This is a genomic window from Bailinhaonella thermotolerans (assembly GCF_003594875.1).
In the GTDB taxonomy this organism is placed as follows: Bacteria; Actinomycetota; Actinomycetes; order Streptosporangiales; family Streptosporangiaceae; genus Bailinhaonella; species Bailinhaonella thermotolerans.
Genome location: NZ_QZEY01000001.1, coordinates 716,824 through 771,250, shown reverse-complemented (window position 1 = coordinate 771,250; position 54,427 = coordinate 716,824). Strand labels below are relative to the sequence as shown.

The window sequence follows — 54,427 nt, the reverse complement described above, 5'->3', positions numbered from 1 at the left end:
TGGCAGGCCCTCCGGCTCAGCGCCCACCAGGACCAGACCTTGATCGTGTACACCGCGCCGCCCGGCTCGTCCACCGCCGAGGCCCTCCATTTCCTCCAGGCCTGGGCCCCCGCCCGGGACACCGCCGGGTCCTGATCCTCCGCCGGCGTCGCCCCTGCCGTACGGCGGCGCCGCCCCTCCGTACGCCGTCCGCCCCCGAGCGCACGCCGTCCGCCGGACGCCGCGGGGCGTCGTGGCCGAGGGGTGAACTTCGGTCCAGGGTGCTTCTGACCTGGGGTTATATGGGTATACCGGTATGGGGTTGGTGGCGGAGTCCAGGGTGAATGGGGACGGAAGATCTACCTTCTCGCGTCACTCCATCTGTCACTCAGGGTTATTAGACAGGGGCAATCAGTCACTCTGTGTAGTGATGTCTAGTGCGCCTTGAGAGGACTCTTCGTGCCTGTCTCTTCGCTGCGGCGGATCCTGGTATCCGCCGTCCTCGCGCTCGGCCATGTCGGGCTGGGCGCGGGCATGACCCAGGCCCATATTGGGAGCAATCGTCCGGCGAACTACCCCACCCGCGCCGTCGTCCTGGTGGCCAACACCGACTCCGGCGATCTGAGTGCCTTCGACCCGCTTCTGCGCCCGCTCGCCAAGCGCATCGGCGGAGACGGCGTGCCCGGCGCGTTCACCCCCGTCGAGGTGGCCTTCGGGCCCGGCGGGACCCGGGCCTACGTCACCAGCCTGCGCAACAACCGGCTGGTCGTGATCGACACGCTGGCCGCGCGCGTCATCCACAGCATCCCCGTGGGCCGCGGCCCGGTCGGCGTGGCCGTCTCGCCCGCCGGCCGCCGCGTCTACGTCGCCAACCGCGGCTCGAACACCGTCTCGATCATCGACCCGGCGCTGGGGAGGGTGATCGCCACCGTCCCCGTCGGCAAGATCCCCCACAGTGTCGCCATCTCGCCCGCCAGCCGTACCGTCTACGTCACCAACAACGGCTCGGGCACCGTCAGCGCCATCCGCGGTCACAGGGTCGTGGCCACCTACCGCACCGGGCTCTACCCCGCCGGGATCGCCGTCGCCCCCGGGGGCGGTTACCTGTACGTCGCCAACACCGGGTCCGACAGCGTCTCGCGCATCCCGCTCACCGGCGGCCACGCGCCCGCCCGGATCCGGGTGGGACAGGCGCCGATCGGGCTGGCGGTCACCCCGAACGGCCTCGTCTGGACCGCCAACTCCGGCTCCGGCACCGTCTCGGTGATCGACCCCGCCAGGGGCGCCGTCATCGACACCATCGCGGTGGGCGGCACCCCTGAGGGCGTCGCCGCCGCCAGGGACGGCAGCCGCGTCTACGTCACCAACAACGCCTCCAACACCATGACGGTGATCAGCGGGCCCACCCGGCGCGTCATCGCCACCGTGCCCACCGGCAGGGGCCCTGAGGGGGTCGCCGTCGCCCCCTGACGCCCGCCCGCACGGCCTCCATCCCCCCGCCCCGCGGGCCCGTACGGCGGGGGCGGCGCGGGCCGTCACGGCGTACGGAACCGGAACCGGCCGCGAGGCCGTACGGCGGGCGGGGGCGTACGGCGGGAGCCCGCCGTCAGTCGGCGACGAGGGCACGGAGCAGGTCGCGCAGGGACTCCTGCTGCGCGGGGTCGAGCGCGGCCAGCGGTGAGTGGGCGCTCAGCCGCCGTACGACCTCGGCGCGGCGGCGCTCGCCCGCGCCGGTGAGCACGATCCGCTTGGCGCGGCGGTCGGTCGGGTGGGGCCGCCGCTCGATCAGGCCCTGCTCCTCCAGCCGGTCGAGGACGAACGTGGCGTTGGACGCCTCGCACGACATCCGGTCGGCCAGTTCCCGCGCGGTGATCGGCTCGGACAGCTCCCGCAGCGCGACCACCTGGGTCGGCGTCAGGCCGAGCTCGTCGGCGGCCCGGCGCACGCGCACCCCCAGCTTCTGGGTGAACCGGTGGGCCAGCTTGCAGACCTCCCGGTCGAGCAGCCCCTCCTCCGCCAGGTCCGCCACCAGGTCCGCCACCGCTTCGGGCCGTTCCGCCATGCCCCGAAGTCTAGCCGAGGAGCTTCGAGTCATGATAGCTATGACTCGAATTATGCGAACTCGAACTAACTGAGAGGGTGCCGTGCCGCTCCTGGTCTTTTCACTCATGCTCGTGGTCTTCGGCCTGACCACCGGCGAGTTCGTCATCGCCGGGATCCTGCCCGACGTGGCGCGCGATCTGTCGGTCTCGATCCCGGAGGCGGGACTGCTGGTCACCGCGTACGCCATCGGCATGATCGCGGGAGGGCCGGTGATCACGACGCTGACCGCGAGGCTGCCCCGCAGGCCGCTCGTCATCGGGCTCATCACCACGTCCATCGCCGGGAACGCCGCGTCGGCCGTCGCGCCCAGCTACCCCGTCCTGCTGGCGGGGCGGTTCATCGCCGGGCTGGTGGTGGCCACCTTCTTCGCCGTCGCGATCGCCACCGCCGTCTCCGCCGCCGCCGAGGGCAAGCAGGCCTCCACGGTGGCGAGGCTGACGCTCGGCATGAACCTGGGCATGATCGCGGGCACCCCGCTGGGCACCTTCGTCGGCCAGCACTTCGGCTGGCGGGCGACCTTCGCCGCGATCGCCGTGTTCACCGTCGTCGCCCTGACGCTGGTGCTGCGGTCCTTCCCCGCCGCGCCCGCGCCGGTCGTCGGCTCGCTCCTCGGTGAGCTGCGCGTCTTCGCCAGCCGGGACGTCGTGCTGGCCATCGCCCTGACCGCCGCGGGGAACCTGGGGGTCGTCACCGTCTTCAGCTTCCTGGCGCCACTGGCGACCGACGTCAGCGGGTTCTCCGGCGCGGCCCTGCCGATGCTGCTCCTGGTGTACGGCGCCGGCGCCGTCATCGGCAACTTCCTCGGCGGCCGGCTGGCGGACCGGGCGCTCATGCCCTCGCTCGCGGGCCTGCTGGCCGTACTGGCCGGCGTCCTCGCGGCCGGCTGGGTGATCAGCACGCACCCGGTGCCCGCCGTGGTGCTGTGGTTCGCGCTCGGCGTCCTGGCGTTCGCGATCATCCCGGGCATGCAGACCCGCGTGGTCACCACCGCGCAGGCCGCCCCGACCCTGGCCGTCGCCGTCAACGCCTCGGGCTTCCAGCTCGCCGCCGCGTTCGCCGGGTGGCTCGGCGGGCGGCTCATCGACGGCCCGGGGCCCCGCTCGATCTACCTGGCCGCCGCCGCCCTCACCGTCGCGGGGCTGCTCATCGCGCTCTACTCGCTGCGCCGCGACCGCCGTACCGCCGCCACGCCCGCCTCGCAGCCGGCCGCCTCACACTGAACGCCGGGGCCCGCCGCGAGCCGGGTCACCGGTGCCGGCTGGCGTCCAGGAGGGCGCGGCCGAGGTCGGTCGCCTGGTGGAGCACCCGGTTGCGGTCGCGATGGCTGGAGACCAGGCCCGCCTCGCGCAGGACGGCGGCGTGCTCGCTCGCCGAGGCGGGGGAGATGCCGAGCCGGCGGGCCAGCTCCGAGGTCGTGGACACGCGGAAGGCGGCGGCCTCCAGCACCGCCGCCCGGGTCGCGCCCAGCAGCGCCCCGAGCGCGGCGGGCAGGTCCCCGTCCCGGGAGGGGAGCGCCCCGGGGGCCCGCTCGACGGGGTAGACGAGGACGGGCCGCAGCTCGGGGTCGAGCATGGTCAGCGGGCCGCTGACGCAGAAGTACGACGGGATCAGCAGCAGTCCCCGGCCGTTCAGGTGCAGCTCCTGATCGCGATGGCCGGGGACGCGCAGCTCGCCCGCCGACCAGCTCATCATCGGCCGCAGCCCGGCGAGCATGGCCTCGACCCCGCCCCCCGCCAGCGCGTCGGCCCGGATCCGCCTGTCCCGCTCCCAGGCGCTCTCGACGCTCCGCCGGTACGGGGTGACCGTCAGCTCGTAGCACGCGCGCATCGCGTCCGTGAGCGCCACGAGCAGGGCGGGCTCACCGGCGGCCAGGCCGCGCGTCTCGTACGGCAGGAGCCGGCCTCCCGCCAGCCGGCGCAGGTCGCGGCGCAGCACGGGGACGGGCGTGCTCCGGATCGCCTCAAGGCCGTGCTCAAGGCCGCGGGCCGCCTCGGCCGGGTTGAGGAAGTCGGGGAAGTAACCGACGGGCGGCGTGAGCGTCAGCAGCAGCTTCAGCATCCCGCCGAGGCCGGCGCCCCGCACCGCCGCGCACGCCTCCCGGCGCCATCCCCTGAAGAGCAGGTCGCCGCGCTGCGGCCGGAGCATCTGCAGGCCGAGCACCAGGTCCCACAGCGGATCGGGCTCCGCGGCGATCCTGGTCCGCGCGATGTCGTCGCCCGTGAAGTAGATCCTGAGCATGGTGGGCCGCCCCGAGAGCAGATGGCATCCCAGCGAGGTCGCGCGACACCGCCCAGAGGTGGCGCGATCCCACCGCCATGACACCAGACCCCCCTTTCCCCCGTCCACACCGAAACGACCCGCGACCCCGATCGACAGGCCGGTCCAGGGCGGGTTGTCAGGTTTTGTTCAGGAGCTCGGAGACCGTCACGAAGCGGTAGCCCTGGGTGCGGAGGGTGGTGATCAGGGCGCTGAGGGACGCACGGGTGTTCGCCCCTCCGGCGTACCAGGGGTGGAGCAGGATGATCGAGCCGGGGCGGGTCTGCTCGCGGACGGCGCTGACGATCTGGGCGGGGGCCGGCCGGGCGTCGGAGTCGGGCTCCACGTCCCACATGACCGTGTGCCGCCGGTGGTCGGCCAGGTACAGCGGCAGGGTCAGCAGTTTCTTGCCCGTCGGCGGCCGGAACGGGATGTCGCCGCGCTGCCCGGCTCCGCGGATGGCCCGGTCGGTGCGCTCGATCTCCTCGGCGACGGTGGAGGGGGAGACGAAGACCATCCGCCGGTGGGTGAAGGTGTGGTTGGCGAGCTGGTGCCCGGCGGCGACCAGCGCCCTGGCGTCCTGCGGCCGGGCCTCGACCTGCGACCCGACGACGAAGAAGGTCGCGCGGACGCGGTGCTCGGCGAGGGTGGAGATGATCTCCTGGGTGTGCTCGTCAGGGCCGTCGTCGAAGGTCAGGGCGACCACCTTCTCGGTGGTGTCCACCCGGTCGGTCAGCCGCCCGGCGAGCTGGAAGGTGCGCGAGTTCATCAGCGGGTAGAGCCCCGCGCCGCCGAGCAGGACGACGGCGAGAACGGCGAGCACCGCCCACCGCCTCCTCCGCCCGGTCTTCCCCGATGCTCCCGTCTTCCCCGATGCGTCCATGGACGATCATGAAATCACGCCCTGCCGGGCCGGTCGGCACCTTCCCGTGATCTCGTCCCGGCGCGCGTTCCACCGAGCGCCCCGTACGGCGGGCCACCGGGGCCCGGGCTCCTCGATCGGCGCCCGGGTGCCCCGGGGGCCCCGTGACCGGCAGACTTCTCGATCATGGACAGCGGACTGTGGGTCGGCGTTCTCACCGCGCTGACCGCGCTCGGGGCCAGTTACATCACGGCGCGGGCGACCTCGCGCGCGGCGCTGACCCAGGCGCGTACGGCCGCGCTGGCGCAGGCCCTGCGCGAGCAGCGGGACCGGCGGCGGGCCACCTACCGGGAGATGATGCGCTGCGCGCACGACTTCTCCGAGGTCACCTGGCAGATCGACGACGTCGACGCGGCGGGCGACCGCGAGGGCGAGGACCGGCTCCTGACCCGGATGTACGAGCGCATCGGCCCGGCCATCGGCGGCCTGAACCGGGCCACTCACGAGGTCCGGCTCGACGGCCCCGCGGACGTCTCCGTCGCGGCCGAGCACGTACGCCAGATGGCCCGCCGCCTGCAGCCCCGCCTCAAGGCGCTCATCGGGGCCGGGTCCCCCGAGCGCCGCGAGGAGTACGACAGCGCCTTCCGGGAGTTCCGGGACGCCTACCTCGCCTTCATCACCCGGGCGCGGGAAGCGCTCGAAGTAAGGGACGAGGACCCCGCCCTCTGACGCCCTCCGGGCGCTCGTCGCGGGGGCCGCCGCGAAGCCCCGGCCTTCGGATCACTCGGCCGGTTCCGGCTTCTTGAAGATCTCGAAGACGGCCAGGTAGTTCTCGCCGCCGTGGCCCTCGGCGATGGCCCGCTCGGCGATCCGCCGCATCAGGCGCGGCTGGCCGGCGTGGATCCCCTGCTCCACGCTGGTGCGGGTGATGTGCTCGAGCGCGTTCGCGTTCATCTCCATGGTCCCCAGGTCGCCGGGGTAGTCGCCCTTGTCCAGGCTGGGAGCCTGGGCGATGAGGGTCGCGTCGATCACCGTGGGCATGAACCAGTTGACGGCGAGGTCGGCGAACTCGACCGCGGAGACGCCCGCCGAGGCCACCATGGCCGTGGCGTGCAGGAACCCGTTCATGGTCGCGTACATCAGGTCGAGCAGCGCCGCGTTGTGCAGTACGGCCAGGCCGGGGTCGGCGCCGAGGTGGCGGGGGTCGCCCAGGCTCGCCAGGGTCTCCCGATGCGGGTCGAAGACGCCGGGGGAGCCGCTGTAGAGGAAGACGGCGTCCGGCCGGCCGACGAGCGGCGGCGGCACCATGATGGCGCCGTCGAGGTAGGCGACGTCGTGCCCGGCGGCCCAGGCGGCCGCCGAACGGGCCTCCGCGGGCGTACCGGAGCCGAGGTTGACCAGGACGCGGCCGCTCAGCGCCTCGGCGGCGGGATCGAGGATCTCGTGCGTGGTCGCGTAGTCGTTGAGGCACACGAGCGTGAGGGGGCTCTGGGACACCGCCTCGGCGACGGTCGCCGCGCGGCGGGCTCCCCCGGCGACGAGGCCGTCGCCCTTGCTCGGGGTGCGGTTCCAGATCGTCACGGCGTGGCCCTTGGCCAGGAGCGAGCCGGCGAGCGCCACCCCCATCGGGCCCAGGCCGAGGACGGTGACAGGCGAGCGACGCAGGTCGGATGAATGCGGATTCGTCATGACGGATAGGTTGGACCCTCACATTGGCGTGAGAGTCAAGCGGACGTGGCGGTGATGTGCGTGCGGATCGGGGAGCTGTCGCGGCTGACGGGGGTCAGCGTGCGCTCGCTGCGCTACTACGAGGAGCAGGGGCTGCTGGACCCGGTCCGGCTGCCCAGCGGATACCGGGAGTACGACGAGGGCCACGTCAGCACCGTGCGCGGCATCCGCCTCATGCTCGCCGCCGGCCTGAACACCGCCACCATCGCCGAACTGCTCCCCTGCATGACCGACGACGGCCAGGCCCTGAGCCCCAACTGCTCGGGCATGCTCCCCGACCTCCACCGGGAGCGCGCCCGCCTCACCGAAGCCGTCACCGACCTCCTGGCGGCCAGGGACGCGCTGGACACCCTCATAGCCACCACCCGGACCCTCGACCCCCCCGACCCCCAAGCCTGCCAAGCCCTGGCGCGCCCGAACGCGGTCCGCCCATGACGAACGTGCCCTGACGTCATCCGCCCGCCGATCGCGCGAAAACCTGGCGCGGGCCGACCGGCCGTTCAAGGTCGGGCCGCGGTGCATATCGCCTGTCGGCGAGCGAGGCCGCGGCCCAGGTGGGCGGGGGTGCCGTTCCCGGCACCCCCGGCGGCCGCTGAAATGCCTGTCCAGATCCGCTACTTGCGATAGATGTAGGCGGTTCCGTAAGAGCGCTTCGTGACCGAGACGTTGTTGCAACCGGCCTCAGTGAATTTGCTGCCGCCCTGGTTCGAGCCCTTGAACGTGCCTCGCTGGGTGGTGAAGTGCGAGATGGCGATGTGGCCCGTCAAGCCTTCTCGCCAGATGGCGACATCGCCGGGCTGGGGGTAGACGCCCCGGCCGATGTACCGGAACCCGTTCTTCTTGAGGAACGGGCCGAAGTCCTTCGCGAACCGGGGAATCGCGCCTTTGAGCTTCAGCTTTCGCACGGCGTAGATGCCGCACTCACAGAAAACGGCGCCCTTCGCCTTCGCGGCTACGGCGCTCGCCGAGGCGGGGGCGGGGGCGGAGGCGGGGCGATGCGTCGCGGACGCCGACGCCGGGGCCGCGCCCATCCCGCCGAGGACCGCGGCGAACGCGCTCGCGGCCACGGTCGTTCTGAAAATCCTGCGCATGGGGGCCTTTCTTCCAAGGTTCTCCGGTGGGTGCGGCGGAGGTCCGCGGCACGGAAGGCGGTCCGCGGGTCGCCGGCGCACATGTCGGGAGGGGAGAGCGAGCCTTTCTGCCGACGAGCCGCGGACTCCACCGATGACCCCACCTTCAGATGGCTGGAGGCGTCCGGGTGGCCGGACCGGGCTCAAGCGGTGGCGACGCCGCTCACAGTCCGTGGGGAAGACCAGTCCCCCACAGTGCTCGGGCGTCCGCGATGATCATTGTCTCCCACGTCGCCGGACCCGTCGTACCGGGCCCGGCGACGTGCCGCCGGCGACCATGACCAGGGCGAGGGCCCGATCACGGTGAGCGGCCGACACACGGGCGGCCGGTCCCTCGAAGGCTCCAGCGGACGGGGCTCCGGCGTAGGGGGTGGTCGCCGGGGTCAGGTCATTCGTCGCAGGGCGGTTTCCACCGTGTCGATCAGGGGGTCGGCGTTGGTCCGGGGGTGGCGGGTCAGGCCTAGTTCGACGTCGGGGAGGGTGGGGAGGGCGGACGCGTCGTGGCGGGCCAGGGACGGTTCCAGGTTGGCGGGCATCAGGGCGGCCGCTCCCAGCCCGGCTCTCACCGCGGCCAGGACGCTGACCAGGCTGTTGCTCTCGAAGGCCACGCGCCAGGGGCGGCCGGCGCGGTCGAGGGCCTCCAGGACGGACGTGCGCCAGGTGCAGGGGTTCGAGAAGAGGATGACCGGCAGGGGGTCGGCGGTGAGGTCGACCTTCGGGCCCGCGGCCCAGACGAGGGGGCGGCGGACCGTCCAGCGCGGCGGGCCGGGGAGGTCCGGCACCTCGTCGAGGACGAGCTGGACCCGCCCCGAGTCGTACGCCTCGCGCATCGCGGCCTTGGACAGGCTCAGCACCTCCAGCGTCGTGCCGGGGTGCATCCCGGCGAGGTCGGCGAGGGCCTGCGGAAGCCGGGAGGCGGCGAGGTCTTCGAGGAGCCCGACGCCGCAGTGGCCGGTGAGCTCACGCGCGGTCTCGGTGAGCGCCTGCGCGGAGAGCGCGAGGATCCGTTCGGCGTACGGCAGGAGCTCGGCGCCCGCACGGGTCGGCGAGACGCCGGCCGGCGACCGGTAGAGCAGCGGGCGGCCGACGGTGCTCTCCAGCTTGCGCAGCCGCTGGCTGAGCGCGGGCTGGGTCTGCCCGAGCGCGGTCGCGGCGCGGCTGATGCTGCCCGTTCGCACGGCGGTGACGAACGACCGCAGCAACGTGATCTCAAGGTCCCTGGGCATAAGAGTTCATTATGTAGGCTCCAACGAAACGGCCACTTCCTATGGCCGCCGGGGATGGCCTAGCTTTCGCGGGGTGACCAGATACCGACAGGTGCTCGCCGTGCCGGGGATGGCGTCCCTGCTGGGCGTCTCGCTGCTCGCCCGGGCCGCGATCACGGCCGACGTGATGGCGCTGACCATGCATGTCGTGCTGGGCCGGGACATGAGCTACGCGGCTGCGGGCGGCGTCGCGGCGGCGCTGACCGCCGGGGTGGCGCTGGGCGGGCCGCTGCTCGGCCGCGTGATCGACCGGCGCGGCCTGCGTCCCGTGCTGCTGACGACGGCCGCGCTGCAGGCGGTGTTCTGGCTGTGCGCGCCGGCCCTGCCGTACGGCGTCCTGCTGGGCGCGTCCTTCGCGGCGGGGCTGCTGATGGTGCCGGTCCAGCAGGTGACCAGGCAGGCGATCGCCGCGATGACGACGGCGGCGCAGCGCCGGGCCGCGTTCGCGCTGGAGTCGGTGCAGGGCGAGCTGTCCTACATCGTGGGGCCGTCGGTGGTGATCCTGTGCGCGGCGAAGACGTCCCCCGAGGTGGTGGTGTGGGGGGTCGGCGCCGTGATCGTCGCCGGTGGGGTCGGCGTCGCGCTGCTCAACCCGCCGCTGCTGGGCGGGGACGAGGCCGAGCCCGGCGCGGGCGCGGCAGGCCGGCCCCCGCGCCGCGAGTGGCTGGGCGTCCGCATGATCGCCGTGCTGGTGATGGGGTTCGGCACCACCCTGCTGCTCAGCGGCGTCGACCTCGCCATCGTCGCCACGCTCGAAGAGGCGGATCAGGTGTCCTGGGCCGCGGTGGTGGTGGCCGTGTTCGGCGGGTCCTCCATCGCCGGCGGGCTGATCTACGGCGCGCTGCCCCGGGCGATGCCCACGTGGCTGCTGCTCGGCCTGCTCGGGCTCGTGACGATCCCGGCCGGGCTCGCCCGCGACTGGCCCTGGCTGTGCGTGGCGGTGGTCGGCGCGGGGCTTCTCACCGCGCCGACCCTGTCCACGGTGGCCGACGCGGTGAGCCGGCTGGCCCCGGCGGGCGTCCGGGGTGAGGCGACGGGGCTGCAGTCCTCGGCGCAGAGCGCGGGTTTCGCGCTCGGGTCGCCGATCGTCGGGGTGGCGATCGACGTGTCCGTGCCGGGAGGCGGCTTCGCGGCGGCCGGGCTGGCCGGCCTGGCCGCCGCGCTGACCGGGCTCCTGCTGTCCCGCCGCCCGCCCGCCGCGCGCCGGGCCGGAGGGGATGGTCAGGAGGAGGGGGGTGAGCGTCCGGCCGCCGCGGTCGGCACGCCGTGAGGTGCCCGGCCGCGGCGTCCACGGCCGGGCGTCAGGTGTAGGTGTAGCTGCCCCGGTGGTCCACGACGTCGGCGACGGTGGCGGTGAACGGCGCGAGCGCCTCGTCGACGTCGACGACGTTCGCGGTGCCGCCGCCGGGCTGGTAGCGGGCGGCGCCGTACCCCCAGCGGTTCTGCCAGCGGGACCAGATCCGGTCGATGTTGCAGTGGTGCAGGAAGAACAGCGGATCGTTGGGGGAGTCGGTCTGCGCCATGTGGCCGCCGACCCAGACGTGGACGCGCCCGTGCGGGCTGGGGGAGAGGCCGCCCTCCAGGCGGTTGCGCATCCCGTCGTTGGACGCCGAGGTCCACGGCGCGACGTCGTAGGTGCCGACGTCCAGGATGGTCTGGACGTCGGCCGCGGTCGGCAGGGAGCCGGACCGGCCGATGGCCCGGTACAGCGACTTGGCCGTGCTGGGGCTGACGTTGATCCGCCAGTTGGCCTCGCCGGCGAAGGGGCCGGTGGTGACCGGGCCGCTGCCGTCGCGGCCGTTGCCGCCCATGAAGTCGTCGGTGAACGGCGGGCCGGTGAGGGACTGCTCGTTCACCCAGTTCCAGTAGGGCAGGGTGACCGTGGAGTCGAAGGCCTGCAGGCCCTTCTCGAACTCCAGCAGGAACTTGCGGTGCCACGGCAGGAACGACGACGACCAGTGCGCGTAGTTGTGGCCGTTGACGGTGCCGAAGTAGGTCATGTGGGTGTTGACGAACCAGTCGTAGTTGCGCCCGGTGGTCTTGGCCTTCAGTTTCTTCACCGCGGCGACGAAGGCGGTTCTCTCGGCGGCCGTCAGGGCGGCCACGTTCTTGCGGATTCCCATCTCGGTGCCTCCTGGTGGCCGTCAGTCGTGGGAGTGGTCGGCGTGAGGGGTCAGCTCCTGGTCCCCGAGCCGGTCCACGACGAGCCTGGCCAGCTTCTTGAGGCCGTCGCGGTTGTTCCCCTCGTCGAGAGGGATGGGCTCGAAGTGGCTGATCGTGCTGACCACGGCGGTGTAGGTCTCGGCGGATCCGGGGGCGACCGGGAGTTCGAGTTGCATGACGCCGAGCTTCTTGCCGTTGATGTGGACCTTGTGCTTGCCGCGGGCCTTGTCGTGCTCGCCCTTGATCTTCTTGCCCTTGTAGTTCTCCTCGAAGTCGCGGGGGTCGGCCGGGCCTGGCGTGGGCGTCGCCGTGGAGGTCGGTGTCGGGGCCGGCGTGGGGGCGGCGGCCGTACGGCCCGGGGCGAAGGCGGCCACGCCCGCGGCGGCGGTGGCCAGGGTGGCTGTCGCGCCGTATCGGAAGACGTCGCGACGGGATATGCCGTCCATGGGGGATCCTCTGCGGTGTGAAGCGGGAGCCCTAGGGGGTCGCCGGCGAGGGCTGGTCCCCAACTCTGGCCCAGGATCACCGTCAGCGCATCTAACCTGACAGTCTGTAATCAGTGACTGTGTGCGGTTAAGTCATCGCATAGTGTGCCCCTCGCGGAGAGGCCCGGATCAGCGTTTGACCCGGTTGCGGATGGCCAGGGCGGCCAGGCCGACGAAGAGCGGGCCGGAGACGCGCAGCATGACCTGCAGGACCTGCCCCCAGTGGGTGACGGTCTCGGGCACGTTCGCGGTCTTGACGTCGACCGCGACCATGGCGCGCAGGCTGTGGAGCAGCGCGTCCAGGTACGGCACCGGCCGGGGGAACCCGGCGTGGGCCATGCCCAGGGCGAGCGCCGCCACCACGGCCAGCATCGCGGCCAGGGCCCGCCACGCCCGCAGGCCGTACCCCGAGACCAGCCAGTACAGCCACAGCAGGAGCCGTTCCGCGCGGCGGGCGCCGGCGCGGCGCATCTCCATCTCCCCGTAGTAGAAGTCGGCCGCGCCCGGCTCGTTCTTGGCGTCCTCGAGCGCCTTGCGCAACTGCCGGTAGAGCACTTCCAGCCGCGGCGAGTCCACAGGCCGCACCCCTTCCGGGGCCGGGGACCACCGGCCGGGACCGCGGCCGCGCAGGAACCGCCGCCGCGCGCGCCAGTGGTGCTCCTCGGCCAGCACCCGGCGCCTGCGGCGCGGGTCGGTCGCGAAGACGCACCTGCCGTCGAGCTGGATCTGGTCGGCCCGGTGCACCCCGGCGAACAGGCAGCCGGTGAGGTCGACGTCGGTCAGCACCACCTGCCCGGCGTCCAGCCCGCGCAGCGACGTCACCGCGGCCAGGGGGACCCGGCCGAGCCGCGGGTCGGCCAGCCCCGACTCGTCGACCTGGCGGAGCGGCCGGGAGGGCGAGTCCGCCGCGTGGGTGATCGGCTCCTGCAGTCCGTGGACGGTCAGCGCCCCCGCGCACACCGCGCCGGACAGGTCGACGCGCGCCGCCCGCAGCCGCAGGCTCACCCGGTCCTTCGCCCGCAGCCCCTCGGCGAGTACGGCGCGCGCGGCCACCTCGACATGCACCTCGCCCTCGGCCGTCGCCCTGGTCAGATCGAGCTCGTCGGCGCGGCCGGTGACGAGCAGGTCCCCGGCGAACCTGGCCTCGTGGAACCGGGCCTCGCCGATGACCCGGGTCGCCCCGAAGAGGGCGTCCCGGGCGAAGCTCGACCGGGCGAAGTCGGCCCCTTCCAGGAACCTCGCCCCGGTGAACAGGGCGCGGCCGGAGAAGACGGCGGAGTCGAACGCGGCGGGCCCGGTGAACCGGGCCTGGCCGAACCCGGCGTCGCCGAGGAAGGTGGCGTGGCCGAAGCCGGCCCAGGCGGAGAAGCCCGCCCCGTGGAAGCTCACGTCGGCGGGGAAGGTGGCGCCCGCGAAGTCGGCGGCGCCGAACTCGGCGACGCCCCGACCGGCGCTCAAGGGGGCCAGCAACTCCTGGAACAGGTCCGCGGTGAACACCACGCCCATCGCGTCGACGTCGGAACCGGGCCGCAGCCCGGCCAGGTAGGCGTCGCGCTCGCCGGGGTCCAGGTGCGCGAGGCAGCGGCCGTCCCGCAGCGATCTCGCGCGGCAGCGCTCACCGGGGTCGAGGACATGGGGTCGCGTGCATCGCTGGGAGTCCACCGGCAAGATCGTCACATCGCCGTTCTACGGCTCGTTCCCCGCCGGGCGCCAGCCGCGGCCGGGCATCGATACCAACGAGCGACCGCCCCCGCCCGGCCGCCGCGCCGCCGCCCGGCCGCCCGCCGGCCTCTCGCCACCGGCGGAGGACGGCCGGCGCCGGGGCGCGGCGCGCGGTGGTGGGCGGCGGGGCGGCCGGTCCGGCTAGGGGCGCGCGGGCTCTGCCGGGCCCGACTCCGCCGCCTGCCCGATGCGCCGGTAGACGTTGTTGCGCAGGCGCAGGATGGGGGCCGCGATGGCGGCGGCGGCCAGGGACCCGGCCAGCACGGCGATCTTGACGTGGGCGTCGCGCTCGCTGCCCGCGCCGAACGCGAGCTCGCCGATGAGCAGGGACACGGTGAACCCGACGCCGGTCAGGGCGGCCAGGCCGAGCACGTCGATCCAGCCCAGGTCCTCGTCCAGGTCGGCGTGGGTGAACCGGGCGACCAGCCAGGTGGCGGCCATGACGCCCAGGGGCTTGCCGGCGACGAGCCCGAGGACGACGCCGAGCGCGACCGGGTCGGCCAGGGCGCGGCCGAGGCCGTCCAGCGGCACCCCGGCGGACAGGAACGCGAAGACGGGCACGGCCAGCCCGGCCGACAGCGGCCGGAAGCGGTGCTCGAAGTGCTCGGCGAGCCCCGGCCCGGTCCCCGCGCGGTCGTGGACGGGTACGGCGAAGCCCAGCAGCACGCCGGCGACCGTGGCGTGGACCCCGGAGGCGTGCACCAGCGCCCAGGCCGCGAACGCCAGCGGCAGCAGCAGCCACCAGGAGCGCACGCCCCGCCGTACCAGCCAGGCGAACGCCAGCAGCGGGACCACCGCGGCGAGCAGCGGCACGAGCGAGAGCCGTTCGGTGTAGAAGACGGCGATGACGACGATGGCCAGCAGGTCGTCGACCACGGCCAGCGTGAGCAGGAAGGTGCGCAGCGCGGCGGGCAGGTGCCGGCCGATGACGGCCAGTACGGCCAGCGCGAAGGCGATGTCGGTGGCGGTGGGGATCGCCCAGCCCCGGGCGGCGCCCGCGCCGGCGTGGGAGGCGGCCAGCAGGAAGACCGCCGCGGGCACGAGCACCCCGCCGAACGCGGCGGCCACCGGTACGGCGGCGCGCCGCGGGTCGCGCAGGTCCCCGGCGACGAACTCCCGCTTGAGCTCCAGCCCGGCCACGAAGAAGAAGATCGCCAGCAGGCCGTCGGCGGCCCAGGCGGCCAGGCTCAGGTCCAGGTGCAGCGCCTGCGGCCCGATCCGGGCGTCGCGGAGCCCCTCGTACGCGGTGGCCCAGGGCGAGTTGGCGGCGATCATGCCGAGCACCGCCCCGCCCAGCAGCAGCCCCCCGCCCACGGTCTCGGCGCGGAGGATGTCGGCGATGCGGCGGGCCTCGGCCTTGGAACCACGGCTGAACAGGCGGAAACCGCGCGGCGGCGCGTGCGTCACGGGAACTCCCGAAGGGGTCGGCGGCAGAACACGCCGACCAGGCTTCCCGGCACACCATCTTCATCCTACCCAAACACCCTGAAATCACCCGAATCACTCGTATCGGCGGGCGGCCGAGGGCGTCGGCGGGTGCCATCGGGCTCAGGGCCGGGTCCAGGCGGGCAGGTCCTCCACGTCGCGGACCCCGCGGAGAGCCGCGTGGACCGGCAGCGGCGACAGCGCGATGACCGCGGCCGCCAGCCAGAGGACCGGCCGCGTGCCCGCGGCCTGCCCGAGAGCGCCCCCGAGCAGGGCGCCCACGGGGAACAGGCCCATCATGAGGACGCGCATGGTCGCGTTGACCCGGCCGAGCATCCGCTCCGGGCACAGCCGCTGGCGCAGGCTGACGTTGGTGATCGCGTACACGATCTGGCCCAGCTCGCCGGCGGCCGTGCCGAGCACGAGGAGCAGCACCGGCCGGCCGGGGCCGGACAGGGGGGTGAGCATCGCGGCCGGGCCGGTCACGGCGAGCGAGAGCCAGATGATCCGCGCTGACCCGGCCCGCCGGGCGAGCCGGGGCGTCAGGGCCGCGCCCGCCAGGGCGGCGACCGAGCCCGCGGCGAGCACGAGCCCGATCGCGGCGGGGGTCAGGCCGAGCGTGCGGACCATGAAGACGACGTTCACGGCCGAGGCGATCGCGAAGGCGAGGTTCCCGGCGGCGCTGGTGATCGCCGTCGCGCGCAGGAGCCGGTTGCGGGCGACGAACGCCAGGCCCTCGCCGATCTCGGCGGCGAGCCGCCCCGGCCGCGCGGCCGGCGGGGCCGGCTCGCGGGCCCGGATGGCCAGCAGCGACGCGGCGGAGAGGGCGAACGTGACGGCCTGGACGAGGACGACGTTCGCGGCCCCGAGCAGCGCGACCGCCCAGCCGCCGACGCCGGGCCCGGCCACCTGGCCGCAGGCGCGCACGGTCTCCATCGCCGAGTTGCCGGCGAGCAGGCCGGTACGGTCGGCCACCGCCGGCAGGTAGCTCTGGTAGCCGACGTCGAAGAAGACCCGGGCGACGCCGGCCAGCAGCGAGACCACCACGAGCTGGGTGATGGTCAGCCTCCCGAGGAGGGCGGCCAGGGGGATCGTGGCCAGGAGCGCCGCGCGGGCCAGGTCGGCCGCGACGAGGACGGGGCGGCGCGGCCACCGGTCGATCCACGCGCCCGCGGGCAGCCCGATCAGCGCGAACGCGACCGTCCCCGCGGCGGTGACGAGGCCGAGCTGCAGGGGTGAGGCGCCGAGGGTGACGACGGCGAGCAGGGGTACGGCCACGCCGCTGACCTGCGTGCCGAGCTGGGCGGTGGTCTGCCCGAACAGGAGGAGCCGGAAATCGCGCCGCCGCGACGGCGAGCCGCTTGCCATGGGGGCCTCCGAGAGCCGGTGGGTGAGGTCCCCACCCCGCTGCTCCGAAGGCGTCGCCAGGGGTGGGGGACGTTACCCGCCGGCACCCCGCGGGTCAACCCCCGGCGAGGGGACCACCGGCTGACCTCCTCGAACGGCGCGCCCGCCCCCGCCCGCCGTACGGCAGGCCCGCCGCACGGCGCGCCCGCCCGATCAGGAGTCGAGCGGGTTGGCGGCGAGGCGGGTGGCGAGACCGGCGCGGATGAACGTGGCGCAGCGGCCGTCCGGCTTGCGGGCGGCCTGGTCCTCGAAGGAGGCGGTGAACTCGGCGGCCAGGCCCAGCCGGGGGTACGCCTCCAGCACCTCGGCGCGCAGCCCCGCGGGGATCCACTCGACCCCGCGCCCGGAGATCTCCATGGCGGTGGACAGCTCCAGCAGGTGCCCCTCGGGGTCCTCGGCCAGGTCCACGGCGTCCCACATGTGGCGCTCGATCACCTGCGCCACCCGCTCGCGCCGCGCGGCCGGCCATCCGGCCCCGGCGGCGAAGACCCAGGCCACGTGCCCGCCCGCCGCCTCGAAGGGCACCGTGTGGCTGTCGAACTCCTTCACCAGCCCGATGTCGTGCAGCACCGCGGCGACGTACAGGAGCTCGGCGTCGAAGGCGATGCCGTTCTCGATCGCGTACGCCGCCGCCCACAGATAGGACCGGACGGCGTGGTTGTGCAACGCGGGCGGACAGTAGACGGCGCTCACCTCAAGAGCGCCGGCGGCGGCAGGAGAGTCGGGAACGGGGATCTCGGAGAGCTTCATGCGGGCATTCTCGCAGCATCCTTCAGCCTGCCTGAAGCCGGGTCCTCAGGCCTTCCGGGCACCGGTCGAGAGGCCCCGGCCGCCTGTGACGCGGGGCCCGGCGTGCCCGGCGGCCGGTCGGGGCGGGCACGCCGGGCGGCATCCCGCCGGGCTCACCCCGAGGCGGGGCGCACGCGGCACTCCAGGGCGGTGAGGTGGGTCCCGGGAATCGGGTGGGCGCGGGTCACGGGGAGGCCGGCGGTTTCGGCCAGGCGGGTGAGGCCGGGCCTGGTGTGCCTGCGGCCGCCCACGTTCAGCAGGAGCATCAGGTCCATCGCAGTGTGGTACTTGGGCTCCGGGGCGTCGTCCACCAGGTTCTGGACGATCACCACGCGGGCTCCCGGGGGCGCGGCCGCGGCGAGGTTGCGCAAGGTGGCGGCGGTGCGGTCGTCGTCCCACTCCAGGAGGTTCTTCAGGAGGTAGACGTCGGCCCGGACCGGGATCGAGGACAGGCAGTCGCCGCCGACGAGCGCGGCCCGCCCGGCGAGCGCGCCGCCGGGCCGCAGCCGCTCGTCGGCGTCGGCCACCACCGCGGGCAGGTCGAACAGGATTCCCCGCAGGCCCGGGTGGCGCTCCAGCAGCGTGGCCAGGACGTGGCCCTGGCCGCCGCCGATGTCGGCGACGCTCCGCGCGCCCGTCAGGTCGAGCTCACCGGCGATCGCGGCGGCGGTCCGCGCGCTGCCCTGGGTCATGGCCCGGGCGAAGACCTCGGCCGACTCGGGGGCGTCCTCGTGGACGTATCGGAAGAAGTCCTTGCCGAACAGCCCGCCCGACACGGACGCGCCCGACCGGACCGACTCGTCCAGCACGGCCCACATCCGCCAGGTCCACGGCTCGGTGGCCCACAGCGTCATGTACCGCAGGCCGCCGGGCTCGTCCTCGCGCAGGAGACGGGAGCACGCGGTGTGGGCGAAGCGGCCGTCGGCCCGCCGTTCGAAGACCCGGTGGTGGGTGAGCGCGGTCATGAGCCGGTCCACCGTGTCGGGCCGCGCCCCCACGGCCGCGGCCAGTTCCTCCGCGGTCGCCGTCTCGGTGAACGCGTCCGCGATGCGCAGTACGGCCGCCGCCCGCAGCGCCGCGGCGTACCCGGCGCTCACCGCGAGCTCGCGCAGCCGCGCGGCGGGGTCACCCACGGGACGCCCGCCCCTCGGCGTACTCCTTGGCGAGACGCAGGTTGCCCATGCTGTTGGCGCTGAGGACCTTGCGGAGGTAGCGGCGCGCGCCGCGCATGGTCATGCCCTCGCCGAGGAGGTGCAGGCCCTCGGGGCGGATGGTCGCGGTGTGCCGGGCGCTGGCGATCACGCCTTCGGGGGTCGGCGTGAACAGCCAGTGCCCCGTGTGGGCGGTCATGGTGGCCGGCGGCCTGGTCTGCTTGTAGACGATCTTCCGGTGCGGCAGGCAGATCCGGACGGAGCGGGTGGTGTGCCGGGAGCCGTCGGCGGAGACGGTGTCCATGTCGAAGAACTGCACGCCGGGGGTCCTCTCCTCCAGGACGAGGCGGGTCACGTGGGGGATCCGGTCGGGCCACTTGTCCGCCTCGTACAGGTACTGGTAGACGTCCTCGATCTCGCCGGCGACGAACAGCGGGTCCTCGAAGGAGATGATGAGGTCGGCCAGGGCGTCGCGGGCCTCGGCGGCGTGCTTGAGGGTCGCGAGGTTCTCCCGCGTCGCCTTCCCCACGGCCGCGCCCAGGGACGCGGCCGCCCCGGGGTCGTCGTCGAGCAGCGTGAAGTCGTGGTCCAGGCGCACCTCGGTGCCGCCGGCGCCGGTGGGGGTGAGCGTCCAGGCGCCGCGGACCTCGGCGAAGGGCGCGACGGCCGGTTCGTGCTCGAAGACGACGCGGTGCTCGTCCTGGATCCGGCGGCGGGACCGCCAGGTCCGCACACTGTGGTCGTCCACGACCACCCAGTGCTGGATCAGCGCCTCGTCCTCGCCGTGCTCCAGCACCTCGGCGTGCGCGTGCCGCCGGTGAAGCTGGACCCAGCCCTCGGCGTCGAGGATGAGGTCGCGTACGACGTGGGCGGGCGCGGAGACGGAGACGCTCTCGCGGAGCGAGACGGTGCTGGGAGCGGTCATGGTCACGTCCTTCCTGTGTCTTCGGCGGGCGAGGGTGGCTCGCGGGCCCAATCTCGCGGTGAACGCTGGAGCGGCGGTGGAGCGCGGGTGTGGCGGTGTTCCCGGGGCGCCGCCCGCGCCGGAGGGCCCGGGGCCCGGTCCGCCCTCGCTCCACCGGGGGTCGAGCGCGGTCGCGCAGGCTCGCTGCCAGGCGGACCGCGCCGTGGCGTACGGCGTGGCCGGACGACAGGAGGTTCGTGATGGCGACGACGCGGCCCGGCGACGATCCGGCGGCCTTGACCGAGCTCTACGTGGAGGTTCAGCGGTTCTACGCGCGGCACCTGCAGGCGCTGGACCGGGGCGACGTCGGGGAGTGGGCGCGGGGGTTCACCGAGGACGGCGTCTTCCGACTGCCCCCGCCGCACGAGCCCCTGCGGGGGCGGGCGGCGCTGGCCGAGTCCCTGGGCCGGTTCATGGGCGCGGCGGAGGCGCGCGGCGAGCGGCACCGTCACTGGCACGGGATGCTGGACGTGCGGCCCGGGCCCGGCGGGACGGTCGAGGCCCGGTGCTACGCGCTGGTGATCCTCTCCACGGCGGAGGGGTCGCGCCTGTACCGGGCCTGCGTGTGCGAGGACGTGTTCGTCCGCGAGGACGGGGACCTGCGGGTGCGCGACCGGCGCGTGACCCGCGACGACCACCTGGGGTAGGCGCCGCGGCTCACTCCTCGACGAGGGCGACGGCCCTGGTCCAGCCCGCGCCCGCGCCTGCGATCTTGACGGGCAGGCACGAGACGGTGAACCCGGTGGGGCCCGGCAGGGAGTCCAGGTTGGCCAGCCGTTCGATCTGGCAGTACTCCCGCTCGCGGCCGGCGAAGTGCGCGGGCCACAGCACGCCGGGGTCGCCGGTGCGGTGGTACTCCTCGATCATGTGGGTGAAGGGCGCGTCGAGGCTGAACGCGTCGGTGCCGATGACGCGGACGCCGAGGTCGAGGAGCAGCCGCGTCGCCGGTCCGTCCAGGCCGGTGAAGTCGGTGAAGTACGACGGGGTCCCGGCCAGGCGGTCGGCGCCGGTGCGGAGCATGACGATCTCCATGGGCCGGGGCACGTGCCCGATGCGGGCGAACTCGGCGCGCAGCCGGTCCGCGCCCGCCGCGCCCACCGGGTCGCCCGTCAGGTCGAGGACGACCGCGGGCCGCCAGAACCAGTCCAGCGGCATCTGGTCGATGTGCCGCGGCGTGCCGTACGCCGGGGCGGACCCGTAGTGGGACGGGGCGTCCACGTGGGTGCCGGTGTGGGTGGTGAGGGTGAGCGTGTCCAGGGACAGCAGTTCCCCTCCGGGCAGCGCGGCGGGGTCGAACTCCAGGCCGTGCTTCTCCCGCATGGCCTCGGCCATGTGGCGGGCCCCCTCGGCCGGGGACATGATCGCGTGGGTGACGGGAGAGGGCTCCCAGGCCCGCGCGTCGATGGGCGTCGACAGGTCGATGATGCGCATGTGCGCCTCCGTGGGTTTCAGGCCCGGGTGAGCAGCGGCCCGGTGCGCGGGGCGGGCACCAGGTGGAGCGCGGCGAGGATGTCGGCCATCCGCGCGGGGTCCTCGAAGCGGCCCGCGGCGGCGAGGTAGCCGTCCGGCCGGATCAGCGCGTAGTCGCCGGGCCGCAGCCCGAACGCCTGGGACAGGCCCGCCCCGGGGTCCGCCAGGGGGGCGGGGCCGCCCCTGCCGGTCCGGGAGACGGTCCGGACCGACACCGCCCGGCCGTACGCGATCTCGACGCGCCGCAGGGCGGCCCGGAGCGGGGCGGCCGGGGCGTCGCCGGCGAACACGAGCAGCGACCATCGCGGGTCGGTGAGCTCGGTGAGCACGGCGGACCAGGCGGGGCAGTCCCGCTCGGTCTCGGCCGAGCAGGCCACCCGCTTCCCGGGCCGGATCCACCCGCCGTGGGCGGTCCCCGCGTCCAGGGTCAGGGGGCTGCCGGCGTAGGTGAGCGCGAGGCCGGACATCGCGGAGAGCAGCTTGCGCTCGACCCTGCGCTTGAGCGGCCCGACGGCGTTCAGGAGGCCGAGGCCGAGCGGGAGGAGCGCCGCCGGCGCGGCGTCGCGCAGCGCGATCAGGGCGGTGGCCGTGCGGGTGGTCCGCAGCAGCGTCGCGCCGACGGGCAGCCGCTCGGCGGGGAAGGTGTCGAGCAGGGTGTCGCGGGCGTGGCCCCGGATGACGTCCGCGAGCTTCCACGCCAGGTTGTACGCGTCGTGGACGCCGACGTTCAGGCCCTGCCCCGAGGCGGGGCTGTGCACGTGCGCGGCGTCCCCGACGACGAAGCAGCGGCCGGCGCGCATCCGCCGTACCATCCGCTGCTGGATCGTGAAGACCGACACCCAGCTCGGCGGGCCGACCTCGACGGGGCGGCCGAGGCCCTCGGTGAGTTTGGCGGCGAAGCGGGAGGCGATCAGGTGGGGGTCGTCGGCGCCGGTGACGTCCACGGTGTCGAGCAGCCGCCACCTGCCGGGCTCGGGGAACGGCACGAGCAGGATCGGGCCCTTGCCGACGTGGATCCAGTGCAGGCTGTCGCGGGGCAGGTCGGCGTCGAGCACGGCGTCGGCGATGAGCCAGGTCTCGGAGGCGTCGCCGACGAGCGGGAGGCCGAGCAGCGAGCGCACGCGGCTGTGGCCGCCGTCGGCCCCGATCAGCCAGGGCACGCGGATGTCCTCGGCCGTGCCGTCGCCGCCGCGCAGGCGCACGCGCACCCGGTCGTGGGCGCCGTCCAGGTTCGCAAGGGCGACGCCCCACTCCACCTCCACGCCGAGGCCGCGCAGCCGGTTCCGCAGCACCTCCTCGGTGAGCACCTGGTCGATCTGGAGGGTGAAGGGGTAGCGGGTCGGGAGGGTGGAGTACTCGGTGTCCAGCCGGATCAGCCGCCGCCCGCCCCGGTGCATCGTGAAGTGCTCGCAGCGCAGGCCCCGGGCGAGGATGTCGCCGACGAAGCCCATCTGGTGGTACAGCTCCAGGGTCCGGGCGTGGGTCGCGGTGGCGCGGCTGGTCGTGGCCGGGCCCTCGGCCTTGTCCACGACGCGCACCCGGACGCCGCGCCGGGCCAGTTCGTGCGCGGCGACCAGCCCGGCGGGGCCGGCCCCCGCGACGAGCACGTCCACGCCGGGCGTCCGGTCCGGTTCGGCCTCGTTCATGGCTCGCTCCCTGCTGTGACGCGCAGTCGCTCCCCTGCGCGGTCGGTTCACCGGGGCAGCAGCATGCGGGACCGGCCTCGATCGGTGGCGGACCGGGACTGGAGCGGCCGGCTCCAGCACGGGTCGAACGCGGATCGAACGCGGGCCGAATCCGGGCCGAACGCGGGCCGAGGGGAGGGCGGCATGGTCGGCGGCATGGCTACCGGAGCGACCCCGCGGGGGAGCGGCGCGCAGGGCGGGCCCGGCCTCAGCGTCGTGGCGGGCCCGCCGCTGGCGGCGATCTCCCATCTGCTCGACGGACCCCGGATCGATCACCTGCTGGCGCACGCGGCCGAGGAGGTCCCGGACCGTACGGCGTTGCGCTCGCCGTACGGTGACCTGACGTTCGCGGAGCTGGACGAGGCGGCGACGGGATGCGCCCGCGCGCTCCGGGCCGTCCTCGGCGGCGGCGGCTCGGTGGTCGCCCTGGCCATGGTCCTGGACCCGGCGTTCGCGGTCGCCTTCTACGGGATCTCGCGGTCGGGGAACCGCAGCGCGCTGGTGAACCCGCTGCTGCGCGAGGACGGCCTGGTCCACGTGCTGCGGGCCTGCGCGGCCAGGGTGGCGATCGTGCCGCCGGAGGTGTGGCGGCGGCTGTCGGCCGTGGCCGACCGGCTGCCCGATCTCGAACTCGCCGTGCTGACCGCCCGCGACGCCGGCAGCGAGGGCGCGGAGGCGCCGCCGACCCTGGGCGAGCTGGCCGGGGAGGCGGCGGGCGGGCCGCCGCCGAGAGCGCGCGCCGACGAGACGGACGTGGCCTGCGTCGCGTTCACCAGCGGCACCACCGGCGCTGCCAAGGGCGCCCGGCTGACCCACCGGAACCTGACGGTGAACGCCGCGCAGACCGTGCACGGGCACCGGCTCGGGGGCACCTCGGTCCTGTTCAACTTCCTGCCGACGTTCCACCTGGTCCACCTGAACATCGGCGTCCTGGCCAGGGCCGTCCACGTGCTGCACCCGGACGGCGACGTGGCCGGGGCGGTGGAGGCGGCCGACGCCGCCCGCGCCACCCACTTCTACAGCCTGCCCATGCGGCTGGCCCGGCTCGCCGCGGACCCGAGGCTGCCCGGCCTGTCCGCGCCCGCGCTGCGCGTCATCCTGTCCGGCGGATCGGCGCTCGCGCCCGACACCGCCGACGTGCTGTCCCAGCAGTTCGGGGTCCCGGTGGTGCAGGGCTACGGGCTGGCGGAGACGTCGCCGTGCACGCACCTCAGCGACCTGGACCGGCCGCGCGCGGGCTCCTGCGGCGTGCCGGCTCCGGGGACGGAGTGCCGGATCGTGGACCTGGGGGACGGGGCCGTGGTGCCCCTGGGCGTGGACGGCGAGGTGCAGGTCCGCGGCCCCCAGCTCATGTCGGGCTACCTGGGCAGGGACCTCGCGCTCGACGTGGACGCGGAGGGCTGGTTCGCCACCGGGGACGTCGGCCGCTGCGACGCCGACGGCTCGCTGTTCCTGGTCGACCGGATCAAGGACGTGTTCAAGTGCGACAACTGGCTGGTGTCGCCGACCCAGATCGAACGGGTCCTGCTGCGGCACCCGGACGTCGCCGACTGCGCGGTGGTGGACCTGCCGGACGAGTTCAGCGGCGCGGTCGCCTACGGCGTCGTCGTCCCGCGCGGCGGAACGGCCGACGCGGAGGCCCTGATGGCGTACGTCAACGACCGCTCGCCGTACTACGAGCACCTGCGGCACGTCGAGCTGGTGGACGAGCTGCCGAAGACGGGGACGGGCAAGGTGCGGCGGCAGGAGCTGCGGGAGCGGCTGCGCTCCCGGGGCCGGATCGGCTGAAGCGGCGGCGGGGGGACGGACGTGACGGTTCCCGCGGTCGGGGCGCTGCCGCCGGTGGCGCTGCTGCTTCCGGGGCAGGGGGCGCAGCATCCGGGAATGGCCGTCGAGCTGTACGGCCGGGAGCCGGTGTTCACCGCGGTGCTCGACGAGTTCTTCGCGCGGCTGGGCGCGGAGGGCGCGCTGTTGCGGAGCGACTGGCTGAGCGAGCGGCCCCGCGTCCCCCTGGACGAGGCCGCCCGCGCCCAGCCCCTGCTCTTCGCCGTCGGCTACGCGCTCGGCCGCGCCCTGGCGGCCCGCGGCGTACGGCCCGCCGTCCTCCTCGGGCACAGCGTCGGGGAGCTGGCGGCCGCCGCGCTGGCGGGCGTCTTCGGCCTCGGCGACGTGCACCGGGTGATGGCGGCGCGGGCCGAGGCGCTGGCCGGCGCCCCCGCCGGCGGCATGCTCGCGGTCGGCGCGCCCGCGCGCGAGGTCGCGGGCTTCACCGATCCCCCCGACCGGCCGGACGCCGTCGTGGTGGCGGCGGTCAACGCCCCCAGGCACACCGTGCTCGCCGGGCCGGAGCCCCGGTTGTCGCGGGTGGCGGAGGCGCTCGGCGAGGCGGGCCTGCCGTGGCGGCGCGTCCCCGCCCGCCAGCCGTTCCACTCGCCGGCGCTGGAGCCCGCGGCGGCCGTGTTCTCCCGGGGCCTGCGGGAGGTCGCGCTGCGGCCGCCGGATGTGCCGATCCGCTCGACGCGCACGGGCCTGCCCCTGCTGCCCGGGCAGGCGCGCGATCCCGCCTTCTGGGGCGGGCAGCTCGCCGCGCCGGTGCTGTTCTGGCCCGCGCTCGACGGCCTGCTGTCGGAGGGGGCGTACACGCTGGTGGAGGCGGGCCCGGGACAGGGCCTTTCCACGCCGGCGCGCAGGCACCCGGCGGTCCGCGCCGGGCGGAGCGTGGTGCTCCCCCTGCTGCCCGCCGGGCGCGCGGGGACGCTGCGCCGCTGGGAGGAGACCGTGGACCGGCTGAGCCGGCCCGGGACGTGAGACCGCGCCGCGCATGCGCGCCCACCGCGCGAACGGCCTTCGCGTGAGCGCGCATCGCGGGAGCGTCCCGCGATGCGCGGCTCGTCGTGGGGCGGCCGCCGCGCGCCTCAGTCCTTGGCGAAGACCGTGACGACGTCGTTCCCGAGGGTGGGGAGGGGCACGGCGTGCTCGAAGCGCAGTCCGGCCCGCTCGGCCCAGGAGCGGACCTCGGCCACGGTGTACTCCGAGGCGCCCTCCCGCATGAGGGCGCACATCAGGCTCTGGACCAGCTTGTCCACCTCGGTCCGCTCGTCGGCGAGCATCGGGTCGTAGACCAGCAGGCGGCCCCCCGGCCGTACCGCCTCGGCCGCGCGCCCGACCACCTCGACGCGGTCGCGCACGGGCCAGTCGTGCAGGGTGTGACCGACGATCACCACGTCGGCCGCGGGGATCGGGCCGGTGAAGAAGTCCCCGCCGTGGAAGCGGACCCGCTCGGCGAGCCCGCGCGCGCCGACCAGTTCGTCGAAGAAGGGTTCGAGCGGGGGCAGGTCGAACACCGTCCCCCGCAGGCCCGGGTGGGCCGCCGCCAGGATGGCGGCCAGGTTGCCGCGGGCGCCCCCGACGTCCACGAAGGAGGCGTGCGCGCTCCAGTCGAGCAGCCGCGAGATCGCCACGGCGATGAACCCGTTGATGGAGTCCATGTGGTCCAGGAACCCCCGGGCGCGGTCCGGATCGGCGTAGAGCCGGTGGAAGCCGTCCTCGCCGCGCAGTTCCGGCCGGCACTTGACCTCCCCGTCGCGCAGGGCCTCGGCCAGCCGGTCCCACATGGCGTAGTGCTGGGCCCCGTGCTTGGCGATGGTGCCGCCGAGGTAGTGGGGCCGGCCCGGGACCAGGTACGCCGAGGCGGCCGGGCTGTCGGTGTAGCGGCCGTCCTCGCGCGCGAGCAGGCCGAGCCCGTGCAGGGCGTCGAGGAAGTCCGGCGTCAGGCGGGGGTGCAGCGAGAGCCGCGCGGCGATCTCGCCCGCGGTCAGCCGCGTGCCGTCCAGCAGCGGGAACACCCCCACCTCCACGGCGCTCTGCAGCAGCTTGGAATGGGTGTAGGCGGTGTTGAGACGGATGATCGAGCGTGCGGTGTCGGCCTCTCTGGCCGCGGATTCCCAGTCGGTCAACGCTTCCCCTCCTGGCCGGCCGCCGGCGGGGCCCCGTGCCCCGGCGTCGCGGCGGGATCGGACCGAGTCTGTCCGCGCCGTGTCGAGCCGCGGTGAGGCGGCCGTCGAGAGCTCCGCCCCGCCCCCGCGCCCGCCGGTGGCCCGGCGCGGTCGACCGGGCCTTGAGGGGCGGTTGACCAGCGCGGACGACACTGGCTCCAGCGCGGGCGGACCGGGGCCGCCGACCGGCACCGGCCGCCCGCGGCGGGCGAGGAGCCGAAGGAGATCCGATGACCGGCAGGCGCGTCGTAGACCTCAGTCACCCGATCCGGGACGACATGCCGGCCGGTCCCTGGACGCCGCGGCCGCGGGTGATCGAGTACATCTCGCGGGGCTCTCCGAGCGAATGGGCCCCGGCCGGGTCGCGGTTCGTGATGGAGCAGGTCATCCTGGCCGGAAGCACCGGCACGTTCCTGGCCGCCCCGTTCCGGTTCCACCCAGAAGGGCCGGACGTCGCCGGGGTGCCGCTGGAGCGGCTCTTCGACGTGCCGATCGCCGTCGTCCGCGCGACCGGGACCCGGGCGATCGGCCCGGAGGCGTTCGCCGGCCGCGACGACCTCGCCGGCGCGGCGGTCCTGGTGCACACCGGGCACGCGCGGCACTGGGACACCGACGCGTACTTCATGAGCGCGCCCCACCTGACCGCCGCGGCCGTCGAGCACCTGCTCGCCGTGCGGCCCCGCGTGGTGGGCATCGACTCGCAGAACATCGACGACGGGACGGACCCCGCCAAACCCGCCCAGCACCGGCTGCTGGGCGCCGGAATCGCGCTGCTGGAACGGATGACCGGGCTCGACCGCGTGCCCGAGCGCGGGGCGCTGCTGCGCGTCCTGCCCACCCCGGTCGCGGGGGTGGGGGCCTTCCCCGTCCGCCCGGTCGCGATCGTCGGCGCGGCGTAGGAGGAGGGAACGCATGAGCGGCGGGAATCGGATCATCGACCTCGGTCACCGCGTCAGCCACCGGATGCCGACGTATCCGTGGACCCCGCGCCCGGTCGTCGCCGAGTACCTGACCAGGGAGCAGTCCACGGAGTTCCTCAGCGAGGGCGTGAGCTTCGGCCTCGCGCAGGTCCTGCTGGCCGGCCAGTCCGGCACCGCAATGATCGCGCCCTTCAAGTTCGACGAGAAGGCGGCGGACATCGCGTCGGTCCCGCTGGAAGACCTGGTCGACGTGCCCGCCGCCGTGATCCCGGCCGCGGGGCGCCGGCGGATCGGCCCGGAGGCGTTCGACGGCCGCGACCTCGAAGGCAGGGCCGTGCTGATCCGCACCGGCCACGACCGCCACTGGGGCACGGCGGCGTACTTCGCCGACGCGCCGAACCTGACGGCCCGGGCCGCCGAACGGCTGCTCGGCGCGCGGCTGGTGGCCATCGACGCGCCCAGCGTGGACGACGAGGACGACATCTCCACGACCGTCCAGGAGGTCCTGCTGGGCGCCGGCGTCCCCGTCGTCGTGTCGGTGACCCGCCTTTCGGAGCTGCCCCTCGAAGGGGCCCTGCTGACCCTGCTGCCCGCCCCGATGGCCGGGGTGGGGACCTTCCCCGTCCGGCCCGTCGCCGTCGTCTCAGCCCCTGGAGGCACCCGTGGACCTCGGACTCCGTGACCGCGCCGTCCTGGTGACGGGCGGCTCCGGCGGCATCGGCGCGGCGATCGCGCGGGCGTTCGCACGCGAGCACGCCCGCGTGGCGCTCACCTACCGGTCGTGCCGGGAGGAGGCGGAGGCGATCGCGCGGGAACTCGGCTCGGGGGAGGGGCGGGCGCTGGCCCTGCCGTACTCGCTCGCCGAGTCCGGGCTGCCGGAGACCGGTGAGCTGATGGGCGCGGTGCGCGAGGGCCTCGGCCCGGTGGACGTCCTGGTCGCGGCCGCGGTCCGCTGGGGCGGGCGCCGCTCGCCGGGGGAGCGGTTCGACGCGGTCGACCCCGGCGAGTGGTGGCCGCTGATCGCCGGCAACCTCGCCCCGGTCATCCGCCTGGTCCAGCTCGCCGCCGGGGACATGCGCAGGCGCGGCTGGGGCCGGATCGTGCTCGTCTCCAGCCTCGTCGCCGAGCAGGGCAGGCCCGGGCAGGAGTTCTACGGCGCGCACAAGCTGGCCCTGCACGGGCTGGCCCGGAGCCTGCGCTGGGATCTGGGCCCGTCCGGCGTGCTGGTGAACGTCGTCTGCCCTGGCCTGACGGCCACGCCCCGCGTGCTCGCGGGTTATCCCCGGGACCGCGGGGCGGCGGAGGTGGCCGCCACCCCGACCGGCCGGCTCAGCACGCCCGAGGAGGTCGCCTCCGCGGTCGTGTTCCTGGGCTCGGCGGCCAACGGGAACATCTGCGGCGAGGCGCTGACCGTGGCCGGTGGCCGATGAACGTCGCCCCGTTTCCGCCGTCCGTTTCCGCCGTCCGTTTCCGTCGTCCCGTTCCCGACCGCCGAACGCCAGGAGGACTCCAGTGGCAAGCCCGCGGCTTCTCGAACCCTACGGCCCGGGGTTCCAGCTCGACCCCCATCCGGCGCTGGCGCGGCTGCGCCGGACCGCCCCGGTCAGCCGGATCACTCATCCGGAGTACGGCGAGGGATGGCTGGTGACCCGGCACCACGAGGTCCGCCGGCTCCTGGCCGACCCCGCCGTGGTCAAGCCCGTCGAGGAGGACGAGGTCTCGCTCGACGTCTCCCCGCCGGCGCACACCCGGCTGCGCGCGCTGGTCCGGCAGGCGTTCACCACGCGCCGGGTCCAGCGCCTGCGGCCCTGGCTGGAGACGCGCACCGAGCGCGTCCTGGACGGCCTGGCCGCGCGCGGGCGGGTGGACCTCGTCCCCGAGTACGCCGACGCGATCCCCATCGCCGCCGCCTGCAAGCTGTACGGCCTGCGCGAACGGGAGTCCCGCCGCCTTCGCGCGATCGCGCGGGCCTTCGCGGGCGGCGAGGACGAGGCGACCCGGGAGCGGGTGTTCGCCGAGACGGGGGAGTACGTCGCCGGCCTGCTGGAGGCCAAGCGGCGGCGCCCCGCGCACGACCTGCTCACCGCCCTCATCCAGGCCCGCGAGGGGACGGACCGGCTGTCGGAGGCCGAGCTGACCAGGATCACCATGACCCTCCTCGTCAACGCGGTCGTCACCACCACCAACGTGGTGTCCGCCGCCGTCCACACCCTGCTGGAGGAGCCCGCGCAGCTCGCCCTGCTCCGCTCCCGGCCCGAGCTCCTCGACGGGGCCGTGGAGGAGACGCTGAGGTACGAGATCCCGGTGGGCGCCACCACCTGGCGGGCCGCGACCGGCCTGGCCGTCGGCGGCGTGCGCGTCGCCGCGGGCGAGCCGCTGGTGCTGTCGCTCCAGAGCGCCAACCGGGACCCGGCCGTCTTCGCCGACCCCGACAGGTTCGACATCACCCGCGCCCCGAATCCCCACCTGGCCTTCTCCCACGGCGTCCACCGGTGCCTGGGCTCGTCCCTGGCCCGGCTGGAGCTGCGCGTCATGCTCGCCGGGCTGCTGCGGAGATTCCCCCGCATCGACAGGGCCGCCCCCGCGCGGTGGCACGACAGCCGTTTCCTGCGCGGCATCGCCGAGCTGCCGCTCTCGCTGGCCGGGGGAGGGACGCGGCGATGACGCCGAGACGACGCCCGGCCGACCGGCGGCTCTACACGCGGGCGCGGCTCTCCTGGTACGACACGGTCGTCCTCGGCCTGGTCTGCCCGCTCGTGTGGCGGTGCCCCCGCCGCGAGATGGTCGCGCTGTACGACCGCAACGCCGGGGCCCGCCACCTGGACCTCGGCCCGGGCACGGGGTTCTTCCTGGACCGCTGCGCCTTCCCCGCGCCGGACCCGCGGATCACGATCGTGGACCTCGGCGAGGACGTCCTGCGCAAAGTCTCCCGGCGCCTGGCCCGGCACCGGCCCGTCGCCCACCGCGCGGACGTGCTCGCCCCGCTGCCGTTCCGGGCGGAGCGGTTCGACTCGGTGGGGATGAACTTCCTGCTGCACTGCCTGCCCGGCGGCATGTCCGCCAAGGCCGTCGTCTTCGACCACGTCCTGCCGTACGTCGCGCCCGGCGGGCGGGTCTTCGGCTCGACGGTCCTGGCGGACGGCGTCGAGCACGGGCGTCACGCCGCGCGGGCCCTCGCCCACCTCAACGCCGAGGGCGTCCTGAGCAACGCCGGGGACTCCTTCGCCGGGCTCGAGGCGGAGCTGGCCCGCAGGTTCCCCGATCACCGGCTCACCGCCCGGGGGTCGGTCGGGCTCTTCGAGGCGGTCGCGCCGGGGGAGGGGGCACGGTGAGCGCGCCCGAGGGCTCGCGCCGCGTCGTCGTGACGGGCCTGGGCGTCGTCGCCCCCGGCGGGATCGGCGTCGCCGCCTTCTGGGACCTGCTCACGGCCGGCCGTACGGCGACGCGCCCGATCTCGCTGTTCGACGCCTCGTCCTTCCGGTCCCGGATCGCGGCCGAGTGCGACTTCGACCCGGTGGCGGCGGGGCTCACCCGGCGGCAGATCCGCCAGTGGGACCGCACCACGCAGTTCGCCGTGGTCGCGGCGCGCGAGGCGATCGCCGACAGCGGCGTGCGGGCCGCCCGCGACCCCTTCCGCACGGGCGTCATGATGGGCACCGCCTGCGGGATGACCCAGCACCTGGACGCCGAGTACGCGGTGGTGAGCGACGAGGGCAGGACCTGGCTGGTCGAGGACGCCCACGCCTCGCCCTACCTGTACGACTACTTCCTCCCCTCCTCCATGGCGGCCGAGATCGCCTGGCTGGCGGAGGCGGAGGGCCCGGTGGGCGTGGTGTCCACCGGGTGCACGTCCGGCGTGGACGTGGTGGGCCACGCGGCCGACCTGATCCGCGACGGCGCGGCCGAGGTGATGATCGCCGGGGCGTCCGACGCCGCGATCTCGCCGATCACGGTGGCGTGCTTCGACGCGATCAAGGCGACGAGCCCGCGCAACGACGACCCGGCCACCGCGTCGCGGCCCTTCGACCTGACCCGCGACGGCTTCGTGCTGGGGGAGGGCTGCGCCGTCCTGGTGCTGGAGGAGCGCGAGCACGCCCACGCCCGGGGCGCGCACGTCTACGCCGAGGTCGCCGGGTTCGCCGGGCGCTGCAACGCCTACCACATGACGGGTCTGCGCGACGACGGCCGGGAGATGGCCGAGGCGATCCGGGTCGCGATGACCCGGGCCCGGGTCGCGCCGGCCGACCTCGACTACGTCAACGCGCACGGCTCCTCGACCCGGCAGAACGACCGGCACGAGACCGCGGCGCTGAAGGCGGCCCTGGGGCCCAGGGCGTACGAGGTCCCGGTCAGCTCCATCAAGTCGATGATCGGGCACTCGCTCGGCGCCATCTGCGCCCTGGAGGTCGCGGCCTGCGCGCTGGCGATCGAGCACTCGGTCATCCCGCCGACCGCCAACCTGCGCGAGCCCGACCCCGAGTGCGACCTGGACTACGTGCCGCTGACGGCACGGGAGGGACCGGTGGACGTGGCGCTGAGCGTGTCGAGCGGATTCGGCGGTTTCCAGAGCGCGATGGTGCTCGGCCATCCGGAGAGGCGGCGGCGATGGGCGCCGGTGTGAGCGGGAAGGACGGCGTGCCCCGCGCGGCCCCCGTCGTGACGGGCCTCGGCGTGGTCGCGCCCAACGGGATCGGCGCGGCCGCGTACTGGGCCGCCACCTTGCGCGGGGAGAGCGGGATCGCGCCGATCACCCGGTTCGACCCCTCCGGATACCGGGTCAGGGTCGCCGGGCAGACCGAGATCCGCGCCGGGGAGCGCCTGCCGGGGCGGCTGCTGCCCCAGACCGACCGGATGACCCGCCTCGCGCTCGTCGCCGCCGAGGAGGCGCTGGCCGACGCCGGCGCCCAGGACCTGCCGGACTTCGCCGCGGGCGTGGTCACGGCCGCCTCCGGCGGCGGATTCGAGTTCGGCCAGCGGGAGTTGGAGGCGCTGTGGAGCAAGGGCGGCGCCTACGTCAGCGCGTACCAGTCGTTCGCCTGGTTCTATCCGGTCAACACCGGCCAGATCTCGATCCGGCACGGGCTGCGCGGTCCCGGCTCCGCGCTGGTGTCGGAGCAGGCGGGCGGGCTGGACGCGGTGGCCAAGGCCCGCCGGCACCTGCGGGGGGACGCGAGCCTGATGCTGGCGGGCGGGGTGGACGGCTCGCTGTGCCCGTGGTCGCTGCTGTGCGTCACGCGCTCGGGCCGGGTCAGCGAGCGCGCCGACCCGCGCCGCGCCTATCTCCCCTTCGACCGGTACGCCCGGGGCTGGGTGCCCGGCGAGGGCGGGGCGCTGCTGGTCCTGGAGGACCCCGGCGCGGCCCGCGAGCGCGGCGCTCCCCAGGTGTACGGCGAGATCGCGGGGTACGCCGCCACGTTCGACCCGCGCCCGGGATCGGGCCGGCCGCCGGGGCTGCGCCGGGCGATCGAGGGGGCGCTCGCCGACGCCGGGGCCGGCGCGGGGGAGGTGGGCGTGGTGTTCGCCGACGCGGCGGGGACGCCCGGGGCGGACCGGGCCGAGGCCGAGGCGCTGGCGGAGGTGTTCGGCCCCCGGGGCGTACCGGTGACCGCCCCCAAGACGATGACCGGGCGGCTGCTCGGCGGCGGAGCGTCCCTCGACCTGGCCGCCGCCCTGCTCACCCTGCGGGACGGCCTCATCCCGCCCACCGTGAACGTGACGCGGCCGGCGTACCCCCGCCTGATCGACCTGGTGCTCGGCGCGCCCCGGCCGGCCCGCCCGGCCTGCGCGCTGGTCGTCGCGCGGGGGCACGGCGGGTTCAACTCCGCCGTCGTCGTGCGCGGGCCCGGCGGCGGCCCGCGCGGAGACCGCGAGGACGCGAAGGCCGCCTGAAGACCCGAAGCCAGGACGAAGACCCCATGAAGACCGCGCAGCCCAGACCAAGGCTGCGGAGCCCGAACGACGACCGCGAGACCCGGACGAAGATCGCGAGACCCGGGCGAAGGCAACGACTCCCGGAACGAGACCGGACGTGGACCGGAGGGAAGGAGAACGGCGAGATGGAGCGGTTCGGCATCGACGAGCTGATCACACTGCTGCGCGAGTGCGCCGGGGAGGACGAGTCGGCGGCCCTGTCGGGCGGCGACATCCTGGACGCGGAGTTCGAGGAACTCGGCTACGACTCGCTGGCCCTGTTCAACACCGTGAACCGCATCGAGCGCGACTACCGGGTGCGGCTGCCCGACCACGTGGTGGACGAGGCCAGGACGCCCCGCGCGCTGATCCGGGCGGTCAGCGAGCGCCTGGCCGAGCCCGCCTAGGAAGGGGCCACCATGTGCGGGATCGCCGGGTGGGTGGACTTCGCCCGCGAGCTGGGACCCGAGGCCGGCGCGACGGGCGCGGCGATGGCGGGCACGCTCGCCTGCCGCGGCCCCGACGCCGAGGGACGCTGGTACGACCGGCACGCCATGCTGCTCCACCGCCGCCTGTCCGTCATCGACCCGCGCGGCGGGGCGCAGCCCATGGCCGCCTCGCTGGGCGGCGGCCACACGGCCGTGCTGACCTTCTGCGGGGAGATCTACAACTACCGGGAGCTGCGCGCCGAGCTGGCCGGCCACGGGCACCGGTTCCGCACCGCCAGCGACACCGAGGTGCTGCTCCGCGCCTACCTGCGGTGGGGCGAGCACTGCGCCGAGCGGCTGAACGGCATGTACGCCTTCGGCGTCTGGGACAGCCGCGGCGACCGGCTGCTGCTGGCCCGCGACCGCATGGGCGTCAAGCCCCTCTACTACTTCCCCACGCCGGACGGCCTGCTGTTCGGCTCGGAGCCGAAGGCGATCCTGGCCGCCCCGCACGTGCCCCGGCGCGTGGACGCCGACGGGCTGCGCGAGATCCTCGACATGGTCAGGACGCCCGGGCGGGCCGTGTACGCCGGGATGCGCGAGGTCCCTCCCGGCGCCCTGGTCATCCGGGACCGGCGCGGACTGCGCACGCGGCGGTACTGGTCGCTGCCGGCGCGCGAGCACGAGGACGACCACGCGGCCACGGTCCGCACCGTGCGGGAGCTGCTGGAGGACATCGTCTCCCGCCAGCTCGTCGCGGACGTGCCGCTGTGCGCCCTGCTCTCGGGAGGGCTGGACTCCTCGGCGGTGACCGCCCTGGCGGCGCGGTCGCTGCGGGCGTCGGGGCGCGGCCCCGTGCGGTCCTTCTCGGTGGACTTCGCGGGCGCGGGCCGGGACTTCGCCCCGGACGCGGTGCGCGGGGCGCCCGACGCGCCGTTCGTCCGCGACCTGGCCGCCCACGTCGGCGCCGACCACACCGAGGTGCTGCTCGACAGCGCCGACCTGGCCGCCCCCGGGGTCCGGGCCGCGGTGCTGCGCGCCACCGACGCCCCGCCGGCGTACTGGGGCGACATGTGGCCGTCGCTGTACCTGCTCTTCCGCGAGATCAGGCAGCACTCCACGGTCGCGCTGTCGGGGGAGGCGGCCGACGAGCTGTTCGGCGGCTACCGCTGGTTCCACCACCCCGCCGCCGTCAACGCCCCTACCTTCCCGTGGCTGACCTCGGGCTCGGCCCGCTACTTCGGCGGCCTCACCCTGCTGGACCGGGACCTGGTGGCGAAGCTGGACCTGCCAGAGCACCGCCGGGCGGCGTACGGCGAGGCGCTGGCCGCGGTGCCGCGCCTGCCGGGGGAGACGGGCCTGGAACGGCGGATGCGCGAGGTCACCCACCTGAACCTCACCCGGTTCGTGCAGACCCTGCTGGACCGCAAGGACCGGATGAGCATGGCCGTCGGCCTGGAGGCGCGCGTGCCGTACTGCGACCACCGGCTCGTGGAGTACGTCTTCAACGTGCCCTGGGCGATGAAGGCGGCCGACGGCAGGGAGAAGAGCCTGCTGCGCGCCGCGGTCGCCGACCTGCTGCCCCCGTCCATCCTCCAGCGGGTCAAGACGCCCTACCCCGCGATCCAGGACCCGGCCTACGAGCGGGCGCTGCGCGCCGAGTTGGCCGAGGTCCTCGCGGACGGCGACGCCCCGGTACGGCCGCTGCTGGACCTCGGCCGGGCCCGCGTCGCCCTCGCGCGGCCGCCGCGCGCGGCGAGCCTGCCGTACGACCGGGGCGGGCTGGAGATGGCCCTGTGGCTCAACCGGTGGCTCGCCGAGTACGACGTCACCCTCGACCTGTGAGCGGCGGCCGGCGCGTGGACGGCCCGGCGGTCCGCGCCGAGGCGCTCACCAGGCGGTTCGGTTCCACGCACGCCCTGCGCGGGCTCGACCTGGAGATCCCCGCGGGGACCGTGTGCGGGGTGCTCGGCCCCAACGGGGCGGGCAAGACGACCGCCGTGCGCGTCCTGGCCACCCTGCTGCGGCCCGACTCGGGCCGCGCCTGGATCGACGGCCACGACGTGGTGCGGGACGCCGCGCGGGCACGGCGACGGCTCGGCCTGGCCGGCCAGTTCGCCGCCGTGGACGAGCAGCTCACGGGCCGGGCCAACCTGCGCATGTTCGCCGAGCTCCACCACCTGGGCCGGGCCGCCGCGCGGCGCCGGGCCGACGACCTGCTCGGGCGGTTCGGCCTGGAGGACGCGGCCGGCCGTACGGTGTCCACGTACTCGGGCGGGATGCGGCGGCGGCTCGACGTGGCGGCCAGCCTGATCGTCTCGCCGGCCGTACTGTTCCTCGACGAGCCGACCACCGGCCTGGACCCGCGCGGGCGGGCGGAGGTGTGGGCGGCGGTCCGGGATCTCGCGGCGGGGGGCACGAGCGTGCTGCTCACCACCCAGTACCTCGACGAGGCGGACCGGCTCGCGGACGCGATCGTGGTCATCGACCGGGGCCGGGCGGTGGCCACGGGCACGCCCGAGCGGCTCAAGGCCGCCTGCGGCGCGGCCGAGCACGCGGACGTCGTCGTACCGGCGGGCGCGGACCCGGACGCGGTGCGCCGGGCGCTGCGGTCGGCCACCGGGGCCGAGCCCGTCATGGGGAGTACGGCCGGGCCCGGCGGGGGCCTGCGGCTGAGTGTCTCGACCCGGGGCGACCCGGCGGCGCTGGCCCGCGTGGTGCGCGAGCTGGACGCGGCCGGCGTGCCCATCGAGGGCCTGACCGTCCGGCGGCCCACCCTGGACGACGTCTTCCTGCACGTCACCGGCCTGCCCGCCGCCGGGGCGGGGAACGAGCCGGCCGGTGGGACAAGGGAGGGGATCGGCTGATGGGCCCCGATCCGGCGCCGCCGCCCGCCACCGTGCGGGGACGGCTCGCCTGGACCGTCCGCGACGGTCTCGTCCTCGTCCGGCGCGAGCTGGCGCGCCTGGCCCGCGACCCCGGGCGGGCGGCCGGAGAGCTGGCGTTCCCCGTCCTCATGGTCCTGCTCTTCGGGTACGTCTTCGGCGGGGCGATGCGGGTCCCGGGCGGCGGCGACTACCGGCAGTACCTCATCCCCGGGGTCTTCGCGATGACGGCCATGAGCGCGGTGCTGATCACGGCCTCGGCGGTCGCGGCGGACGTGGGCCGGGGGGTGATGGACCGGTTCCGCTCGATGCCGATGGCGCGCTCGGCCGTGCCGTTCGGCCACACCGCCTCCTGCCTGGTCACCGGCCTGATGTCGCTGGGCCTGATGACGCTGTGCGCCCTGGCCCTGGGCTGGCGGGCGCGGCACGGCCCGGGGGAGACGGCGGCCGGTTTCGGCGTGCTCATCCTGTTCCGGTACGCCATGGGCTGGCTCGGCGTCCTCCTGGGGCTGGCCTTCCGGAACGAGGAGACGGCCGACCGCTTCGTTCCGCTGGTCTTCCCGGTCAGCCTGATCTCCGACTCCTACGTCCCGGCCGGTGCGATGCCCGCCTGGCTCCGTGTCGTCGCCGAGTGGAACCCGGTGAGCGCGGTCACGGGCGCGTGCCGCGCCCTGTTCGGCGACCCGGCGCTTCCCGGGCCCGGCGCCGCGCCGCCCCTGCGTCATCCGGTCGCGGCCGCGCTCCTGTGGTCCGCGGTCCTCATCGCCGTCTGCGCGCCCCTGGCCGTACGCCGCTTCGGCTCGCGGGCGCGCTAGCGGGGTGACCATCCGCGTGGAGGCCGACCGCGAGTGCGGCCCGGCGTCTGCTTCGAGGGCCGTCAGACCCGGGGCCTTACCACTCTCGGACCAGCGGCACGCTGGGGTTATGAATAGTAGCTGAGCGTAGTGGGTATGTTCCCGTCACGTCGGCTGGACGTGAGCGCGACCCCATCGATGGTCGAGGACGGCTCGTGATTCCGGCCCCTGTCCCTCCAGGTGAAAGGTCCCCCATGTCCCCTGCGTTCCGTCCTGCCCGAAACCACTGCCCGTACGTCACCCCGCCCGCCGCCTCGCGGCGCGAGGAGCGGGATGAGGCCGACCCGGCGCGGCCGGGCGGCGAACGGCACCGCTTCGCCGTACGCCAGGACCGTCCCGGGCGGCCTCACCGGGGGCGCGGGCATGCGCTTTAACATCCTCGGGCCCATGGAGGTCGTGCACGAAGGGCGCTGCCACGTCCCGAGCGCGCAGAAGGTCCGCTGCACACTCGCCCTCCTCCTGCTGAGCGCCGACCACATCGTCCCCCGGGAGACGCTGATCGACGAGCTCTGGGGGGAGAGGCCGCCCCGGACCATGATCACGACGCTGCAGACGTACATCTACCAGCTCCGCAAGTCCTTCAGCCGCCTGACGCGGCGGCGGGACGTCATCCTGACCCGGGCGCCCGGCTACGCGATCCGCCTCGGCGACGACGACGAGGTGGACGCGCACCGCTTCGAGCGGCTGGTCGAGCAGGGCCGGAGGCAGTTCGAGCAGGGCAGGCTCGCCGAGGCGTCACACTCGTGCGGTACGGCTCTCGCCCTGTGGCGCGGGGAGGCGCTGGCCGGGATCTGCGCCGGGCACCGCCTCGAAGGGCACATCGCCCACCTGGAGGAACTGCGGATCAGGGCGCTGGAGCTCCGGGTCGGCGCCGACATGCTGCTGGGGAACGACCGCGACCTGATCCCCGAGCTCCGCGCCCTCGTCGCGGCCCACCCGCTGCACGAGTGGTTCCACGGCGAGCTGATCAAGGCGCTGGCCGGCGCGGGGCGTCGCGGGGAGGCGCTGCACGCGTACCGGGTCATGTGCCGCACCCTGCGCGACGAACTGGGCCTGGAGCCGTCTCCCGCCTACCAGAACCTGCAGCGGGACCTCCTGCGGGGCGTCGACGTGCGCGAGATGCCGGGCGACTCCCCGCTCCGCCACGTGAACCGGGCGGGCATGGCGTCCTAGGTCCCGGCATGGGGACGGGGCGCGCCCCGATGGCACACCCCGTCGCTTCGGGCTTCCCCTTCCCGCCGGTCGGCGGCTCGGTCAGGGGGCGCACCCGTTGGCGGTGACGGAGGCCGGCAGCGAGGCGGTGCCGCCGCCGGAGCAGTTGATCTCCAGCTTGCCGTTGCGCTCCTTGAGGACGACGGCCCCCTGGAACGGCCCGTCCTTCACCGCCCCTTCGGTCCCCTCGCAGTTGCCCTCCCCCTTGGTCGTGGGCCCGGGATCTACGTTGTCGCACGTGTAGGCGGGGTCCGCCCGCCCCGAACCCGCGTGAGCCGCGACAGCGGGAACCAGTGATCCCCCCACGACGAGAACGAGAGCAAGCCCCTGCGACGCTCCGAAGACACGCATGATTACCTCCTCGATCTCCGCCCGGTGCTGGGCGCGACAAGAAACCCGATGCCCGCTACATCCCACTTAACTGCTAAAAGCAATGGTTTATATAGGTTTCAGCCGGTATGGCGCTGCCGGGAGATCCGCCACGACATCCACGAAGCGCGGTCGCGAGTCCCCTGGAGCTGGGCGGATGGGTCATGACATGCCGCGAGCGGGCCGCCGGGGGGACGACCCGCTCACGGGAGGGTGCTTCCGGGCCGCGGAGGGCTCCCCGGTCCGGCCTATCGGGGGGTGGCGAATCGGTTGGCGATCCAGGTCAGGATGTCGGGCATGGCTCCGTCGTCGATCCCGGTGATGTAGCCGGGATAGGTGTCGTGGCCCAGGCCGGGGTAGGTGCGGTGGTCCACGCGGGAGCCGTTCTCGCGCAGGGTCCTGGCCACGGCCTCGGTCATGGCCGGGGTGATGAGCGTGTCGGCCTCGCCCTGCAGCAGGAGCACCGGCCCGGCGACCCGGCGCGCGCCCGTGATGTTGTGCCGCAGGTAGCGGGCGAAACGGGGCTCGTCGAGGTAGCCGGGCCGTACCAGCGTGTCACCGGCCAGGCCGGCGTAGACGGCGGAGGCCACGCCCAGGCAGCCGGAGCGGGTCACGGCGAGCCGGTCCATCGCCTGCGGGCTCAGCACCCGGTCGAGCGGCAGCCGGGGGTCGGCGAGCTTGGCGCTCGCGGCGATGAGCGAGACGAAGGCGCCCATGCCCGGCTGCGCGGCGACGTACTCGACGATCGCGGGCAGGTCGGCGCCGGGCGAGGTGACCACGGCTCCGAGGTACCCGGGCTCGGGCGAGTGGACCTGGCGTTCCGCGACGCTGAGGGCGGCCGCCCCGCCCTGGGAGTGTCCCCACAGCACCCAGCGATGGGACAGGCCGGGTACGGCCTGCCGCGCCGACCGCACCGCGTTGATCACGTCGTGGGTGGCGGCGGTCCTGTCCATGAGCTTGTGCCGCCCGTCGGTGCCCAGTCCGGCGTAGTCGGGCGCGACGACGGCGTAGCCGCTGTCGAGGAAGCGGGCCATCTGGTCGCCGTGGTAGAGGTCGCGCATCAGGGAGGGGGCGCAGTCCCGCCCGATGCCGCTCGTGCCGTGCGCGTTGACGACCACCGGCCAGCCCCCTTTGGGCGGGCGGCCCCCCGGGACCAGGATGACGCCGGAGGCGGCGAGGTCGCGGCCGTGGGCGTCGCGAGAGTGGTAGAGCACGCGGGTGGCCGGCAGCGGGCGGCCGCCCGTCGCGTAGTCGTCGGTGGCCTGCTCGCGGATCAGCGTGCCGGCGGGCGCCCAGGGCAGGGGGTCGGGGGCGTCGTAGAACGAGGTGCGCGGCAGCGCGTTGGCCTGCTGCCGCTGGAGCGCGGCCTGGCAGTTCTCGTCGCAGGGGTAGGCGGCGGCCTGGCCCGGCGTCGCCGTGGTGAGCGCTCCTGCGGTCAGGAGCAGGGCGGTGGCCGTACGGGCGAATCTCATGGGGAACCTTCCGTGGTGGGGGATCGATGCCGGGTCTCCCGGGGCGGGCGGGGGATGCGACGCCCGCCGCCCCGAGGCCGGCGTGAGGGGCCGGGGCCGTCAGACGGGAGACTTCTCCCGGGCAGGGGCAGGGGCAGGGGCAGAGGCAGGGGCGGGCTGCGGGACCCGGCGGGGCCGGCCCGGCAGGCGCAGGGCGATCAGGCCGCCGGCGAGGGCTCCCGCGGCGATGACGAGCAGGGCGTCGCGAAGCCCGCCGGCGGTGGCCGCCTTCAGGGCCTGGCCGGTCAGGCCGCCGGTCCCCGCGTTGGCGACGGCGACGAGTACGGCGAGCCCGGCGCCGGTCCCGGCCTGCAGGACGGTCGAGGAGATGCCCGAGGCGGTGCCCTGCTCCTCCGGGGCGACCCCGGTGGTGGCGGCGATCCACATCGTGTTGAAGGTGATGCCGGTGCCCAGGCCGTACCCGATGATCCCGGCGAGCACGGTGAGGTACGAGCCGCCGACGAGCACCCCGGCGGCCAGGCCCGCCGTGCCGGCGGCCGCGACGACCAGGCTGAGGATCAGGGTGGGGCGGGTGCCGAAGCGGGGGATCAGCCGCTCGCTGACGAGGTTGCCGGCCGTCATCGCCAGGGTGGGCGCCAGGAACGCGAGGCCGGTCTGCAGGGCGCTGTAGCCCAGGACGTCCTGGAAGTACAGCGTCAGGAAGTACGGGATGGACTGCAGGGTGAGGCCGAAGATGAGGATGATCCCCGCCGCCGAGCTGAGGCTGCGGTTGGCGAACAGGCGCAGCGGCATCAACGGGTTGCGGCTGCGGGCCTCGATGGCCAGGAAGCCGGCCAGCAGGACCAGGGAGACGACCGCGGTGCCCAGCACGCCCGGCGAGGCCCAGCCCCATTCCGGCCCCTGCGCGATGGCGAACACCAGGCCCGTGACGCCCGCCGTGCCCACGAGCGCGCCCGGCAGGTCGAACCCTCTCCCGCGCTGCCGCGCTCCGTCGGCGGGCAGTACGGCGAACGCGGCGGCGGCGCCGAGAACGGCCAGCGGCACGTTCACGTAGAACACGGCCTCCCAGCCGAACGCGCTGGTGAGCACGCCGCCCAGGAGCGCGCCGAGGCTCAGCCCGCTGGCGCCCGCCACCGACCAGACCGTCACGGCCCTGTTGCGGGCGGGACCTTCGGCGAACAGGGTGACGACCAGGGAAAGGGTGGCGGGGAACAGGACGGCGCCGCCCACCCCCTGGATGACCCGGGCTCCGATCAGCGGCGCGGGCTCGGTGGCCAGACCGCCCAGCACGGATCCGGCGCCGTAGAGCAGCATCCCGGCGACGAACATCCTCCGGCGGCCGATGATGTCGGCCAGCCGCCCGCCCAGGAGGAGGAACCCGCCGTAGAGGACGGCGTAGGCGCTGATCACCCACTGGAGTGTCTGGCTGGTGAAGCCCACCTCCCGCGCGATGTCGGGCAGGGCCACGTAGACGATGGTGAAGTCCAGGGCCGTGATGAGGCTGCCCAGCCCCAGCAGGGCCAGCGCGACGCCTCCCGGTGCTCGGCGATGTGGCGCGGACGTGGTCATGTGCGACTCCTTGGGATGAACTAAACGGTGCAGTTCAACCATAGAGCCGGACGTGACCGCCGGGTCAACAGAGAGTGGTCCACATCACAACTAAACGGTGTAGTAAGCTGCGGTCATGGGTACTGAGGGAGTGGACGAGTACGGGATCCCCGTCATCGCGGACCCGGTGAGCTCCTCGGCGGGCAAGCGCCGGGCGATCATCGAGGCGGCCCGCGCCGAGTTCCTGGCGGAGGGCTACTCCGCGGCGTCGATGGACTCCATCGCCTCCCACGCCAAGGTCTCCAAGCCCACCCTCTACAAGCACTACGGCAACAAGGAACGGCTCTTCCTCGCCGTCATCGGCGGGACCCTCAAGGAGAGCTACGCCGACCTGGCCGCGATGCCCTGCACCATGGCGGACGCCTCCGACCTGGCCCTGGCGCTGCGCACCTTCCTCACCCGCTGGGCTCACACCCTGCTCGGCGACGACCTCCTCGCGCTGCGCCGCCTGGTGATCGGGGAGATCGACCGCTTCCCCCAGCTCGGCCGCCTCTGGTACGAGATCACCATTGACACCCTCGACCGCCCCCTCGTCGGCGAGCTGGAAGAGCTGCACCGCCGCGGCCTGCTGCGCGTGCCCGACCCCTGGCGCGCCGTACAGCAGCTCGTCGCCATGTCCGTCGGCTCACTCCAGCTCATCCGTACCATGCGCCCCGACGTGAAACCCGACGACCAAGCGATCGCCGACAACGTGGCCGCGGCCGTCGAAACCTTCCTCTCCCACCACCGCCCCACCTGACCACCCGAGAGAGATGCCTGGCGGGCTACGGCACGGTGGGGGGTTCGCCCTTCAGGTCTGCCTCCAGCGGGGCCGGCGCGAGCCCCGGAGCATGCCGGTTGAGCAGGTCCAGGGCACGCCATTCCCGCTGGGGCTGACCGTGGTCCACCGGCCGATACCGCTTGACCACGACAGTGGCACGCATCTCGATCGAATGCGTGGTTCTCATCCAGCCGTCCCCGCCCCCACCGATCTGGTGAAGGACCCGGCCTTACTGGTGATCGCGACGCCGTTGGTCGGCAGGCGCCGCGACTCTCTCATCCTCGGCGACAGCGGCTGGGTGGCTGGGGGACAGGTTCTGGCGGTCGGCCCATTCGGAGAGGCGGCGGATGGCGGCGTGGTCGGGGCCGCCGGCGGGCGCCGTGATGAGGACGATGGCCTGTTCCTGCTCGTCGATGCTGGTCAGGGCCTGCCAATCGACGTCGAACGTCCCGGCGGCGGGGTGATGGAGCCTGGTGTGGCCGAAGGGGTGCAGGTTCACCAGGTGCTGGCTCCACCAGGTGCGGAAGTCGGCGTCGCGGGCCGACAGCTCGCCGACGAGTTCGCGCAGCCGGGGCCGCTCGGGGCAGGCGCCGGCGGCCATGCGCAGGCTGGAGACGGCTTCGCGGGCGCGCGCGGGCCAGTCGTCGGGCAGCGCCCGGACCCGCGGATCCAGGAAGAGCATGCGGACGTAGTTGCGCCGCCTCGCCGGCATGGCCGAGAGGTCACCGAGCAGGGCGGAGCCGAGCCGGTTCCAGGCGAGGATGTCCAGGTACCGCCCGAACACCAGGGCGGGAGTGTCGATCAGGTTGGCCAGTAGCCGCGCCGTCTGCGCGCCGACCTGCCGCGCGCCCTCGCCGCGCCGACCCGCCCGGCCCGGATTGGCGAGCTTGAACAGGTGCCGTTGCTGGTCCTCGTTCAGCCGGAGGGCCCGGCCGATCGCGGCCAGCACCGAGCGCGAGGCGGTGCGCACCCGGCCCTGCTCCAGCCGGGTGTAGTAGTCGGTGCTGATCCCGGCGAGCTGGGCGACCTCCTCCCGGCGGAGCCCGGGAACCCGGCGGCGGTACGGGGGTTCGGGCAGGCCGTGTTCGGCCGCGCTGACGGCCGCGCGCCGGGCGAACAGGAACTCGCCGAGCGACCCCCGTGACGACGCGGGAGGTGCGCTGTCCGGGCTGCCCATGTCGACCAATGATGGCATCCGGGCGGCCATAGTTACGGGGAATCCGGTTCCCGGGAACAACGATTCCTTCCAGGTCAGCGGGATCATGGGTGAGGCTGTGGCAGGTCGGGAGGCCGACCCCCCGCGTCTGGAGGGGACCGGGGGTCGGCCTCACCGTCGTTCCCGCTCGATGCCCTCGGCGCGCGCCGGGTCGGCGGAGACCCGGCGGAGACCGGCCACGCCGGGGTGACCGCGAGGCGGGGGCGGGTGGCGGTCACCGAGCGACGTCCGCTCCGGCGAGCCGTGGACCGCCCCGGACCGGGACCTGCGCCCTCATCGGCCGCAGGTCCTGGTGTAGGGCGTCTCTGGCGCGAACTGCTGCCATTCGCTCTGGGTGAGGTCGCGGGCGACCGTGTCGCAGATCTCCCCGGGCCCGTCCGGGGCGCAGGCCGCCGAGATCAGCGCCCCGTGCTCCGGGAAGCGGGTGCCTTTCGCCGGGGTCCCGGCGGTCCCCGCCGGGGTGCCGGGCCCGGTCTGGCCTGCCTGGCCTGCCTGGCCGGACTGGCCGGTCTGGCATCCGGCCAGGCAGGCCAGGCCGAGCACCAGCCCCAGGGACGTCAGGATCGATCTGGCGGCGGTCATAGCGGCACGGTAGTGCGCCGCTCTGGCGGCGATCGTCACATGCACGGCTGATATTTCCGTCACCCGGGAGGCCGATTCCCGGCGGGCCTGCACCTGGCGGTGGAGGGGAGAAGACCCGTCCCTGCCGCGGCAGGTCTACTCCCGCAGGGGTGGCCGGGGAGCGGCCCCCTGGTAGCGCGTGGCCCAATCGGCGATCTCGGCCAGCGGGCCGGGCGTGAGGGAGTAGATGCGGCGGCTGGCCTGCTCGGTGTAGGTGACCAGACCGGCGCGGCGCAGGATGCCCAGATGGCCGGAGACGGTGGACTGGCATGAGGTGAAGGCCGAGGCCAGCTCGCCCGCGGTCCGGGGGCCCTCGGAGAGCAACTCGATGATCCTGCGCCGGGTGGGGTCGGCGATCGCTCGGAAGGTGTCCTCGCTTGCCTGGGGTCGCGCCATGGGGCAACGATAGGTTTTCGGCGAAAACCGATAGAAGGAGGGTGGCCATGAGATTCGTCTCCGTGGTCTCGGTCCCGGTCGGCGACCAGGAACAGGCCAAGGAGTTCTACCTGGAGAAGCTCGGCTTCGAGCTCGTCGCCGAGTCGGTCTTCGGCGATGACCTGCGCTGGATCCAGGTGGGCCTCCCCGGCGCCCAGACCAGCCTGACCTTGGTCAACTGGTTCGACGAGATGCCCCCGGGATCCCTGCGGGGCCTGGTCGTCGACTGTGAGGACCTGGAGGCCACCTACCGCACGCTCAGCGATCGCGGCGTCCTCTTCCTCGGCCCTCCGAGCCGGCAGCCCGGCGGCGTGTTCGCCGTCCTCCGCGACCCCGACGGCAACCAGCTCGCCCTGCGCCAGATCGGGAGCTGACCGCGCAGGGCGACGGCGCGGGTCGCCGTGCATAGTCGGGCCCCGGTGGGTATCGAACCCCGGCGGGCTGGACGTGCCGGCCCGTGTCTTTCAATTCGGGGGAACTGCCTTATGAACAAGAACGCCTTCGCGCGCCCGCGTCGCGGCGTGACGATGGTGGCGGGCCTCGTGCTCGCCCTCAGCTCGGCCGGTGTCTCCGCGGCCCAGGCCGCGCCCGCCGCGCCGGCGGGCGGCCGGGCCGGCGACCGCTTCGTCACGCACACCCGGGTGCTCAACTCCGAGGCCCTGCTGCGCATCGGCCGGGCCGCGATCAGGGAGGCGCACCGGCGCGGCCAGCGGGTCACGGTCGCGATCGTGGACCGCTCCGGCGCGACGCGGCTGGTCCTCAAGACGGCGCACGCCGGCCCGCAGACGGAGGAGTCGGCCAAGCGCAAGGCGTTCACCGCGGTCAGCTTCGGGCAGCCCACCTCCAAGCTCGCGGCGAACGCCGTCGGCGACGGCCCGACGATCCGCGACATCCCGGGCACCCTCTTCCTCGCCGGCGGCGTGCCCGTGATCTCCGGCGGCATGCCCATCGCCGGCATCGGCGTCGGAGGCGCCCCCCAGGGCTCCATCGACGAGGCCATCGCCCGCGCCGGCCTGCGAGCCGTGGAAGGCGCGCTGGGCCGCTGACGGCGGCCAGGCCGCGGGGGCCCGGCCCGACCACGGCCCCCGCGGCCGGGAACCGCGAGTTCACCTGGTGGCTGTTCGTCCCCGGCGGTGGCCGATCACCGCCGGGTCAGCGAGTCCAGGAGTTCTCGGCCGTGCTGCCACGAGCCCAGGCCGCTGGCGGAGTTGAGGTGCCCGCACGCGCCCGCCAGGTGCCATCGCGCCCCCCACCGCGCCGCGAACCCGGCGGCCGCCTCGGGGCCGCAGTACGGATCATCGGCGCTGCCCACCACCAGGGCCGGGCACGGCAACGGTCGTGCCGGCACCTCGACGAACGTCGCGGCCGCCTGGCGCGGGAACGCGGGTCCGCGCGGGTCGGGCGGTGCGACCAGGAACGCGCCGCCCACCGGGCTGGAGGGATTCTCGTTCAGCCAGGCGGACGCGGCCCAGCAGCCCAGGCTGTGGGCCACCAGCACGACCTGGCCGTCCCGCTGGGAGACCTCGTCGTACGCCTCCTGGACGGCGCCGACCCAGTCATCCAGATCGGGGGCGGACCACGAGGCGGGGGAGATCCTCATCGCCGAGGCGCCCCACTCCCGCTCCCACAAGGTCTGCCAGTGCCGGTCGTCCGAGCCGTCGATGCCCGGGATGATGACGTACGTGTCCACTGCCCACCACCGTTTCATTCGCCGCTCCCTGCGATCATGGGAGCGCCTGGCGCAGATTCTGCTGGATGCGTCAGGGCCGCGGGGGCGACGCAAGTGATCTCAAAGGAAACGGTGCGGACGACAATGGAATCACTCGACCGGATAGACCGGGACATCCTCGCCCTGCTCCAGGCCGACGGCCGGTTGACCGGCGCGGAGGTGGGGCGCCGCGTCGGGCTCTCGCAGCCCGCGGCAGGCGCGCGCATCCAGCGGCTGGAGAAGAACGGCGTCATCACCGGCTACCGGGCCGTGGTCGACCCGGAGGCCCTCGGGCTGAACATTCACGCGATCATCCGGCTGCGCACCACGCACGCCCAGCTCCCGCGTGCCCTGGACCTCGCCTCCCGGACCCCCGAGATCGCCGGCACCCTCAGAGTCACCGGGGAGGACTGCCTCATCTTCGACGTCTACTGCCCCCAGGCGGGGCGACTCGAGGAGGTCGTCGACGCGCTCGCGCGTTTCGGCCCTGTCACCACATCCCTCGTGCTCCGCGCCTACCCCCACAAGCCGCTGACCGACGCCCGGTCGGCGACGTCCTGACCCGCGACGGCGCGGCGGCCGCCCGCCGGTGTGGAGTTCCGGCGGGCGGCCAGGAGCCGGGGGTCAGGGGGTGGTGGGGAAGTGGGGGGCCAGGCCGGAGAGGCGCAGGACGCGGTCCACGTTCGCGGGTACGCGGGTCAGGGCCAGGGTGATGCCCCGGGCGCGGGCGCGGCTCTGGACGCCGACGAGCAGGCCCAGGCCGGCGGCCCCGCAGAAGGTGACCTGGGACAGGTCCAGGACGAGCAGGCCGGTGCTGTAGGCCAGGGTGTTCATCAGGCGCCGGCGCAGCGCCGGGCCGGTGGCGATGTCGATGTCCCCGGACAGGTGCACGAGGGTGGGACTCGTGGCGTTCACCGCGCTGCGGGGAAGGGTGTCGATGGCGTTCATGGAGTTCTCCTTCGCGGAGAGGAAGATCGGGCTGGGAATGGTGCCCGCCGGCCGGAGATCGGTCCGCCGCGCAGGAAGGGGCGGTTCCGGACCGCTCGATCCGGCCGGCAGGCGGCTTGGTCTGGTCAGTGGTGTGCGAGGCGCCCCGAGGTCACCGGGCGAACGGTGAGCCCGGGCGTGGGGTCGGCGTGCGGAAGCCACCGGGCCGGGAAGCGGCGCACTGCGCGATGGGAAGGAAGTGGCGGCGTCATGGTCGCCTGACCTGTCCAGGCCCTCCGAACGGGCCGATATCGGTGATTCGCCGGGGGCGACGCCGACCTGAATGCCAACGCTCGGGAATGTCCTCGGTCCCCTCACGCTACCTCATCCGCCCGCGAACCACCCGGAGCTCCGCCACGCGCCGGGCGCGGGGTGCCCCGCTCGGCCGTACGGCCTGCGCCGGCGCCGAGGTGCCGGCGCCCGCCCCCTTGCGAGAGCGGCTGACCGAGATCGCCGCCGGGCTGGGCGCACGCCTGTCTCCCCTGACGTCAGCCAGAGAGGGCTGCGGGGGACGGCGGCGCGAATTCGGGGGTTCCAAACCCTTCCACCTGGGAACATCGCTGCGGGTAGTTCTTCGCTACATAGAGTGATTTTCGGAGGTGGACCATGTCCCGTTCGACTCGTTCCTTTCGTGCGCGCTACGCCGCGGCGGCCGCGGCCGGCGCCCTCGCGCTCCTCACCGGCGCGGCCCCGGCCGCCGTCGCCGCCCCCCAGGCTCCCGCCGCGCCGGCCGACCCCGTCGACAAGGCCGCCTGCTACCGCGTCACCGCCCCCCGCCTCGCGGTCCGCGACGCGCCGTACCCCAACGGCAGGGTCGTCGACGTCCTGAAGCAGGGCACCCGCGTCCGCGCCGCCGGCCAGGTCATCCTGGGGTACCGGCACCTGTACCCCTTCCGGGGCCGCTGGGCGTCCGCCGAGCACCTGATCGTGGTCAGCAACTGCGGCAAGCGGGCTTACCACGGCTGACCGAACCGCCGACGCCCCCAGACCGGGGCCCGCGGCGAACCCCGCCGACAACGGGCCGTCGCGTACGGCCCCGCCACAGCCCCGACAGGGCCGGCGCCCCCACCGGGCGCCGGCCCTCACGCCCGTGCGCGGGGCGAGGCCGCCCCCGGCGCACACCTCGCGCGGGTCAGCCGAGGGGGCCGGGGGGCTCGAAGGCCAGGGGGAGGAATCGGTCGGCCATGCGGCGGTAGCCCGCGGCGTTGGGATGGAGGCCGTCGGGGAGGTCGGCGACGTCGCCGGGGCCGAAGAGGGCCAGGCCGTCGATGATGTGCAGGTCGGCGTCGCCTTCCTTGCGGCGGAGCTCGACATGCTGGTGGAGCAGTTCGCGGACGCGGGTCAGCGTGAGCGCGCCGCGGGCCAGGGCGGCGGGCCGGTCGGGCACGTAGTTGTTCCGGTCGTCGTCCAGGAGGGTGGGGCCGGGGCGGTGCTCGGCGGCGGGGCAGACGATCGGGGTGATGATCACGATCGGGGTGCGGGGGTGGCCGTCGCGGATCGTGTCGAGGAAGCCGTGGAAGGCCGGGACGAAGACGCGCTCGCGCATCGTGTCGCCGTTGATGACGTTGATGCCGAGTTCCAGGCTGATCACGGCGGCGGGCAGGTCGCGGATGAGGCGGGCGGCGAACTGGTCGAGGTGGCACTGGCCGCCGAGGGCGAGGTTGACCAGGGACCGGCCGGCCCGCCGCGCGACGATCGCCGGCCAGGTGCCGGTCGGGCGGTCGGCCTCGGAGCACTGGCTGATGGAGCTGCCGTGGTGCACCCACACCGGCGCGCCGGACGGGGCCGGTCGGAGCGACGACCCGGCGGTGATCCGCACGTCCAGCAGGCGCGTGCTCACGCCGTTGGGCAGCCAGATCTCCACGCGCCGGTCGCCGCCGCCCGGGCCGAGGTCGAAGCGCAGCGTGGCGGGTCCGGCGGGCCGGTACTCCATGCCCTCGGTGACCGGGTCGACGAGCACGAGGGTCTGCTCGCTGGTGGTCACCGGGTCGCGCAGTTCGCCATCGACGACCAGGTCGAAGGCGGTGGGCGCCGGGTCCATGCCGGGCAGCAGGACCTGCGTGAGCGCGACGTCGAGCTCCAGGGCCCCGGCGTCGGTGAGGGCCTCGATCCGTACGCCGGAGGGGACGCTGCTCATGAAGTCGAAGCCGATGTCGGCCAGCCGGGCGCGGGCGGTGGCGGACGAGCGGTGGAAGGTGACCCCGGACGCGCCGGAGACGGATTCCACCGCGCCGGCGACGCAGCCGAGCGCGGCTCGCAGGACGGACTGCACAGCACATTCCTTTCGTTGGGGGAGGGCTATCGGGCCCTCTTGACCGGGAGGATCGCGACGGCGGCCATCAGCACGATCACCAGGGTGGCCAGCCAGACCATGAAGTAGCCGCCGGTCAGGGCCACGATCTGCCCGGCGGCGATCGGGCCGGCGGCCTGCCCGAAGTTGCCGGCCAGCGCGCCCAGGCCCAGGTCCCGGCCGGCGGAGCGCCTGTCGGGCAGCACGTCGATGAACAGCGCCTGGTCCACCACCAGGTAGGCGCCCATGGCCAGCGCGCTGATGACCTGCTGGACGAACAGGGCCGGGAGCGTCGGCCACACCATCGGCACGATCATGGACAGGGCGCACAGCACCGAGGACCAGAACACGAAGGGCTTGCGGCGGCCGACCCGGTCCGACCACCTGCCGACCACGATCATCGCGATGACCGTGCACGGCACCGACGCCACCGCCAGCAGCGGCGCCATGCGGGTGGCCTCCTCGGCGCTGAGGGCGGGCCGGATGTAGCTCTGCATCAGGTAGATGGTGAAGGCGGTGATCCCGCCGTAGCCGAAGAACATCACCAGCTTGGCGATCCAGACCCAGCGGTAGTCGGCGTCGCGCAGCGGGACGAGGAAGGACCGGGCGAAGGCGCCGGGCCGGAAGGGCGGCACCGGCAGGTCGGTGGAGGGGCGGTCGCGGGCGACCAGCACGAACAGGACGCCGGTGACGGCCAGCGCCAGGGCGAACGGGTAGTAACCGTCCAGCCCGATCGCGGCGAACAGGGCCCCGGCGATGATCGTCCCGCCGGCCAGCCCGATCACGGTGCCCAGGCCGTGGACCGCCGAGGCGGTGCTGAGCCGGGCGTCGGGGACGCGGTCGGCGATGGTGACGGTCAGCGGCCCCTGCGCCACGTTGATCACGAGCTGGGCGACGGCCCACAGGGCGATCAGCACGCCGATGCCCGGCGCGTGGCGGACGCCGATCAGGAGCGCGGCGCCGAGCACGGCCCCGGCGGCGATGTACGGCGCGCGCCGGCCCCACCGTGACCGGGTGCGGTCGGACAGCACCCCGGCTATGGGCTGGATGAACATGGTGACGAACACGCCGACGCCGGCCACGACCGACAGGCTGGCGGCCTTGGCGGCGTCGAACCCGGCGAGCAGGTCGAGCTGGTGCCGCTGGGCGGGCGTGGCGGTCGCGGTCCCGGCCTCGATCCGGGCCTTGAGGGCGTTGAGCTGCTTCAGGTCGGCGCCCGCGTCGGGCCCGGTGAACCAGCGGGCGAACTCGATCTCCTGGACCTGCAGCGGCAGCAGGATGTTGCCGACGCTGGCCCAGATGGCCGCGATGCTCACCGCGGCGACGCCGTAGAAGATCAGGTAGCGGCGCAGGGGCGGGCCGCCGAGGTACGTCATCGACGTGCCGGGCGCGGAAGGCTCGGCGAGGTGGGGACCGGCGGATCGCGCGGTCGTCATCGGACTGCCTCCAAGACGGGGGCGAGGGGATGAGCGGGAGGCCGCCCTCGTCGTAGACACAACGTGGCGCGTGATTACTGAAAGTTGGTGAATCGTCTCACCAGACCTGCGTCAGCAACCTAGCCCCGGCCAGCGGAGTCGCACAAGAGGGGATTGAAACGACTTGTGGGATGTAAGCGGTAGTAAGGGTGATACGTCCTAACTGCCTGGCCGGGCGGAGATCAGGCGGACTCCCGGACGACCAGCTCCGCCAGCGGCGAGGCCGGGACCTCCGGCGCGGGCCTGCCGAGGGCGCGCAGGATCTGCCGGACCAGATGCCCGGCCAGCACGCGGATGTCCTGCCGGACCGTGGTCAGCGGCGGGGTGGCCAGCCGGGCGAGCGGGATGTCGTCCACGCCGATCACCGCCAGGTCGCCCGGCGCCGTCAGGCCGACCAGGCGCAGGCCCGCCAGCAGCGCGAACGCCACCTCGTCGTTGTAGGCGCACACGCCGGTGACCCCCGCCGCGCGCCAGTGCCGGATCACCTCCGCCGCCTGCCCGGCCTCCGGCCGTACCTCGCGGACGTCCGGCTCCGGCAGCCCGCGGCCGGCGCACGCCTGCCGTACCCCGGCGAGCCGCAGCTCCAGGAGAGCGCGCAACCGCGCGTCGTCGGGGGCGGCGTAACCCAGGCGGACGTGCCCGGCGCCGGCCAGGTGGCGGACCTGCAGCCGCCCGACCTCCGCCTGCGTCCGCGACCGCCGGACGGAGTCCGGGCCGCGGTCGTCCAGCCAGGCGTCCACCACCGGCACGCCCATGGCCTCCATCTCCGCGCGATCGTCCTCGCTCAGCTCGGCGAACAGGACGATGGCCGCGGGGATGAGCTCGCGCCACAGCGCGGCGATCGGCCGCTCGCGCTCGATCCGGGTGACCACGGTCAGCCCGTGGACCTCCATGAGGTCGGTCAGCCGCTCCAGCAGCTCCACCGCCGACGGGCCCAGCGGCAGGTTCTTCACCCAGAGCAGGACGACGTCGTTGCGGCCGCGCCGCAGATTGCGGGCGCTGGGGGAGGGGGTGTAGCCGAGCCGCTCGGCCACCGCGAGCACCCGCTGCCGGGTCTCGGGGGAGATCCGCTGGTAGGAGGTGTTGTTCAGCACGTAGCTGACCGTCGTCTGGGAGACCCCGGCCTCCCTCGCCACGTCCGCCGAGGTGACCCGTCGCCGACTGGCAGCCATCCGCTTCCCCCGGCGTACACCGACTCTGTGGCGCTGAATCGTACCAGCAGGCCCACCCCGGCCCCGAGCCATCCCGAACCGGGCCGGTAGCGGGGCGGGAGGCCGGGTGGGAGCGCGCCGGGCGGCCGGAAGTCCGGCGCGAGCGAGGCGGGCGCCGGGAAAGGCCGGCGGGGGCGCGGTGGGCGCCGGGAAAGGCTGGCGGGGGCGCGGTGGAGCGGGGAGGCTGGACCCACGTCCCGAGCGGATGGAGGCGGAGCGCATGATCACGATTCCGGTCGAGGTGGGAGACCACCTGCCCTACGTGATCAGCGCGGCCCGTCGCGCGGACTATCTGGGGCTCATGGTCGTGCTCGCCCGTACGGCCGAGGCGAGGGGGCTGCACCAGGAGCTCACCCGGGACTGGACCAGCATCCACGACGTCACCGGGCACGCGCTGGGCGTGCTGTGCCCGGAGCCGCGGTTCGTCCCGCCCCCGGCGAGGTTTCCGCAGGACCCCGGCCGCGTCCCCCGGGAGCGGCGGGACGCCTTCGTGGCGGAGGCGAGCCGGGCGCACCGGTTCCTGAGCGGCGCGGACCCCGCCGGCATCCCGCCCTTCGACTACACCCGGCTCCTCGTGCCGGGCGCGGGCGATGGCGACGACCTCCGGGCGGCGGCCATCCCGCTCCCCGGCCACCCGCCCGCGCTCCACCACGCCGCCTGGACGGAGGCCGTCTCCCGGTGCGCGCGCTTCTTCGGCATCCCCGAATCACGGCTGCCCGCGCTGCTCGTGCTCTGCCTGCGGGAGGAGGACGACGTCCTCATCCAGCTCCGCGGCGACACCAGCCTCTACCGGCTGTGCAAGATGATCGCCTCCCATCCCGGCTATTCGCGCGAGGACGGCGACCTGATGGCCGAGCGGGAGCGGCTCCGGTGGGGCGCGCCCGCCGGGTACGGCGGGCGGGAGACGCCGCCCCGGCGGATGCGGGGGCTGGCCGGCCGCACGCGGAAGCAGCTCGACGGCCTGCGGAGGCACCTGGCGATGATCGCGCCCGCCGACCCGGAGCTGGCCGGGGAGGTGGCGGACGGGCTCGCGCGGCACGTGGAGGCGGACACCCCGGTGGACGAGGCGCGGGACTGGCTGTCGGCCCTGGCCGAGCGCGTCGCCGGCCACCCCCGCAAGACGGAACTGCTCCGCCTGGACGCCAAACTCCGCAAGGTGGCCCGAGCCCTTGAGGAGGCCGCCTACCCCGGCGGGCGGCGGCGGTGGGAGGACCAGGACAGGCTCGCCGAACTGGAACGGCGGCTCGCCTCCCGGCCGGGCCTGGCGAGGGCCTGCGAGGACGCCGCCCGGGCGGTTCTGGGGGAGTGCGTGACCGAACGCCTCTCCGGGGGGCCGCACCCCTCGCGCGTCCGCGCCGTACGGCCACTGGGCCCCGCGCCGCGGCCGCCCGCGGAAGACACGGAGGACACGACGACGAACAGTCTCTCCGGGACGAGCGTCCACGGCCCCGCGATCCAGGCGCGGGACATCGGCGCCCTCCACCTGC

56 protein-coding genes (2 of these 56 running past the window's edge) are annotated in these 54,427 nt (G+C 74.5%); 27 read left to right on the top strand and 29 right to left on the bottom strand.

Annotated features, from left to right (window positions below; all coding sequences use genetic code 11):
* Together D5H75_RS03830 and D5H75_RS03825 are read left to right on the top strand one after the other, a co-directional pair.
* Positions 1–135, top strand: partial view of a helix-turn-helix transcriptional regulator gene (locus D5H75_RS03830; RefSeq protein ID WP_119924880.1) — the 3' portion only. It extends 723 nt beyond the left edge of the window; 135 of the gene's 858 nt are visible here — the last part of the coding sequence; its start codon lies beyond the left edge, outside the window; the stop codon is at positions 133–135.
* 303 nt (positions 136–438) lie between these two features.
* Positions 439–1,449: a YncE family protein gene (locus D5H75_RS03825; RefSeq protein WP_119924879.1), complete on the top strand. Its 1,011-nt coding sequence runs from the start codon at positions 439–441 to the stop codon at positions 1,447–1,449.
* A 136-nt stretch (positions 1,450–1,585) separates the two neighbouring features.
* Here D5H75_RS03825 and D5H75_RS03820 read toward each other — a convergent pair whose 3' ends face one another.
* Positions 1,586–2,041, bottom strand: a complete 456-nt coding sequence (locus tag D5H75_RS03820; RefSeq protein ID WP_119924878.1) for a MarR family winged helix-turn-helix transcriptional regulator — start codon at positions 2,039–2,041, stop codon at positions 1,586–1,588.
* Positions 2,042–2,123: 82 nt separating this feature from the next.
* Between D5H75_RS03820 and D5H75_RS03815 the strand changes: the two genes are divergently transcribed.
* Positions 2,124–3,302: an MFS transporter gene (locus D5H75_RS03815; protein WP_242453955.1), complete on the top strand. Its 1,179-nt coding sequence runs from the start codon at positions 2,124–2,126 to the stop codon at positions 3,300–3,302.
* Positions 3,303–3,327: 25 nt separating this feature from the next.
* Here the strand turns inward: D5H75_RS03815 and D5H75_RS03810 are convergent, their stop codons facing one another.
* Complete coding sequence (locus D5H75_RS03810; RefSeq protein WP_119924876.1) at positions 3,328–4,320, bottom strand: ArsR/SmtB family transcription factor; 993 nt, start codon at positions 4,318–4,320, stop codon at positions 3,328–3,330.
* 157 nt (positions 4,321–4,477) lie between these two features.
* Positions 4,478–5,161, bottom strand: coding sequence for a polysaccharide deacetylase family protein (locus D5H75_RS03805; protein ID WP_242453954.1), 684 nt, complete (start codon positions 5,159–5,161; stop codon positions 4,478–4,480).
* Positions 5,162–5,386: 225 nt separating this feature from the next.
* Here D5H75_RS03805 and D5H75_RS03800 point away from each other — a divergent pair, with 225 nt between their 5' ends.
* Positions 5,387–5,929 carry a hypothetical protein gene (locus tag D5H75_RS03800; protein ID WP_202637785.1) on the top strand — a complete coding sequence of 181 codons (543 nt, stop codon included), beginning with the start codon at positions 5,387–5,389 and terminating at the stop codon, positions 5,927–5,929.
* 51 nt (positions 5,930–5,980) lie between these two features.
* On the opposite strand, the gene D5H75_RS03795 is transcribed toward D5H75_RS03800, so the two are convergent.
* Positions 5,981–6,889 carry an NAD(P)-dependent oxidoreductase gene (locus tag D5H75_RS03795; protein WP_119924873.1) on the bottom strand — a complete coding sequence of 303 codons (909 nt, stop codon included), beginning with the start codon at positions 6,887–6,889 and terminating at the stop codon, positions 5,981–5,983.
* Between the two features lie 60 nt (positions 6,890–6,949).
* Between D5H75_RS03795 and D5H75_RS03790 the strand changes: the two genes are divergently transcribed.
* Positions 6,950–7,363 carry a MerR family transcriptional regulator gene (locus tag D5H75_RS03790; protein ID WP_119925208.1) on the top strand — a complete coding sequence of 138 codons (414 nt, stop codon included), beginning with the start codon at positions 6,950–6,952 and terminating at the stop codon, positions 7,361–7,363.
* 179 nt (positions 7,364–7,542) lie between these two features.
* Here the strand turns inward: D5H75_RS03790 and D5H75_RS03785 are convergent, their stop codons facing one another.
* Both D5H75_RS03785 and D5H75_RS03780 read right to left on the bottom strand, forming a co-directional pair.
* Positions 7,543–8,019 (bottom strand): hypothetical protein, encoded by a 477-nt coding sequence (locus tag D5H75_RS03785; protein ID WP_119924872.1) that lies wholly within the window; start codon positions 8,017–8,019, stop codon positions 7,543–7,545.
* Between the two features lie 422 nt (positions 8,020–8,441).
* On the bottom strand, positions 8,442–9,284 hold the full coding sequence (locus D5H75_RS03780; protein WP_119924871.1) for a LysR family transcriptional regulator: 843 nt from the start codon (positions 9,282–9,284) through the stop codon (positions 8,442–8,444).
* A gap of 73 nt (positions 9,285–9,357) precedes the next feature.
* Between D5H75_RS03780 and D5H75_RS03775 the strand changes: the two genes are divergently transcribed.
* Positions 9,358–10,593, top strand: coding sequence for an MFS transporter (locus tag D5H75_RS03775; RefSeq protein ID WP_202637784.1), 1,236 nt, complete (start codon positions 9,358–9,360; stop codon positions 10,591–10,593).
* Between the two features lie 31 nt (positions 10,594–10,624).
* Here D5H75_RS03775 and D5H75_RS03770 read toward each other — a convergent pair whose 3' ends face one another.
* The 8 genes from D5H75_RS03770 to D5H75_RS03735 all read right to left on the bottom strand — a co-directional run bounded on the left by D5H75_RS03770 (position 10,625) and on the right by D5H75_RS03735 (position 19,390).
* Positions 10,625–11,446, bottom strand: coding sequence for a tyrosinase family protein (locus D5H75_RS03770; RefSeq protein WP_119924870.1), 822 nt, complete (start codon positions 11,444–11,446; stop codon positions 10,625–10,627).
* A gap of 21 nt (positions 11,447–11,467) precedes the next feature.
* Entirely contained in the window at positions 11,468–11,932 is a 465-nt protein-coding gene (locus D5H75_RS03765) for a tyrosinase family oxidase copper chaperone (RefSeq protein WP_119924869.1), read from the bottom strand.
* A 168-nt stretch (positions 11,933–12,100) separates the two neighbouring features.
* Positions 12,101–13,648, bottom strand: coding sequence for a pentapeptide repeat-containing protein (locus D5H75_RS03760; protein ID WP_147425056.1), 1,548 nt, complete (start codon positions 13,646–13,648; stop codon positions 12,101–12,103).
* Positions 13,649–13,834: 186 nt separating this feature from the next.
* Positions 13,835–15,100, bottom strand: coding sequence for a Na+/H+ antiporter NhaA (gene nhaA, locus D5H75_RS03755; RefSeq protein ID WP_119924867.1), 1,266 nt, complete (start codon positions 15,098–15,100; stop codon positions 13,835–13,837).
* A 141-nt stretch (positions 15,101–15,241) separates the two neighbouring features.
* Positions 15,242–16,486 carry an MFS transporter gene (locus D5H75_RS03750; RefSeq protein WP_119924866.1) on the bottom strand — a complete coding sequence of 415 codons (1,245 nt, stop codon included), beginning with the start codon at positions 16,484–16,486 and terminating at the stop codon, positions 15,242–15,244.
* A gap of 192 nt (positions 16,487–16,678) precedes the next feature.
* On the bottom strand, positions 16,679–17,275 hold the full coding sequence (locus tag D5H75_RS03745; protein ID WP_119924865.1) for an HD domain-containing protein: 597 nt from the start codon (positions 17,273–17,275) through the stop codon (positions 16,679–16,681).
* Between the two features lie 152 nt (positions 17,276–17,427).
* Complete coding sequence (locus D5H75_RS03740; protein WP_119924864.1) at positions 17,428–18,447, bottom strand: methyltransferase; 1,020 nt, start codon at positions 18,445–18,447, stop codon at positions 17,428–17,430.
* Positions 18,440–19,390: an aromatase/cyclase gene (locus D5H75_RS03735; RefSeq protein ID WP_119925206.1), complete on the bottom strand. Its 951-nt coding sequence runs from the start codon at positions 19,388–19,390 to the stop codon at positions 18,440–18,442. The genes D5H75_RS03740 and D5H75_RS03735 overlap by 8 nt, the downstream gene beginning before the upstream one ends.
* 239 nt (positions 19,391–19,629) lie before the next feature.
* Here D5H75_RS03735 and D5H75_RS03730 point away from each other — a divergent pair, with 239 nt between their 5' ends.
* Positions 19,630–20,076 (top strand): nuclear transport factor 2 family protein, encoded by a 447-nt coding sequence (locus tag D5H75_RS03730; RefSeq protein ID WP_119924863.1) that lies wholly within the window; start codon positions 19,630–19,632, stop codon positions 20,074–20,076.
* Positions 20,077–20,086: 10 nt separating this feature from the next.
* Here D5H75_RS03730 and D5H75_RS03725 read toward each other — a convergent pair whose 3' ends face one another.
* Together D5H75_RS03725 and D5H75_RS03720 are read right to left on the bottom strand one after the other, a co-directional pair.
* Positions 20,087–20,860: a cyclase family protein gene (locus tag D5H75_RS03725; protein WP_119924862.1), complete on the bottom strand. Its 774-nt coding sequence runs from the start codon at positions 20,858–20,860 to the stop codon at positions 20,087–20,089.
* A gap of 17 nt (positions 20,861–20,877) precedes the next feature.
* On the bottom strand, positions 20,878–22,545 hold the full coding sequence (locus D5H75_RS03720) for an FAD-dependent oxidoreductase (protein ID WP_119924861.1): 1,668 nt from the start codon (positions 22,543–22,545) through the stop codon (positions 20,878–20,880).
* 195 nt (positions 22,546–22,740) lie between these two features.
* Here D5H75_RS03720 and D5H75_RS03715 point away from each other — a divergent pair, with 195 nt between their 5' ends.
* Together D5H75_RS03715 and D5H75_RS03710 are read left to right on the top strand one after the other, a co-directional pair.
* On the top strand, positions 22,741–24,372 hold the full coding sequence (locus tag D5H75_RS03715) for a class I adenylate-forming enzyme family protein (RefSeq protein WP_202637783.1): 1,632 nt from the start codon (positions 22,741–22,743) through the stop codon (positions 24,370–24,372).
* A gap of 21 nt (positions 24,373–24,393) precedes the next feature.
* A complete protein-coding gene (locus D5H75_RS03710) occupies positions 24,394–25,392 on the top strand; it encodes an acyltransferase domain-containing protein (RefSeq protein ID WP_119924859.1) in 999 nt (332 codons plus the stop codon).
* Between the two features lie 107 nt (positions 25,393–25,499).
* Here D5H75_RS03710 and D5H75_RS03705 read toward each other — a convergent pair whose 3' ends face one another.
* On the bottom strand, positions 25,500–26,540 hold the full coding sequence (locus D5H75_RS03705; protein ID WP_119924858.1) for a methyltransferase: 1,041 nt from the start codon (positions 26,538–26,540) through the stop codon (positions 25,500–25,502).
* A gap of 269 nt (positions 26,541–26,809) precedes the next feature.
* On the opposite strand from D5H75_RS03705, the gene D5H75_RS03700 reads away from it, so the two are divergent.
* From D5H75_RS03700 to D5H75_RS03645, 12 genes are all read left to right on the top strand, one after another.
* Positions 26,810–27,478, top strand: a complete 669-nt coding sequence (locus tag D5H75_RS03700) for a cyclase family protein (protein WP_119924857.1) — start codon at positions 26,810–26,812, stop codon at positions 27,476–27,478.
* Positions 27,479–27,491: 13 nt separating this feature from the next.
* On the top strand, positions 27,492–28,181 hold the full coding sequence (locus tag D5H75_RS03695; RefSeq protein ID WP_119924856.1) for a cyclase family protein: 690 nt from the start codon (positions 27,492–27,494) through the stop codon (positions 28,179–28,181).
* Positions 28,162–28,929: an SDR family NAD(P)-dependent oxidoreductase gene (locus D5H75_RS03690; protein ID WP_119924855.1), complete on the top strand. Its 768-nt coding sequence runs from the start codon at positions 28,162–28,164 to the stop codon at positions 28,927–28,929. The genes D5H75_RS03695 and D5H75_RS03690 overlap by 20 nt, the downstream gene beginning before the upstream one ends.
* A gap of 82 nt (positions 28,930–29,011) precedes the next feature.
* On the top strand, positions 29,012–30,163 hold the full coding sequence (locus D5H75_RS03685; protein WP_119924854.1) for a cytochrome P450: 1,152 nt from the start codon (positions 29,012–29,014) through the stop codon (positions 30,161–30,163).
* The gene (locus tag D5H75_RS03680) at positions 30,160–30,831 is read left to right on the top strand and encodes a class I SAM-dependent methyltransferase (protein WP_119924853.1); all 672 of its coding nucleotides are present in this window, start codon (positions 30,160–30,162) and stop codon (positions 30,829–30,831) included. Before D5H75_RS03685 ends, D5H75_RS03680 begins: the two co-directional genes overlap by 4 nt.
* On the top strand, positions 30,828–32,120 hold the full coding sequence (locus D5H75_RS03675) for a beta-ketoacyl-[acyl-carrier-protein] synthase family protein (RefSeq protein ID WP_119924852.1): 1,293 nt from the start codon (positions 30,828–30,830) through the stop codon (positions 32,118–32,120). Before D5H75_RS03680 ends, D5H75_RS03675 begins: the two co-directional genes overlap by 4 nt.
* Positions 32,105–33,388, top strand: coding sequence for a beta-ketoacyl synthase N-terminal-like domain-containing protein (locus tag D5H75_RS03670; protein WP_119924851.1), 1,284 nt, complete (start codon positions 32,105–32,107; stop codon positions 33,386–33,388). The genes D5H75_RS03675 and D5H75_RS03670 overlap by 16 nt, the downstream gene beginning before the upstream one ends.
* Before the next feature lie 167 nt (positions 33,389–33,555).
* The gene (locus D5H75_RS03665; RefSeq protein WP_119924850.1) at positions 33,556–33,816 is read left to right on the top strand and encodes an acyl carrier protein; all 261 of its coding nucleotides are present in this window, start codon (positions 33,556–33,558) and stop codon (positions 33,814–33,816) included.
* A gap of 12 nt (positions 33,817–33,828) precedes the next feature.
* Complete coding sequence (asnB, locus tag D5H75_RS03660) at positions 33,829–35,682, top strand: asparagine synthase (glutamine-hydrolyzing) (protein ID WP_119924849.1); 1,854 nt, start codon at positions 33,829–33,831, stop codon at positions 35,680–35,682.
* Positions 35,679–36,704, top strand: coding sequence for an ATP-binding cassette domain-containing protein (locus tag D5H75_RS03655; protein ID WP_340137745.1), 1,026 nt, complete (start codon positions 35,679–35,681; stop codon positions 36,702–36,704). The genes asnB and D5H75_RS03655 overlap by 4 nt, the downstream gene beginning before the upstream one ends.
* Complete coding sequence (locus D5H75_RS03650; RefSeq protein WP_119924848.1) at positions 36,704–37,537, top strand: ABC transporter permease; 834 nt, start codon at positions 36,704–36,706, stop codon at positions 37,535–37,537. Before D5H75_RS03655 ends, D5H75_RS03650 begins: the two co-directional genes overlap by 1 nt.
* 426 nt (positions 37,538–37,963) lie before the next feature.
* Positions 37,964–38,749, top strand: a complete 786-nt coding sequence (locus D5H75_RS03645) for an AfsR/SARP family transcriptional regulator (RefSeq protein ID WP_119925204.1) — start codon at positions 37,964–37,966, stop codon at positions 38,747–38,749.
* Between the two features lie 81 nt (positions 38,750–38,830).
* On the opposite strand, the gene D5H75_RS40800 is transcribed toward D5H75_RS03645, so the two are convergent.
* From D5H75_RS40800 to D5H75_RS03635, 3 genes are all read right to left on the bottom strand, one after another.
* The gene (locus D5H75_RS40800) at positions 38,831–39,139 is read right to left on the bottom strand and encodes a hypothetical protein (RefSeq protein ID WP_147425055.1); all 309 of its coding nucleotides are present in this window, start codon (positions 39,137–39,139) and stop codon (positions 38,831–38,833) included.
* Between the two features lie 266 nt (positions 39,140–39,405).
* Positions 39,406–40,629: an alpha/beta hydrolase family protein gene (locus D5H75_RS03640; RefSeq protein ID WP_119924847.1), complete on the bottom strand. Its 1,224-nt coding sequence runs from the start codon at positions 40,627–40,629 to the stop codon at positions 39,406–39,408.
* Positions 40,630–40,728: 99 nt separating this feature from the next.
* Complete coding sequence (locus tag D5H75_RS03635) at positions 40,729–42,198, bottom strand: MFS transporter (protein WP_119924846.1); 1,470 nt, start codon at positions 42,196–42,198, stop codon at positions 40,729–40,731.
* A gap of 115 nt (positions 42,199–42,313) precedes the next feature.
* Here D5H75_RS03635 and D5H75_RS03630 point away from each other — a divergent pair, with 115 nt between their 5' ends.
* Positions 42,314–42,976: a TetR/AcrR family transcriptional regulator gene (locus D5H75_RS03630; protein WP_119924845.1), complete on the top strand. Its 663-nt coding sequence runs from the start codon at positions 42,314–42,316 to the stop codon at positions 42,974–42,976.
* A gap of 25 nt (positions 42,977–43,001) precedes the next feature.
* On the opposite strand, the gene D5H75_RS40795 is transcribed toward D5H75_RS03630, so the two are convergent.
* From D5H75_RS40795 to D5H75_RS03615, 4 genes are all read right to left on the bottom strand, one after another.
* Positions 43,002–43,184, bottom strand: coding sequence for a hypothetical protein (locus tag D5H75_RS40795; RefSeq protein WP_147425054.1), 183 nt, complete (start codon positions 43,182–43,184; stop codon positions 43,002–43,004).
* Positions 43,185–43,226: 42 nt separating this feature from the next.
* A complete protein-coding gene (locus D5H75_RS03625) occupies positions 43,227–44,174 on the bottom strand; it encodes a helix-turn-helix domain-containing protein (RefSeq protein ID WP_119924844.1) in 948 nt (315 codons plus the stop codon).
* 312 nt (positions 44,175–44,486) lie between these two features.
* Positions 44,487–44,795 carry a hypothetical protein gene (locus tag D5H75_RS03620; RefSeq protein ID WP_147425053.1) on the bottom strand — a complete coding sequence of 103 codons (309 nt, stop codon included), beginning with the start codon at positions 44,793–44,795 and terminating at the stop codon, positions 44,487–44,489.
* Between the two features lie 135 nt (positions 44,796–44,930).
* On the bottom strand, positions 44,931–45,230 hold the full coding sequence (locus D5H75_RS03615; protein WP_119924842.1) for an ArsR/SmtB family transcription factor: 300 nt from the start codon (positions 45,228–45,230) through the stop codon (positions 44,931–44,933).
* 47 nt (positions 45,231–45,277) lie between these two features.
* Here D5H75_RS03615 and D5H75_RS03610 point away from each other — a divergent pair, with 47 nt between their 5' ends.
* Entirely contained in the window at positions 45,278–45,643 is a 366-nt protein-coding gene (locus tag D5H75_RS03610; RefSeq protein WP_119924841.1) for a VOC family protein, read from the top strand.
* A 111-nt stretch (positions 45,644–45,754) separates the two neighbouring features.
* On the top strand, positions 45,755–46,315 hold the full coding sequence (locus D5H75_RS03605; RefSeq protein ID WP_202637782.1) for a GlcG/HbpS family heme-binding protein: 561 nt from the start codon (positions 45,755–45,757) through the stop codon (positions 46,313–46,315).
* A 95-nt stretch (positions 46,316–46,410) separates the two neighbouring features.
* Here the strand turns inward: D5H75_RS03605 and D5H75_RS03600 are convergent, their stop codons facing one another.
* A complete protein-coding gene (locus D5H75_RS03600; protein WP_119924840.1) occupies positions 46,411–46,977 on the bottom strand; it encodes an RBBP9/YdeN family alpha/beta hydrolase in 567 nt (188 codons plus the stop codon).
* A gap of 105 nt (positions 46,978–47,082) precedes the next feature.
* On the opposite strand from D5H75_RS03600, the gene D5H75_RS03595 reads away from it, so the two are divergent.
* Entirely contained in the window at positions 47,083–47,538 is a 456-nt protein-coding gene (locus D5H75_RS03595; RefSeq protein ID WP_119924839.1) for an Lrp/AsnC family transcriptional regulator, read from the top strand.
* A 63-nt stretch (positions 47,539–47,601) separates the two neighbouring features.
* On the opposite strand, the gene D5H75_RS03590 is transcribed toward D5H75_RS03595, so the two are convergent.
* A complete protein-coding gene (locus D5H75_RS03590; protein WP_119924838.1) occupies positions 47,602–47,925 on the bottom strand; it encodes an STAS domain-containing protein in 324 nt (107 codons plus the stop codon).
* A 645-nt stretch (positions 47,926–48,570) separates the two neighbouring features.
* On the opposite strand from D5H75_RS03590, the gene D5H75_RS03585 reads away from it, so the two are divergent.
* Positions 48,571–48,930: a hypothetical protein gene (locus tag D5H75_RS03585; RefSeq protein ID WP_119924837.1), complete on the top strand. Its 360-nt coding sequence runs from the start codon at positions 48,571–48,573 to the stop codon at positions 48,928–48,930.
* A 166-nt stretch (positions 48,931–49,096) separates the two neighbouring features.
* On the opposite strand, the gene D5H75_RS03580 is transcribed toward D5H75_RS03585, so the two are convergent.
* The 3 genes from D5H75_RS03580 to D5H75_RS03570 form a co-directional block, all read right to left on the bottom strand.
* A complete protein-coding gene (locus tag D5H75_RS03580; protein ID WP_119924836.1) occupies positions 49,097–50,236 on the bottom strand; it encodes an SGNH/GDSL hydrolase family protein in 1,140 nt (379 codons plus the stop codon).
* Positions 50,237–50,262: 26 nt separating this feature from the next.
* The gene (locus tag D5H75_RS03575; protein WP_119924835.1) at positions 50,263–51,690 is read right to left on the bottom strand and encodes an MFS transporter; all 1,428 of its coding nucleotides are present in this window, start codon (positions 51,688–51,690) and stop codon (positions 50,263–50,265) included.
* A gap of 221 nt (positions 51,691–51,911) precedes the next feature.
* A complete protein-coding gene (locus D5H75_RS03570; RefSeq protein ID WP_119924834.1) occupies positions 51,912–52,901 on the bottom strand; it encodes a LacI family DNA-binding transcriptional regulator in 990 nt (329 codons plus the stop codon).
* Positions 52,902–53,160: 259 nt separating this feature from the next.
* On the opposite strand from D5H75_RS03570, the gene D5H75_RS03565 reads away from it, so the two are divergent.
* Positions 53,161–54,427, top strand: partial view of a hypothetical protein gene (locus D5H75_RS03565; RefSeq protein ID WP_147425052.1) — the 5' portion only. The gene runs 71 nt beyond the window's last position; only the first 1,267 of its 1,338 coding nucleotides appear in the window; it begins with the start codon at positions 53,161–53,163; its stop codon lies beyond the right edge, outside the window.

What these genes read in the sequence shown, in the direction of transcription:
- D5H75_RS03820 (WP_119924878.1), bottom strand. Translation starts at nt 2,041, where the DNA reads ATGGCGGAACGGCCCGAAGCGGTGGCGGACCTGGTGGCGGACCTGGCG.
- D5H75_RS03810 (WP_119924876.1), bottom strand. Translation starts at nt 4,320, where the DNA reads ATGCTCAGGATCTACTTCACGGGCGACGACATCGCGCGGACCAGGATC.
- D5H75_RS03800 (WP_202637785.1), top strand. Translation starts at nt 5,387, where the DNA reads ATGGACAGCGGACTGTGGGTCGGCGTTCTCACCGCGCTGACCGCGCTC.
- D5H75_RS03795 (WP_119924873.1), bottom strand. Translation starts at nt 6,889, where the DNA reads ATGACGAATCCGCATTCATCCGACCTGCGTCGCTCGCCTGTCACCGTC.
- D5H75_RS03785 (WP_119924872.1), bottom strand. Translation starts at nt 8,019, where the DNA reads ATGCGCAGGATTTTCAGAACGACCGTGGCCGCGAGCGCGTTCGCCGCG.
- D5H75_RS03780 (WP_119924871.1), bottom strand. Translation starts at nt 9,284, where the DNA reads ATGCCCAGGGACCTTGAGATCACGTTGCTGCGGTCGTTCGTCACCGCC.
- D5H75_RS03770 (WP_119924870.1), bottom strand. Translation starts at nt 11,446, where the DNA reads ATGGGAATCCGCAAGAACGTGGCCGCCCTGACGGCCGCCGAGAGAACC.
- D5H75_RS03765 (WP_119924869.1), bottom strand. Translation starts at nt 11,932, where the DNA reads ATGGACGGCATATCCCGTCGCGACGTCTTCCGATACGGCGCGACAGCC.
- D5H75_RS03750 (WP_119924866.1), bottom strand. Translation starts at nt 16,486, where the DNA reads ATGGCAAGCGGCTCGCCGTCGCGGCGGCGCGATTTCCGGCTCCTCCTG.
- D5H75_RS03745 (WP_119924865.1), bottom strand. Translation starts at nt 17,275, where the DNA reads ATGAAGCTCTCCGAGATCCCCGTTCCCGACTCTCCTGCCGCCGCCGGC.
- D5H75_RS03735 (WP_119925206.1), bottom strand. Translation starts at nt 19,390, where the DNA reads ATGACCGCTCCCAGCACCGTCTCGCTCCGCGAGAGCGTCTCCGTCTCC.
- D5H75_RS03730 (WP_119924863.1), top strand. Translation starts at nt 19,630, where the DNA reads ATGGCGACGACGCGGCCCGGCGACGATCCGGCGGCCTTGACCGAGCTC.
- D5H75_RS03725 (WP_119924862.1), bottom strand. Translation starts at nt 20,860, where the DNA reads ATGCGCATCATCGACCTGTCGACGCCCATCGACGCGCGGGCCTGGGAG.
- D5H75_RS03720 (WP_119924861.1), bottom strand. Translation starts at nt 22,545, where the DNA reads ATGAACGAGGCCGAACCGGACCGGACGCCCGGCGTGGACGTGCTCGTC.
- D5H75_RS03715 (WP_202637783.1), top strand. Translation starts at nt 22,741, where the DNA reads ATGGCTACCGGAGCGACCCCGCGGGGGAGCGGCGCGCAGGGCGGGCCC.
- D5H75_RS03700 (WP_119924857.1), top strand. Translation starts at nt 26,810, where the DNA reads ATGACCGGCAGGCGCGTCGTAGACCTCAGTCACCCGATCCGGGACGAC.
- D5H75_RS03695 (WP_119924856.1), top strand. Translation starts at nt 27,492, where the DNA reads ATGAGCGGCGGGAATCGGATCATCGACCTCGGTCACCGCGTCAGCCAC.
- D5H75_RS03680 (WP_119924853.1), top strand. Translation starts at nt 30,160, where the DNA reads ATGACGCCGAGACGACGCCCGGCCGACCGGCGGCTCTACACGCGGGCG.
- D5H75_RS03670 (WP_119924851.1), top strand. Translation starts at nt 32,105, where the DNA reads ATGGGCGCCGGTGTGAGCGGGAAGGACGGCGTGCCCCGCGCGGCCCCC.
- D5H75_RS03665 (WP_119924850.1), top strand. Translation starts at nt 33,556, where the DNA reads ATGGAGCGGTTCGGCATCGACGAGCTGATCACACTGCTGCGCGAGTGC.
- asnB (WP_119924849.1), top strand. Translation starts at nt 33,829, where the DNA reads ATGTGCGGGATCGCCGGGTGGGTGGACTTCGCCCGCGAGCTGGGACCC.
- D5H75_RS03650 (WP_119924848.1), top strand. Translation starts at nt 36,704, where the DNA reads ATGGGCCCCGATCCGGCGCCGCCGCCCGCCACCGTGCGGGGACGGCTC.
- D5H75_RS03645 (WP_119925204.1), top strand. Translation starts at nt 37,964, where the DNA reads ATGGAGGTCGTGCACGAAGGGCGCTGCCACGTCCCGAGCGCGCAGAAG.
- D5H75_RS40800 (WP_147425055.1), bottom strand. Translation starts at nt 39,139, where the DNA reads ATGCGTGTCTTCGGAGCGTCGCAGGGGCTTGCTCTCGTTCTCGTCGTG.
- D5H75_RS03640 (WP_119924847.1), bottom strand. Translation starts at nt 40,629, where the DNA reads ATGAGATTCGCCCGTACGGCCACCGCCCTGCTCCTGACCGCAGGAGCG.
- D5H75_RS03635 (WP_119924846.1), bottom strand. Translation starts at nt 42,198, where the DNA reads ATGACCACGTCCGCGCCACATCGCCGAGCACCGGGAGGCGTCGCGCTG.
- D5H75_RS03630 (WP_119924845.1), top strand. Translation starts at nt 42,314, where the DNA reads ATGGGTACTGAGGGAGTGGACGAGTACGGGATCCCCGTCATCGCGGAC.
- D5H75_RS40795 (WP_147425054.1), bottom strand. Translation starts at nt 43,184, where the DNA reads ATGAGAACCACGCATTCGATCGAGATGCGTGCCACTGTCGTGGTCAAG.
- D5H75_RS03625 (WP_119924844.1), bottom strand. Translation starts at nt 44,174, where the DNA reads ATGGGCAGCCCGGACAGCGCACCTCCCGCGTCGTCACGGGGGTCGCTC.
- D5H75_RS03620 (WP_147425053.1), bottom strand. Translation starts at nt 44,795, where the DNA reads ATGACCGCCGCCAGATCGATCCTGACGTCCCTGGGGCTGGTGCTCGGC.
- D5H75_RS03615 (WP_119924842.1), bottom strand. Translation starts at nt 45,230, where the DNA reads ATGGCGCGACCCCAGGCAAGCGAGGACACCTTCCGAGCGATCGCCGAC.
- D5H75_RS03610 (WP_119924841.1), top strand. Translation starts at nt 45,278, where the DNA reads ATGAGATTCGTCTCCGTGGTCTCGGTCCCGGTCGGCGACCAGGAACAG.
- D5H75_RS03605 (WP_202637782.1), top strand. Translation starts at nt 45,755, where the DNA reads ATGAACAAGAACGCCTTCGCGCGCCCGCGTCGCGGCGTGACGATGGTG.
- D5H75_RS03600 (WP_119924840.1), bottom strand. Translation starts at nt 46,977, where the DNA reads ATGAAACGGTGGTGGGCAGTGGACACGTACGTCATCATCCCGGGCATC.
- D5H75_RS03595 (WP_119924839.1), top strand. Translation starts at nt 47,083, where the DNA reads ATGGAATCACTCGACCGGATAGACCGGGACATCCTCGCCCTGCTCCAG.
- D5H75_RS03590 (WP_119924838.1), bottom strand. Translation starts at nt 47,925, where the DNA reads ATGAACGCCATCGACACCCTTCCCCGCAGCGCGGTGAACGCCACGAGT.
- D5H75_RS03585 (WP_119924837.1), top strand. Translation starts at nt 48,571, where the DNA reads ATGTCCCGTTCGACTCGTTCCTTTCGTGCGCGCTACGCCGCGGCGGCC.
- D5H75_RS03575 (WP_119924835.1), bottom strand. Translation starts at nt 51,690, where the DNA reads ATGACGACCGCGCGATCCGCCGGTCCCCACCTCGCCGAGCCTTCCGCG.
- D5H75_RS03570 (WP_119924834.1), bottom strand. Translation starts at nt 52,901, where the DNA reads ATGGCTGCCAGTCGGCGACGGGTCACCTCGGCGGACGTGGCGAGGGAG.